The 52,621-nt window shown below is 52.3% G+C and carries 41 protein-coding genes (2 of these 41 cut by a window edge); 20 read left to right on the plus strand and 21 right to left on the minus strand.

Going from position 1 to position 52,621, the window contains the following annotated elements; all coding sequences use genetic code 11:
• Nucleotides 1-3,327: the 5' portion of a PVC-type heme-binding CxxCH protein gene (locus tag F1728_RS21345; RefSeq protein ID WP_155365770.1), read on the minus strand. 21 nt of this gene lie to the left of the window's left edge; the window shows 3,327 of its 3,348 coding nt (coding positions 1-3,327); the start codon lies at nt 3,325-3,327; the stop codon falls past the left edge of the window.
• 336 nt (nt 3,328-3,663) lie between these two features.
• On the opposite strand from F1728_RS21345, the gene F1728_RS21350 reads away from it, so the two are divergent.
• From F1728_RS21350 to F1728_RS21360, 3 genes are all read left to right on the plus strand, one after another.
• Nucleotides 3,664-4,944, plus strand: a complete 1,281-nt coding sequence (locus F1728_RS21350; RefSeq protein WP_155365771.1) for a glucose-1-phosphate adenylyltransferase — start codon at nt 3,664-3,666, stop codon at nt 4,942-4,944.
• Between the two features lie 153 nt (nt 4,945-5,097).
• Complete coding sequence (locus F1728_RS21355; RefSeq protein WP_155365772.1) at nt 5,098-6,228, plus strand: PDZ domain-containing protein; 1,131 nt, start codon at nt 5,098-5,100, stop codon at nt 6,226-6,228.
• A 145-nt stretch (nt 6,229-6,373) separates the two neighbouring features.
• Nucleotides 6,374-7,678: a hypothetical protein gene (locus F1728_RS21360; RefSeq protein ID WP_155365773.1), complete on the plus strand. Its 1,305-nt coding sequence runs from the start codon at nt 6,374-6,376 to the stop codon at nt 7,676-7,678.
• Nucleotides 7,679-7,715: 37 nt separating this feature from the next.
• Here F1728_RS21360 and F1728_RS21365 read toward each other — a convergent pair whose 3' ends face one another.
• A complete protein-coding gene (locus F1728_RS21365; protein WP_155365774.1) occupies nt 7,716-8,252 on the minus strand; it encodes a hypothetical protein in 537 nt (178 codons plus the stop codon).
• A gap of 193 nt (nt 8,253-8,445) precedes the next feature.
• On the opposite strand from F1728_RS21365, the gene F1728_RS21370 reads away from it, so the two are divergent.
• Together F1728_RS21370 and F1728_RS21375 are read left to right on the plus strand one after the other, a co-directional pair.
• Nucleotides 8,446-9,123, plus strand: a complete 678-nt coding sequence (locus F1728_RS21370; RefSeq protein ID WP_155365775.1) for a hypothetical protein — start codon at nt 8,446-8,448, stop codon at nt 9,121-9,123.
• A 28-nt stretch (nt 9,124-9,151) separates the two neighbouring features.
• Entirely contained in the window at nt 9,152-9,796 is a 645-nt protein-coding gene (locus F1728_RS21375; protein ID WP_155365776.1) for a pentapeptide repeat-containing protein, read from the plus strand.
• Nucleotides 9,797-9,818: 22 nt separating this feature from the next.
• On the opposite strand, the gene F1728_RS21380 is transcribed toward F1728_RS21375, so the two are convergent.
• Nucleotides 9,819-10,622: a GNAT family N-acetyltransferase gene (locus F1728_RS21380; protein ID WP_194242465.1), complete on the minus strand. Its 804-nt coding sequence runs from the start codon at nt 10,620-10,622 to the stop codon at nt 9,819-9,821.
• Between the two features lie 134 nt (nt 10,623-10,756).
• Nucleotides 10,757-11,686 carry a PDZ domain-containing protein gene (locus F1728_RS21385; RefSeq protein ID WP_155365778.1) on the minus strand — a complete coding sequence of 310 codons (930 nt, stop codon included), beginning with the start codon at nt 11,684-11,686 and terminating at the stop codon, nt 10,757-10,759.
• Between the two features lie 496 nt (nt 11,687-12,182).
• Here F1728_RS21385 and F1728_RS21390 point away from each other — a divergent pair, with 496 nt between their 5' ends.
• Both F1728_RS21390 and F1728_RS21395 read left to right on the plus strand, forming a co-directional pair.
• Nucleotides 12,183-13,190, plus strand: coding sequence for a 6-bladed beta-propeller (locus F1728_RS21390; RefSeq protein ID WP_228030275.1), 1,008 nt, complete (start codon nt 12,183-12,185; stop codon nt 13,188-13,190).
• Between the two features lie 38 nt (nt 13,191-13,228).
• Entirely contained in the window at nt 13,229-13,885 is a 657-nt protein-coding gene (locus F1728_RS21395) for a hypothetical protein (RefSeq protein WP_155365779.1), read from the plus strand.
• Nucleotides 13,886-13,915: 30 nt separating this feature from the next.
• On the opposite strand, the gene F1728_RS21400 is transcribed toward F1728_RS21395, so the two are convergent.
• Nucleotides 13,916-14,695 carry a BPL-N domain-containing protein gene (locus tag F1728_RS21400; RefSeq protein ID WP_155365780.1) on the minus strand — a complete coding sequence of 260 codons (780 nt, stop codon included), beginning with the start codon at nt 14,693-14,695 and terminating at the stop codon, nt 13,916-13,918.
• A 29-nt stretch (nt 14,696-14,724) separates the two neighbouring features.
• Nucleotides 14,725-16,026, minus strand: coding sequence for a C45 family peptidase (locus F1728_RS21405; RefSeq protein ID WP_155365781.1), 1,302 nt, complete (start codon nt 16,024-16,026; stop codon nt 14,725-14,727).
• Nucleotides 16,027-16,330: 304 nt separating this feature from the next.
• Here F1728_RS21405 and F1728_RS21410 point away from each other — a divergent pair, with 304 nt between their 5' ends.
• The 4 genes from F1728_RS21410 to F1728_RS21425 all read left to right on the plus strand — a co-directional run bounded on the left by F1728_RS21410 (nt 16,331) and on the right by F1728_RS21425 (nt 19,777).
• Nucleotides 16,331-17,173, plus strand: a complete 843-nt coding sequence (locus F1728_RS21410; RefSeq protein WP_155365782.1) for a hypothetical protein — start codon at nt 16,331-16,333, stop codon at nt 17,171-17,173.
• Nucleotides 17,173-18,000 carry a hypothetical protein gene (locus F1728_RS21415; RefSeq protein ID WP_155365783.1) on the plus strand — a complete coding sequence of 276 codons (828 nt, stop codon included), beginning with the start codon at nt 17,173-17,175 and terminating at the stop codon, nt 17,998-18,000. The genes F1728_RS21410 and F1728_RS21415 overlap by 1 nt, the downstream gene beginning before the upstream one ends.
• Nucleotides 18,001-18,039: 39 nt before the next feature.
• Nucleotides 18,040-18,846, plus strand: a complete 807-nt coding sequence (locus tag F1728_RS21420; RefSeq protein ID WP_155365784.1) for a tetratricopeptide repeat protein — start codon at nt 18,040-18,042, stop codon at nt 18,844-18,846.
• Between the two features lie 187 nt (nt 18,847-19,033).
• Nucleotides 19,034-19,777 carry an SDR family oxidoreductase gene (locus F1728_RS21425; protein WP_155365785.1) on the plus strand — a complete coding sequence of 248 codons (744 nt, stop codon included), beginning with the start codon at nt 19,034-19,036 and terminating at the stop codon, nt 19,775-19,777.
• A gap of 16 nt (nt 19,778-19,793) precedes the next feature.
• On the opposite strand, the gene F1728_RS21430 is transcribed toward F1728_RS21425, so the two are convergent.
• The 8 genes from F1728_RS21430 to asnB form a co-directional block, all read right to left on the minus strand.
• Nucleotides 19,794-21,269, minus strand: coding sequence for a sulfatase family protein (locus tag F1728_RS21430; RefSeq protein WP_228030276.1), 1,476 nt, complete (start codon nt 21,267-21,269; stop codon nt 19,794-19,796).
• Nucleotides 21,270-21,326: 57 nt separating this feature from the next.
• Complete coding sequence (locus F1728_RS21435; protein ID WP_145043063.1) at nt 21,327-21,950, minus strand: adenylate kinase family protein; 624 nt, start codon at nt 21,948-21,950, stop codon at nt 21,327-21,329.
• Nucleotides 21,951-22,158: 208 nt separating this feature from the next.
• Complete coding sequence (gene rpsD, locus F1728_RS21440; RefSeq protein ID WP_145043061.1) at nt 22,159-22,764, minus strand: 30S ribosomal protein S4; 606 nt, start codon at nt 22,762-22,764, stop codon at nt 22,159-22,161.
• Nucleotides 22,765-23,062: 298 nt separating this feature from the next.
• Nucleotides 23,063-24,112: a polysaccharide deacetylase family protein gene (locus F1728_RS21445; RefSeq protein WP_194242466.1), complete on the minus strand. Its 1,050-nt coding sequence runs from the start codon at nt 24,110-24,112 to the stop codon at nt 23,063-23,065.
• Nucleotides 24,113-24,155: 43 nt separating this feature from the next.
• On the minus strand, nt 24,156-25,151 hold the full coding sequence (gene nadE / locus F1728_RS21450; RefSeq protein WP_145043057.1) for an NAD(+) synthase: 996 nt from the start codon (nt 25,149-25,151) through the stop codon (nt 24,156-24,158).
• A gap of 90 nt (nt 25,152-25,241) precedes the next feature.
• On the minus strand, nt 25,242-26,798 hold the full coding sequence (locus tag F1728_RS21455; protein WP_155365787.1) for a class I adenylate-forming enzyme family protein: 1,557 nt from the start codon (nt 26,796-26,798) through the stop codon (nt 25,242-25,244).
• An 18-nt stretch (nt 26,799-26,816) separates the two neighbouring features.
• The gene (locus F1728_RS21460; protein WP_155365788.1) at nt 26,817-27,074 is read right to left on the minus strand and encodes an acyl carrier protein; all 258 of its coding nucleotides are present in this window, start codon (nt 27,072-27,074) and stop codon (nt 26,817-26,819) included.
• Nucleotides 27,075-27,123: 49 nt separating this feature from the next.
• Nucleotides 27,124-29,097, minus strand: coding sequence for an asparagine synthase (glutamine-hydrolyzing) (gene asnB / locus F1728_RS21465; protein WP_155365789.1), 1,974 nt, complete (start codon nt 29,095-29,097; stop codon nt 27,124-27,126).
• A 481-nt stretch (nt 29,098-29,578) separates the two neighbouring features.
• Here asnB and F1728_RS21470 point away from each other — a divergent pair, with 481 nt between their 5' ends.
• Both F1728_RS21470 and F1728_RS31800 read left to right on the plus strand, forming a co-directional pair.
• Entirely contained in the window at nt 29,579-30,913 is a 1,335-nt protein-coding gene (locus tag F1728_RS21470; protein ID WP_228030277.1) for a P-loop NTPase family protein, read from the plus strand.
• The gene (locus F1728_RS31800; protein ID WP_228030278.1) at nt 30,906-31,130 is read left to right on the plus strand and encodes a hypothetical protein; all 225 of its coding nucleotides are present in this window, start codon (nt 30,906-30,908) and stop codon (nt 31,128-31,130) included. The genes F1728_RS21470 and F1728_RS31800 overlap by 8 nt, the downstream gene beginning before the upstream one ends.
• 41 nt (nt 31,131-31,171) lie before the next feature.
• On the opposite strand, the gene F1728_RS21475 is transcribed toward F1728_RS31800, so the two are convergent.
• Nucleotides 31,172-31,489 carry a hypothetical protein gene (locus F1728_RS21475; protein WP_145043047.1) on the minus strand — a complete coding sequence of 106 codons (318 nt, stop codon included), beginning with the start codon at nt 31,487-31,489 and terminating at the stop codon, nt 31,172-31,174.
• A gap of 399 nt (nt 31,490-31,888) precedes the next feature.
• Between F1728_RS21475 and F1728_RS21480 the strand changes: the two genes are divergently transcribed.
• Entirely contained in the window at nt 31,889-32,896 is a 1,008-nt protein-coding gene (locus F1728_RS21480) for a lysylphosphatidylglycerol synthase transmembrane domain-containing protein (protein ID WP_155365790.1), read from the plus strand.
• 31 nt (nt 32,897-32,927) lie between these two features.
• Here F1728_RS21480 and F1728_RS21485 read toward each other — a convergent pair whose 3' ends face one another.
• Both F1728_RS21485 and F1728_RS21490 read right to left on the minus strand, forming a co-directional pair.
• Complete coding sequence (locus F1728_RS21485; RefSeq protein WP_155365791.1) at nt 32,928-33,815, minus strand: right-handed parallel beta-helix repeat-containing protein; 888 nt, start codon at nt 33,813-33,815, stop codon at nt 32,928-32,930.
• 129 nt (nt 33,816-33,944) lie between these two features.
• Complete coding sequence (locus F1728_RS21490) at nt 33,945-35,090, minus strand: citrate synthase (RefSeq protein ID WP_145189993.1); 1,146 nt, start codon at nt 35,088-35,090, stop codon at nt 33,945-33,947.
• A 1,054-nt stretch (nt 35,091-36,144) separates the two neighbouring features.
• On the opposite strand from F1728_RS21490, the gene F1728_RS21495 reads away from it, so the two are divergent.
• From F1728_RS21495 to F1728_RS21515, 5 genes are all read left to right on the plus strand, one after another.
• Nucleotides 36,145-37,908: a sigma-70 family RNA polymerase sigma factor gene (locus tag F1728_RS21495; protein ID WP_155365792.1), complete on the plus strand. Its 1,764-nt coding sequence runs from the start codon at nt 36,145-36,147 to the stop codon at nt 37,906-37,908.
• A gap of 202 nt (nt 37,909-38,110) precedes the next feature.
• Nucleotides 38,111-38,926: an enoyl-ACP reductase FabI gene (locus tag F1728_RS21500; RefSeq protein ID WP_145189988.1), complete on the plus strand. Its 816-nt coding sequence runs from the start codon at nt 38,111-38,113 to the stop codon at nt 38,924-38,926.
• Between the two features lie 427 nt (nt 38,927-39,353).
• Complete coding sequence (locus tag F1728_RS21505; protein WP_155365793.1) at nt 39,354-39,974, plus strand: hypothetical protein; 621 nt, start codon at nt 39,354-39,356, stop codon at nt 39,972-39,974.
• Between the two features lie 4 nt (nt 39,975-39,978).
• On the plus strand, nt 39,979-42,078 hold the full coding sequence (locus F1728_RS21510; RefSeq protein ID WP_155365794.1) for a flotillin family protein: 2,100 nt from the start codon (nt 39,979-39,981) through the stop codon (nt 42,076-42,078).
• 152 nt (nt 42,079-42,230) lie between these two features.
• Nucleotides 42,231-47,555: a DNA repair ATPase gene (locus F1728_RS21515; RefSeq protein ID WP_155365795.1), complete on the plus strand. Its 5,325-nt coding sequence runs from the start codon at nt 42,231-42,233 to the stop codon at nt 47,553-47,555.
• Between the two features lie 12 nt (nt 47,556-47,567).
• Here the strand turns inward: F1728_RS21515 and F1728_RS21520 are convergent, their stop codons facing one another.
• The 3 genes from F1728_RS21520 to F1728_RS21530 all read right to left on the minus strand — a co-directional run bounded on the left by F1728_RS21520 (nt 47,568) and on the right by F1728_RS21530 (nt 51,529).
• Nucleotides 47,568-48,944, minus strand: a complete 1,377-nt coding sequence (locus F1728_RS21520) for a DUF1501 domain-containing protein (protein ID WP_155365796.1) — start codon at nt 48,942-48,944, stop codon at nt 47,568-47,570.
• A 178-nt stretch (nt 48,945-49,122) separates the two neighbouring features.
• The gene (locus F1728_RS21525) at nt 49,123-50,778 is read right to left on the minus strand and encodes a hypothetical protein (protein ID WP_155365797.1); all 1,656 of its coding nucleotides are present in this window, start codon (nt 50,776-50,778) and stop codon (nt 49,123-49,125) included.
• Between the two features lie 25 nt (nt 50,779-50,803).
• The gene (locus F1728_RS21530) at nt 50,804-51,529 is read right to left on the minus strand and encodes a hypothetical protein (RefSeq protein ID WP_155365798.1); all 726 of its coding nucleotides are present in this window, start codon (nt 51,527-51,529) and stop codon (nt 50,804-50,806) included.
• A 270-nt stretch (nt 51,530-51,799) separates the two neighbouring features.
• Here F1728_RS21530 and F1728_RS21535 point away from each other — a divergent pair, with 270 nt between their 5' ends.
• The gene (locus tag F1728_RS21535) at nt 51,800-52,213 is read left to right on the plus strand and encodes a hypothetical protein (protein WP_155365799.1); all 414 of its coding nucleotides are present in this window, start codon (nt 51,800-51,802) and stop codon (nt 52,211-52,213) included.
• 50 nt (nt 52,214-52,263) lie between these two features.
• Here the strand turns inward: F1728_RS21535 and F1728_RS21540 are convergent, their stop codons facing one another.
• Nucleotides 52,264-52,621, minus strand: the end of a protein-coding gene (locus F1728_RS21540; protein WP_145189964.1) for a DSD1 family PLP-dependent enzyme. 743 nt of this gene lie beyond the right edge of the window; only the last 358 of its 1,101 coding nucleotides appear in the window; the start codon falls outside the window, past its right edge — the gene reads right to left on this strand; the stop codon is at nt 52,264-52,266.

Below are 52,621 nucleotides of genomic sequence, written 5' to 3' on the forward strand. Positions count from 1 at the left end.
TGGACCTTTTGGTTTCTGTTTCTGTTGAAAGAGAAATTCAACGAGGTCCCGCAGATCATCTTTACTGAGCTGCTTGACAATTTCTTCGGGCATTGCCGATTTCCCGGTAGCCCGTTCGTCGATTTCGTCTTTGGGAACGCGAATCACGGTCCCTTTGGCATCCATAACCTCCAGGGTGTCATCGGTTTCATTGCGGATGATACCAACGACCACCTTACCGTCCAGCAAAGCCAGCACGGCGGTTTCGAATCCTTTCGCGATCGCTTTGTTAGGAGCGACGATTGCTTCGAGCAGATAACGACGGTCTTTATCACGGCCGATTCCCGAAAGATCGGGGCCGACTTCGCCGCCGTTATTGCGGATTTGATGACAGCGCCGACAGGAGGTGTCGCTACGACCAAAAAAGATTTCACGTCCCCGGGCGGCATTTCCGCCGGACAGCGATTCGAGGTAGTTCGCTAATGCATCCCCCTTGGGACGCTGTGCTTCAAACTGATCACGGAGTTGATCGAGTTCGGGAGATTTCTTCTGAGCGGCTGCTTTGAGCAGATCCAGTTGAATTTCCGCGGGAACCTCCTGCTTGACCAGTCGCTGCATCCATTTGGTCAGGATGGTAGTCGCTTCCTGGATCTGCATCTCAGCCAGGGTCTCGATGGCTCCCTGTTTTTCTGACGTTTGTCCCGATTCAATGGCCTGTTCCAGTGGCTGCAGAGCGGCCTCGGGTTCGTGGCGGGCCAGTACATTACGACCTGCGACTCTCAATGCGGCATGCTTGTCCCGAATCGCGGTTTTAGCGATCTCTGAAATGCCCGGGTAGCCGAGTTTATCCAGCGCCTTAAGCGATGCAACGCGCACATCAACGGGACGTTTTGCATCTTCCACCATTTTGGCCAGCATGGGGGCGGCTTCCTTGATGCCATATTTCGCTGCCAGTCCGGTGCCTGCTTCCTTGATCTTCTCCGAACTGCTGAACAGATCGGGGACGATGGGGCCGACGATTACCGCCAGTTCGACCGGTTGCCGGTTTTCGATGGGCTGCCAGCGTCCAAGAACCCGATCCAGGGGCTCCGGTTCGTTCCACTGGCTCAATTCCTGGATCGCTTCCAGGCGGAGCGTTTCAGGGACATTTTTATCGGCGGCGATCTTTGCCACCAGGGCGGCGTTTTCAGCACCTCCCAACCGGAAGTTCGCATTCATCACCCGGCGGAGCAGGGGATCAGCTATATCGGGACTCAAGGAAACAGCTGCGAGGTCTGGTACCGCTGCCGGAATGGGAGCATCATTTATCGCCCGGGCCGCTTCGAGTACGACCTGGGGATCGGAATCCTGCAGGAACAGACCAACTTCTTTACGCTGTAGACGACGCAGAGCAACAACCGCGGCCAGGCGAACTGCCGCCGATTCGTTGTTGGCCGCGGCAATTAACTGGTCAGCAGCTTCGATGCGGGACAGTGCCAGAATCGCCGAGTGACGCAGCATCGGGTCGGCATTGTTATTCAGTTTGAGAAGCTCAAATAACGCGGGAACCGCCGCCTGTGACTTAAAGTGCCCCAGGGCAACTGCGGCGAAGTATTGTACGCGGGCATTTGAATCTTTGAGCAGTTCAATCAGGGTAGGTGTTGCAGAGGAAAATCCGGCCTCCCCGATCACTTTGGCAGTCTGAGCTCTGACTTCGCTGGCCTGATCTTTGAGCAGACTTTGAATGCCGGCGACTGCAGAACTTGTCTGACGCCCCAGCTGTCCGATGCCCCAGATGGCATGCAGGCGGGCAAACAGATCTTTCCCATTCAGGGCGACCTTTTGTAGAGAGTCCAAGGCACTCCGATTGACCAGAGCAAACTGGGCTTCCATGCGAATTCGCTGATCCGGATGCGCGAGCAGACCGACCAGTACCTCAGTGGAACGTTCTGAAAAGCCTTCTTTCATCAGTTCTGCAGAGTGAACTTCTTTCGCTTCCCCTGCATGTCTGGTGTCGGTGAACTGGTAGATGCGGCCTTTGCCCAGTCCGTTCCAGCCGTTGACCCAGTCAGAGACATACATGCTGCCGTCGTAGCCAAAGTCGACGTCGGTCGCCAGGATCTGCCAGATGAATTCGTGAGAGTCGGTCAGTTCAAAGGAAGCTCCCTTCGGTTTAACGGCAAACGAACGGATACCGCTGCGTGAGGGAGTACCCCGGAAGTCGGCCAGGAAGAAGTGACCTTTATAACGATCTGAGAGCCCCACGCCCGGGTAGTGGACCAGTCCGGAAGGACCGTCAGACAAATTTACGATCGGGGGAACCATGTAAGCCGGCTGACCTTCGTGAGCGGGGTGCCAGATCTTTTCCCGGTTGAAAGGTCCACGGTCGGACAGATACTGGTAGTACATCCGCCAGCCGGTATCTCCCCCTTCGACAACATAGACCCAGCGGGCCTTGTCGCCGCTATCTGAGTTGTTGTCGCCTGTGAACAGGTTGCCGTAATCATCAAACGCCAGTTCCTGCGGGTTACGCAGGCCGTAAGCGAATTCCTCGAGTTCGGTGCCGTCCAGGTTACAGCGGAAGACGGCTCCCGTGTCAGGGCGAAACAGGTGTTTGCCTTCTTTGGTTTTGATATTGTAACCCCGGTCGCCGATGCTGAAGTAGAGCCGACCGTCGGGACCGAGCTTGAGTCCGTGCAGGTCGTGTCCGCGGAAGGCGACCCTGACCCCGTAACCGCTGCTCAGTTTTTCCCGCAGGGTGGCTTTCCCTTCTCCTGCCGTGTCTTTGAGACGCCAGACATGGGGAATGCACGTGTAATAGACGTATCCACCGCGGGCCAGCACGCCGGCCCCGGTACCGTCCTCAATATTATTGAAGCCATCCGCGAAGACGCTGGCATGGTCGGCTTTGCCGTCGTGATCCCGATCCTCGACCAGGCGGATCCGATCGTGTTCGAGCGTGTAGTCTTTGACGTTTTCCTTGAGATGCTTCTTGAAGTAAGCGACGCGGTCGGCCACGGTTTCTGCGGAGAGGTCATCGTGCAACCAGTCCATATGACTCCGGTTGTCTTCTACCCCTTTAGACTGCCGGTAGGTTTCTGCTACGTAAAAACGTCCCTGTTCATCAATGCAGAAGGCGACCGGATTGGCCATCAGCGGTTCCGCAGCAAACAGGCTGACGTGCATCCCTTCGGGAACGCGAAAGCCCGAAATCGCCTGCTCCCCTTCCTGCGATGCTTCGGCGATCGCAGGAGTATAAGGCGTCTCGCTGAAAGCATTGTGAGGGTTCAGAAAGGGAATCAGACTGACCGAACAGGCCAGCAGGAGACGCAAACGAAACGGGAGTTGCAGACAGTGGGCAGGAAACAAAGTAACACTCCTTGGGGTGAGCGGCGGGATGCTGTGGATGAAATTTGTATGAATTCAGGTCGGAAAATCACTACTATCTTAACCGCCTGTAGAGGCGGTTTACAGACTGAGTTTCTCCTATATTCGCTGATCAATACAAATTTGAACCCGAACCGGAATTTTTCCAGAGCTGTGAGAGTACAGTTCATTCTCAACTGGTTTGCAGGGTAGAATCTCAGTAACATGAACTAAATACAATACAGTATCACTAAGAGGCAAGCTGTTCATTAAGTTTGCTTACAAAAGAGAACGTCATTCGTCTAGAGTGTGCTCAACGCACTAGAATCAGGTTAATCCATGAAAAATGTTGTCAGCCTCATCCTGGGAGGGGGTAAAGGAACCCGTCTGTTTCCACTTACACAACTCCGTTCCAAACCCGCTGTTCCCCTGGCCGGCAAGTATCGTTTGATCGATATTCCGATCTCAAACTGTATCAACAGTGAACTGAATCGCATCTATCTGCTCACGCAGTTCAATTCGGTCAGTCTGCACCGTCACATCCGACAGACATACAAATTCGATTCCTTCGGCGGTGGCTTTGTCGAAATTCTGGCAGCCCAGCAGACGATGGAAGGGACCGACTGGTACCAGGGGACCGCAGATGCAGTCCGTAAGAACATCCGCTGTATTGAACAGTCCGACATCGATTACGTACTGATTCTCTCCGGCGATCAGTTGTATCGCATGGACTATTCGGAAATGTTGACCAATCATATCGAGTCCAAGGCCGACGTATCGATCGCGACGGTGCCGCTCTCCAGCGAACAGGCCTCGGCGTTCGGGATCATGCGGGTTGATGACACGGGTCGCGTGAAAGGCTTCCTGGAAAAACCGCAGACCGAAGAAGACCTGTCGATGGTGCGGACGCCTCCCGAGTGGATCGACCAGCAGGGCATTGAAAGCCGTGGCCGGGACTGTCTGGCCAGCATGGGCATTTATCTGTTCAATCGCGATCTGCTCGTTGACCTGTTGAAGGCGACCGATTACGAAGATTTCGGTAAGGAAATCTTTCCGATGTCAATCCGGACTCACAAGGTGCATGCGCACCTGTTTGACGGTTACTGGGAAGATATCGGGACGATCCGTTCCTTCTACGAAGCGAACCTGGCTCTGGCACATCCCCAGCCGCCATTTGACTTCGTGGTGGAGAAGGCGCCGATCTACTCACGTCCCCGCTTTCTGCCTCCGACACGCTGCGAAGGAACGCAGATCACCCGCAGCCTGATCGCCGATGGGTGTGAGATTGATGAAGGCTCTGTGATCGAGAACAGTGTGATTGGCCTGCGGTGTCGAATTGGTAAGAATGTAACCATTCGCAACTCGGTCATTATGGGGGCCGACTTCTACCAGGACCAATGCAAAGAACTGGACCAGGACGACCGTCCGCCGATCGGCATTGGCGATGGGGCCTATATTGATGGCGCGATTGTCGACAAGAACTGCCGCGTCGGTAAAGGAGCCCGCATCGAACTCAACGGTCGTACCGAAACCGACTTTGATCAGAGCGACGTGATGATTCGCGACGGCATCATTGTGGTGCCTAAGGGAACAGTTCTGGCCGAGGGGTGGAAACTATAACTTCCGCTACTTTTTATATTTAACTTAACAGGCAGCCTTTCGGGGCTGCCTTTTTTTACATCTCGCTTGAAAAATGTATGGGTGTATACATAATGGGTTTGTGGATATGTTGCGAGTCGGATTATTGGAACTGCGAGTCAGGGGAATTCTCTCATGCGTTTTTTGATGATGAATGTAATTATTCTGTGCTTTTCATCAGTTTCCGTTCTCATGGCGGAAGAACTGCCTTCAATAGACTATCCGGCTCTGGGCTTCAGGACTGTGAAGGTTCTGGATTACAAGAAAGCACTGCGGGAACAGGGAGAGGAGATTCCCCGATTTCCACCTCGTTCAGGGAACGCGCTCATTGTAAAAATGGATCAATATCAAACCCGAATTAATAGTGCACTGACTGTTGTAGAAGATACGCGCGCTTCGCGATCAGAACTTAAGGACCGGGATTTAATTGTAGTGATCAATGGGAAATTACTACGTTCACCTGATGATGGGGACAAGCTTCTAGAGAAGATTACACATAAGGATAAACTGGAATTAAATGTGATTCGTCGTAACAGGAGCAAGTGGGAACGGATCAACATTACTTTAGAACCTATGGGCGATCTGGAATTTTCCAAGTCGAAGGTGAAGAATGTGAAAGCTTACGATGATGATTTTGCCTTAGCTCGATTTGGAGTTCACCGCGACGCGCGACCCCGGTTCAGTGATGGTCATTTTCAGCTGTATATCAAACAGAAAAGCCAGGAATTATCGAAACTGTATTTGCAGTTGTCACTGTTCCTGCCAGATGCACCACCACAGAAGGATACGACAAAAATCCAAGGTTTTATCATCAAAACCGATGGTGCAGAGTATCGAGTTGCGATAGAAGATGAAGAGAAAAATAATCCGCAGGCGGCAGAAGCGAGAAGAAATAAGTCAATCGCAAATTTTTCTGAATTCTACAATCGTTCGACGAATCGGACGCGCAAGATGCTGGATGAACTGGGCGAAAAAATCAGCAATTTTGAAAAAGCTCCTGAAGAAACTCTGATCGAGTTTGAACGTCGTGGCATTGCCCGATCACAGGTCGGTTTTGCCAGAATGCTTGAAGGTTGGGAATTATATGACAGTCGTCTGAAGAGAGATCAGAGAAAAATGATTGCGGATATCATCTCATCGAAAAAAGTGAGTTTTTATCATGAATCTGTTCCCGACAAACCATTTGAAGTCACTCCGGCGCAGAAGGCGCAAATGAAAGCTGTGCTGACAGTCTTTAAGGATGAGGAAGGCAATGTGGGGGAGTAGTCACACGTTTGATTATTTAGAGGAGTATTCAATTATAGTTGTGTATGCGATCGAGGCCAGATTGATGAGAGTGTTGTGCGTTTTAGCTGTCTTGTGTTCATCCGCGTTTCAGGTTCAAGCACAACCGCCTGTTAAACAGTACGAGATGGGGTTTGAGACAGTTGAAGTCTTTGAATATATCAAGTCGCTTCGTGAAGCGAATCAACCGGTTCCGATTTTTCCGTCACGCACCAGTAATGCTTTGATTGTGAAGACCGTTGCGGACAAATCACGAGCCTCGATGGCAGGGCTTCAGAAAAATGATCTGATTCACATTGTCAACGGAAGTCACCTGCGTGCACCCGGCGCGGGAGATAAGAAACTCAGTCGGATCACCAGTCAGGATGAGTTGAAACTGGGAGTGATCCGACGGGAGGAAAATCGATGGAATCGAATCTCCATTGTGCTACCTGCGATCTCAGATGAGATGGCACTCAGACTGAAATTAAGGAAAACTCCAGGTCTCGATTCCGAGCTGCTGCCTGTGGTCAAAGTCAGCCATCGGGAATCTCCGGCTACGATATTTGCTCCGGATAATTTCCAGCTCTACTTTACGGAAACGAATTCACGTCCCGCTCAACTCCATCTGAGAATGGCTCAATTACTTCCAGGTAAAACTGTCGGCGGAACATTCATCATCGCGACCGAACAAGGTCAAACTGCTTTCGTGCCCGAGGGGGGCTTTGACAGAGATCACAAACCGAGTATTTTTCGACGATCGAATAGTCCAGAGTGGGAGCCGATTCAGGTAGAACTGCAACTGTTGCTGACTGAAGAAGGTCAGCGGAAAATCAAAGAGGAATTCCGGGTTGCAGAAGAAGCGTATGAGCGCGAATTCAAAGATTTTAAATTCGATGAAAAGCGGACCGACAAAGCATACCAGGAACGGAATAAAGAGCGATTAAAACAGATTGCCGCGATGGAACGGATCAATGCCGAGCTGATGCGAGTCGAACAAAACCATCAGCGTCTCCTGCGTCGTCAGGAACAGTTGGCGAATCCAGCGAGTATCTCAGGCCGAAACTCGAGGCAACTGACCGAACAATCGCGAAAGGCGATTCGAGCTCTTTACACGGGGCTCACGCCAGAGCAGCAGGAGATCGTCAGAAAATCGGTTGTATCTCACAGAACTCCTGCATTTCTCAATGAAGCTGGTCTACTGCAACTGGAAGAAACGGGATTCGCTGAGTGGGAAATCAAATTGAAAAGAGCCAGTCAAGGCTGGAAATGGTATGACGCACCTGTGAATCCGCAGCAGTTGAAACTACTGCGGGATATCATTTCATCGGATAATGTGACAGTCCATCACGCGAGAGTTCCCGGGCAGAAATTTACAGTCTCTGCCGCTCAGAGGGAGCAGATGAAAATTGTATTAGACGTCTTTTTTGAGCAGGGAGGCAAGGTGCAGTAATCGTCGATCAATTCATTCTTGATAAGTCGCTCTGAGTTCAAGAATGGTTGAACGCTTTCCATAGATCCGTGTGTCTGACATCGATGGCATACCAGCAGGCTCCCGAATCTGCTGCGGGGAAATCCTGCCAGGCGACAATGAAGTGAAAACTGCATCGGTTTCCTTTTTTCAGGTCAGGCAGTGTCAGCGAGATGCCTTTTTCGTCATGTCCCAGCGGGCAGAATTCATATTTCTGCTCTTCCGGCAGGCGCGCATTAAGACACTCTTCATCTTCAGTGCCGATCATAAGCTGCGTCTGAGCATTCTCCCAGGACATAGCAAACAGATGCTGGCCCCCTTCATAAGAGCAGGAGTCGTACTTATGGCCCCGCAGTCGGCACTCGAATATCAGATCTTCTGCTGGTTCGCGACAGTTAGTTTGAAGCAGAATTCCCAGGCAGTTGTCTAGCGACATCCCAGCCGGCAACCGGGGTGAGAGCGGCACCTCATCAAGCTGTACCTGTACCCCCGGTGTGACACCAAAGACGAAGAAATTGATTTCCCCCAGTGGGGTGTTGATGATGAGATTGTGCATGTCAGGAAGTGAAGGAATGTGGCGTTAGTCTTTTTTTGAGGAATTCCAGCGATTGATGAAATGTAACCGATTCATTGGAGAGATGATTATCAACTGGAGACAGTGATTTTTATGATTATGATAAGCTGTAAGACCTGGTTTGAATGACGGCGGTTATCAGATAGTAGTAAATTCTGTCTGGGAAACAAATCGAATGCATTTTTATGAACAGCACTACGAGCGATATTGTTTGCGAGAATATATTGGAATGTGGCATCCGAATATTCCCAAAGCTGTTATTTACTGGATTTTGATTAAGCTCAATTTAAAGCGACTGAATAGAAAACCGTTTCCCGTGTTTCGCTCCGTTCGAGCTAATCAAATTGAGTTGGATCAGGTACCTGAAAAATATCGTGCTGCAATTTCTGAAGAACTGAACCTGTTATTCAGGTATGACTTTGTGGATCCCCTTCTGTCTGGTGTCATCTCTGGTTCCAGTTTAAAAGAACTAAGACAAACGGGAGTCTGTTTGCTTTCACGTCATAAGAATGGAAATTCAGCAGTATCTGTCATTATTGATTATCATGACGGTCGTGTAACACGGCGGCCTAATTTTATTTTTACATTTATTTCAGACCCTCCTGGTGATATCACAACCAGTAACGGTCGATTTATGTGTTATTCAGATCCGGGAGGTGAGAATGCATACTATCCCAAAGTTCCTTTTGAAAAACTGGTGCATATTCACAATCAGAGAATTCTGAGTTCGAACAGAGACTTTTTACCAATCAATGACAATGAAGATCTCGTGCGAATGACAGACGGTAGATTGGTGAAAAGTATCGATGAGTTAATCCGTCGTGGGATTCTGAAGTATAAATATACTGAATAGTTCCTGCTCCTGTATTTAGAGAACCATCATGAACGTTGACTCTCATCTGGTTCGTCTGGTGCATGACATTTTGTTTCGTGAGTGGGACCCGCTGGGTGTGAATGCAGATGAAGCCGCCTTCAGTGAGTATTCTCGGTATGATGTTGTGCTTCTCCAATTACTCAAGAGAGAGGCGGATGAACGGCGTGTTGCAGAGCATCTGCTGCGAATTCAGGAAAACTCGCTGGGGATCAGTCCGACTGATCTTGAGAGGGATAAGGTGATCGCCTCGCGACTGCTGGCTGCGTATGAGATTGCCCAGCGTCGCATTCGACCGGCCCGCTCCGCGGAAGAGTTACTGGAACGTTATCAGACGGGAGAACGTGTTTTCAATGGCAGCCGGATTGAGACGGACGAAAGTGGAATTCTGGCGGGTTGTACTCTGAATGGTCTGGTGCTCCGCAATGCTTATGTGAAGCTCTCATTTCAGCGAGTGTCACTGCGAGGTGCCGATTTCTGGGACTCGGAGTTAAAGGGCTCTGACTTCTCTTATGCCGATTTAAGGGGGGCCAGGTTTGTCGGAAGCGTGCTGAGCGACACTTCTTTTCAAGGGGCCCGGCTCGAAGGAGCCCAGTTTAACAATGCCTGTTATCAGCTGCGCATGTTGAAAACAGGTGAGTTCCCAGACAGTTGATGAACCGCGCTGATCGGAAACTTCAAGCAAATTCAGCGTGAATGTATTCTCCGATTGGCTGGAATCCCAGTCTGGTGTAGGCCCGGATGGCGGGGGTGTTGTCGTTGTTGACGAACAGGGTGATTTGTCTGTCCCGGGCGAACCAGTGTCTGCAGGTGGCGCTGACGGTCTGTTTGGCGTAGCCTTTTTCCTGGTGGGCGGGATGTGTCATTACGCCGCCTACCTGGGCGTAGTGTCGGGATAGCCCGTGGACATTGGCTTTGGCGATGATCTCGCCATCCTGTTTCAGTAGCCATTCGTATTCGGGGACTATACGCGCCCGCTCGTTTTCAGGCACCTCTCTGTCGGCGGGCTGCTCATCCATGATGTTTCCCAGGCGAATGATGCCGTCTATGTCGCCTGACGTCCCCTGGACTTCTGCTCCTGTAGAACAGTCATGGAAATTCTCCTGCTCCAGCAGGTACAGGGTCTGCTCCCGAACTTTGATGGGGGTGATGCCATGCTGCTGGAGACGGTCGAGGGTCGGGAGTGCATGCCGCTGGAAGGCGACGACATATTTCACGGGCCGGTTCTGTTTCACGAACTCATCGACAAAAGCATCGATGACAGTGGTACTCTCAGCATGCAGTGTGATGTCGTTCCAGAGGCCGAAGTAGACACCCAGACCCGTCAGCACATCATTTTCGAAATAGCCCAGATAAGTGTTGAACTCGAAAGGATTGTCAGAGAATTCAAAGCTGCCGATCACGAACATGTTTTCGAGTTCGTGCTGGTAAGCATAGTCCAGAATGAGCTGTTGATCTGAGGCGGTTAGTTCACGAAGCATGGAGTGTCGGTTCCGGAAGTTGAGCTGTTGAAAGTAGTTCGCGACTAATCGTACAAGACAAAAAAACGCCCGACAAGGTTCACACCTCATCGGACGTTTTACGGGTTGCCTGCAGTGTCATGTATTGCTTACTCCTAGAAGCTGGCTGCGGGCAGCTGAGTCATCTGAACGGTTGCCTGAAGTGGCTCGCCTTCGATGGATTCCAGCAGTTCCATTTCCAGTACACCACCTGACTGAGCGATGACCTGGCCGAACACTTCGTTGTCGGTGATAACAACGCCGTTGCACTTCGTGATCACCATTCCCGGTTGCATGCCGACAGCAGCGGCAGGTGAATTTTCTGCGACTGTTTCTACGCCAATCCCTTTGCCGGGCAGCATCATTCCTTTCAGACCGAGGAACCAGCGAACGTCTTCCACAACCACTCCGTTGGGAGCGACATAGTCACAAGTTGGATACACGTAGTTGCAGTACTGGTAGTTACCGGGCACGCAGTTTCGCAGTGGTGTGCAGTAGTTGTACCACCACCAGGAGAAGCGAGGACGATGGTTGTGCCAGTGATGGTTTCCGTGGTGACCATGATTGTGTCCGTTATGATGTCCATTGTGGTGACCATTATGATGTCCATTGTGGTTTCCATTATGGTGTCCGTTGCCCTGACCTGGTTTGTGAGGCATGGGCTTGGAAGGCCGTGGTTTTGGAGGACCATTGCCAACGGGAGGCCGAGGACGAGGTCGTGGTTTGGGAGCTCCCATGCCAGGTTTCGGAGGAGTGATTCCGCCATTGCCTGGTTTGCCGTTACCGATACCCGGATCGAGAGGTTTCGGGAACGGTTTGGGTTTGGTGCTTCCGATGCCTGTGAACGGTTTCCTGGTTGGGCGAGTAAAAGTGTTGCCTGGCTTCTTGTTGTTGAACTGGGAGTGAACCTGTTTCATCGAAGTGCGTGGCTGCAGGGGAGAACCCTTATGCTGCATCTTGGAAAACGAGTTCTGATTCATCCGCGTGTTTGTGACACGGTGGTTGAAGTTCTGAGGAGCCTTCATCGTTGATGTTCGGGATCGCATCCCGTTATTTCGTGATTGGAAATTCCCTCGTGACCGAGAGGAAAAGTTCGAGCGAGATGAGCTCGAGCGGGAGAAACCAGAGCGACCATTCGAGTGTCCTCTTCCCCCGGCATAAGTTTCTAATGTCATTGTTCCGGCGACCATTGCCACAATAACCAAACTGAGTGTGAAGCGTTTCATTGTCCTGTTCCCCTTATTTCGTATCAGATTCCACGATTGTGTTTGTTTTGTTTAACAGGTCCCATGCCTGTCTGACTTACTCAGCGTGAAGTGGGAAAAACTGTTACAGGAAAAATGAGAAAAGTTCTAACTTGTTAAATAACAGGTGTATGGCGCGTTGCTCGGCACGTGGGAATGTTACATATGCAGGTTTTTTGATGAGCAGGTTGCAATCAATTGATGGTCCGCGGATACTGGAATGGTTCGCCTCTGAACAGGGGGGACGTCTTATTTCGGCTGACTTATTAATCTGAATATTTAATGGACAGGAATCCGGATGATGAAGAAGTGCTTGCGTTCAATTGCGGTAGCTGTGGTCTGTTGTCTGGCAGTGCCGGTGATGGCGGGAGAGAAGGTCGAACCGGTGCGGATGGGCAGCGGTATCATGACTTTTGATACCGTGCCCGGCTGGGGGTTCGACGAACAGGGGCGTTCCGTTCTGGGCCCCACCCATGGCGGCGTGGTTGTCGACAAAGAGGGAAATATCTACACAAGTGCCAAGCTGGGTGTGTTCGTCTTCTCACCCGACGGGAAAGTAGTGCGCCGTTTTCTGGGAGACGAGTACTCAAACATTCACGATATTGAAATCCGGGATGAACCCGAAGGGGAATTCATTTACGGTGCCCGCAACGTGGCCGGGGAAGGGATCAAGTTTCACGCCGAGACGGGAGACATCGTTCTCAAACTGCCGTTCCCGAAAGAGTCCGGACTGAACCTCAAGAAGTTTGCCCCGACTGCAATTACCGTCGCCCCCAATGGAGACATTATTCTCTCAGACGGTTACGCCAGTAATTACATCTTCAAGTTTGATAAAGATGGTAAATACAAATCCCACTTCGGTAAGAAGGGGAACGGCTTGAAGGAATTTAACACCGCACACGGGATGACGCTGGATACGCGATACAATCCGCCCCGCCTGTTGATCTGCGACCGTAACCATCAGCCCAAGGGCCGCCTGGTGCATTACGATCTGGACGGGAACTACATCGAAGAAGTAATCACCGGACTGGGCATGCCGACTTCAGTCGCGATCCAGGGAGATTACGTTTCGGTTCCCGACCTGCACGGACGGCTGGTCATTCTGGACAAGACCAACACCATCGTCGCCGTACTGGGTAACAACGAAGATCCGAAAACGCATCGCAACTTCAACGTCCCCCAGGATCAGTGGCGCGAGGGCATCTTCAGCGGCACTCACGGTTCCTACTGGGACAAAGAGGGCAACCTCTACGTGCAGGACTGGAATGTTTCCGGCCGACTGATGAAGCTGGTGCGGGTGAAGTAACGGGGAAGAGCTGATCCTGCCTCAACAGGAGTCTGTCGATGAATGGGATTCCGGAGGAGTTTCGTATTGCTGGTGATACTAAAGATGTTTCCAGTGATGTGGACGCCTCCGCGGATCCAGACATCCCTCTGCGAAAGCGGTATGTCATCCTGTTGTTACTGCTGGCGGTCCTGTTTGTGGGCATGCCTGTGGTATTGCTGGCGGCTCTGTTCCTGTTGCCTCCCGCGAAATATTCACAAGAGCCACGCTACTATGAAGTGACCGACCCGGGAAGTGACTTTAAGCACTATACCGGTTTCGACTGGCCGGAGTCGGCCCGGGTTGTCTCTGCGGGTGAAGTGAGGCTCGAATTCCTCGGGGATGGTGGATACTACCTGGTCTTTGATACCGATGCGGAGACCATTTCACACTGGTCAAAGCAACCTACCCCGTGGGGAGAAACTGAGTGGCAACCGGGACCGGTGCCAGCTGAGATTCCCCGGTTTTTCAACTTCGGCATCTCGGGGATGAGTGCTCCCACTCTGGGAACTGACGCCGCGGGCCCGATCGAAGCGTTGCAGATAGAACGCCTGCTGGATTCTCCAGAGATTCGCTACGCCGCACGACAGCGGGCAAAGAACTCCTGGAACAATGGAGAGATCCTGCTGCTGGACCCTGTGCAGAATCGAGTCTGGTATTCCCGCTGGGATTTATGAAGTCCCTCTTTGGTTGAGCGGGAGAGCCGTTCAGTCCACCTGGGCGGCCCAGTAGACTCCGGAGGCGACCAGTGATTTCGGACCGTCCTGAGCTTCCGGGTGAGGACTGTAACAGATCACGCGACCGGCACCAAATTTGGAACGGATGATGGCATGAGTGCCTACCATCGCTCCGGCGGGGGCGCCGTTGCGGGCCACTTCGGTTTCGAAACGCGCCAGAACTTCGTAGCCCGGGAGGTGCTGCTGGTTGTCGGGGACCAGCAGTGGCCCGTTCTGGTAGCGTACTTTGTAACTTTTCGGACCGCGGGCGAGGACCTGTTGTCCGGCGGGTGTAAGACCGATTTCAACGGTTTCAGCGCCTCGGGCCCAGTGCTGGCGATCCCAGACGCGGGCATTGATTACTCCCAGCGACCATTGGTAATGCGATGAGGCGAGGTAGGCCCCGGCGCAGATCCCCACATAACCACCGCCGTTCTGGACAAACTGGCGGACCGCTTTGCGGCCTTCCGGGGCCAGTGCTTTCGACTGCTTGCTGCCACTGCCGCCGGGCATGATGAGGACGTCAAAGTCTTTGAGTACGCCGTTACGAATTTCAGCAGGACGGACGACCTGATACTTGAAACCATTGGCTGGCGTGAGGAACTGTTTCAGATTACGCGGGCCGTTTGATTCCTTGTCCAGATAGTCAAACACCGCGACTCGAACCAGTTTCGTTTCAGCTGTCTGTTCTTCTGCCTGAACTGTGATCGGCAGACAGGCCAGACACAGGATGAAGAAATTCGCACAACGGAATTTAATAGTAGAACGCATGGAAGCTATCCTTGGTTTCGTCAGATGTTTCAGGGGATCACGATTGTTTTCTTGACCGGAGCGAACCGGGGAGGCGGAGGAGCAGGCAGGTCGATCGCGGCCTGCTTCATTTCCTGCAGTTCCTGTTGCATCGCCTGCATGGCGAGTGCCGCCATCTTCTGATGGAAGCGGGTGACTGCCCCTTGTGAATAACCGTGCTGTCTGCGACTGGTCTGAAAAGCTTGCGTGAGCTTGAGGATTTTGTCTTCTGTTTTCCAGAGGTCTTCCCAGATACCGGGGAGGCCCTGGGTGTCGATGCCGTCACCCTCGGCTGATTTACTCCAGGCACGCAGGGAAATTGCGATCTCTCCCAGCTCGGCTCCCCTGCGATCTTCCAGCGGGTCCGCGACCTGTTCCATGTCGACCCAACAGGGAACGGCCAGTGAAAAACTGGGATTGCCCAGAATGGTCCACATGGTTGTCAGGCCGGGGTTTTCTCCAGGTTTGACGCCATGAAAGACGGCTGCAGAAACGGTGGTGGATCGGCTGATGGTGTTTGCGGTCTGGATGATTTCGGGCAGCTTGCCTTTGGTACCGTTGACGGTGCCGGGGTGAGGAGTGCCTTGCTGGTTAGACAGGTCGCGTGTCAGGTTGCGAAGCAGGTATTCCACAGTGATGCCAGCTCCCCGCTGTTGTTCGAGTCGGGAACAGGCCTGGGAATAGCGTTCGGCGGAATAAATCTTTCCCAGATGACGCTGCTCGGGAAGGGCCGGCAGTCCCTGGGCCGTGGTGGCGAAGTTAGAACGTACGATGTAGCCATTGGGGGCTGTCTGGGGATCGTTGGCGTCAAACATTGCGTAGCTGTCGGGTCCGGTTTCGAAGAGGGCGGCACCTCCCCAGGCATCAATGACACCAAAGTTGGAAACAGTGCGACGGCCCGTTATGTTGGTTTCGTCGAGCAGTTTGCGGAAGTCCTCGACTGTTTCACAGGTTTCCAGGGCGTGTTTGATGAAGCGCCCATTGCCCATGCCGGACTTTTTGCCGGGAGTGCCGAGATCTTTGCTCAATGAGTTTTCCAGACAGAAGCCGGCTTCGTTGACGCCCATGAATGCCGATTTTCGGTTGCCTGCATTGACCACGGCAATGGCGCGGAGCGGCCCCTCTTTGAACAGGACCACTTCATTATGGATATTTGACGTGTCCCGATTTTTCCAGAGCAGTGGTCGGCCGTCAGCGGTCGCTTTTCCACTGATAACAGCGGTCGTGCAGGCATGGGTGGAAGCAGACCCTGTTCCTGAAATCAGAACCAGCAGCAGCAGCGTCCGCAGCAGTGAAGTCACGTTTCGAGCCATGTCGTGTCAGACCTTCCATGAAGAACCAGAAGTCTCTTAAAGATAATTCCGTCCAGAACCTAAATTCTGAGGACATTTTGGGTTTCGGTTTTGAGAACCTCAAGTCAGGAGAGGGGCCTGCACGAAACCTGCATCAAATCTTCATATTGTGCAATGTCATTCCCAGCAGGAAAACAAAAAATTAAGATTCGGAGAGGAAAAGGAAAGATATTCTGTCAGGTAAGATGCAGATGTCTTATGCTGGAGGCAGGAAAACAGCTGTGTTCGCTGTCGTTACGATGTTGCATCCGGAAAGGGGACTCTGATGCAGGAAATGCGATATACCGAGAAAGAGATTATGCCACTTATCGCAGAGCATCTGGTGGATATGTACGGACTGGATGATGATGAGGCACCTGACCCGGTTCAAGATCTTGATCTCAGAATTGATCTGTATTTTAAAGCAGTCAAAGTCTGGGACGACATTGATTTCACCGATTTCAGATTTCGTTTTGAACGAGTCTTTCAGATTAAATGTGCCCCTGAGGTGTGGGAACAATTATTTGGTGTCGGCTCACATTATCGAACTGAGGCCGAATGGGTTGAGCAGGTAGGACAGTATCTGACATTCAGGAAACTGGTCGATTTTATCGCAGAACGTACAACCTATATCTCATTTCAACCTGTGCAGGTGATCGATCGTGAGTGTGGTCCCGCTGGTGCTTTTTACGGGATTACTGAGTTGTCGAATCTGCTTGTTTCAGCTGCCTGTCAGATTACACCTTCGACCAGAATCATTGATGCCTTTCGAGGAGATGCTCTGGATCAATTCTGGAGTGAACTCTACTGGCGTAACAGGCAGAAGATTCCCGAGATTTCCAGAAAATGGGATTCCCTGTTCATGTCGGGGTGTCTGCTGGCTGTGCTGGAATTTCTAATTGGTATCCCGCTTTCAATTGTCACAGCCAACATTCTTTATCTATTAGCGCCGTGTGTTTCTCTCTATGCGTGCTGGAAGTTGTATCGCCTGTACCATCACTATTCCGATCCCTTGCCGCCGGAATTACAGACGTTTCGCGATCTGGCACTCTTCATTGCCGGTCTCAATAGCGACGCGGTGCTTGCAGTTCAGACAGATCCGCAGTGTGAAGTTGAAGGGTCGGCCTGATGAATCAGCACCGTTATTCCGAAGCGCAGATACTGTGTGGCATGCAGGAATTGTGGGAACGGCACCAGACGCAGTGTTTTTTTCTGTCCCGTTATATGCCTTTCCAGCCGGATGATCGGATTGATGTGCATCTGCAATCCGGAATACCAAGGTGGTCCGGGGAAGAGATCGATTTCAGTGACTTAGTCGACTTGTACAAAGGTCTGCAATCCTGCTTTCGATTTGAATGTACGCACCAGGAATGGTCCAATTATTTCAGGCTGGATGTCTGCCGAGATGATTTTGAGGCATGGGAGCGGTTGCATGCCGCCGACTTTACTTATCGTCGGGTCGCACAGTTCATCGCGGCGCGTGCGACTGCGATTTCTTTTGAGCCGGTCAATGTCATCGGGCAGGAGTGCGGACCCGCGGGGGCGTTTTACGGGATCCAGAAACTGGTAGGCGAGGTTATAAAGTGTCCTCGGGAGTTCGGACCAGGTACCCGGATTCGGGATGTGCTGACGGGGAACGCGTTCGCATTATTCTGGTTGAAAGTGCGCTGGATCACCGCACAACGTGCGCCGGATCTCGCGCAATTCGATCGCAGGCTGGGGAGACAAGTGCTTTGCTTTATGCTGGCCTATGTGTCGTTTATGGGAGCCATTCTGTCCTCGTTACAGGTTGATCCGTCCTGCTACTTCTTTAGTGCTTTCACTTTGATTCCCCTGACAGGCCTGGTTGGTTGGCTGATGGAGCGACGATCGAATCCTCTTCCGCCGGAATTACAGACATTTCGTGATCTGGCGGTGTGGATGTACGTCGATCGCAGTCATAATGCAATACAATGAGTAATGGTTTTTTACTTAGAATGAATTGAGGCTGGGCCAGTGGCAAGTGAAGTCGAAACAGAGGACGTGACCAAAGTTGAAGCGGCTCTGGAAGCGTTGACGGCGGGTAAGCTGCAACAGGGGGAGCGGCTGCTTCAGGAGGTGATTGCCAACACGCCGGAGACCTATGAAAATGAAGAGGCAAAAGAGGGAGGAGTGGCGATCAAGTTCTGGAGCATGAATGAGTTCATGCATTATGTGAGCTGGATGCAGGACCAGGGAACGGAGCGGGCGGTGAAGTGGATCGGGAATGCCTATCCGCGGGCTTATTACTACCTGGGGTTCCTGTGTGTGAAACAGCAGCAGTATGCCCAGGCGGTAGAGTATCTCGACAAGGGCCGCAGCCTGGAGCCGGAGAATCCAAAGTTTCTGTTCGAGAAGGCGCAGGCGCTGATTCACCTGGGGAATAAAGAAGGGGCCCTCGCATTGTATGATCAGGTGGTGGAGACCGGACCGCATGTCAGTCAGGCCGAACTGGCAATGGCACGTCGCGGTCGGGGATTCGTTTTGATCGAAATGGGGAAACTGGATGATGCGGAAGCCGCCTTTCATGCTTCGCTGGAACTGGACCCCGAAAGCGAAATCGCACTCAGCGAGTTGAAGTATATCGCGCATCTGCGTCAGGGCGGACCGATGGTAGAAGACTTTGAATCGGTCGAAACGACGGGCCCCGATCTGTCGAGCTGTGCCATCTGTGGAAAAGATTATGAACAGGGAGTGATGATTACCGTAGAAGGCCGGCCGCTGACGATTTGCAAACGCTGTGAACGCCGGTTGACAAAAAAGTGGTGGCAGTTCTGGAAGTGAGGGGGAACGGACTTCTACTGTCGATGCTGTCCTATATGAGATATTTCACGTCCGATACAGCAATCTTCCGATCCTGGAACTCAAGTCTTGCCTCAGCGAAGCCGCGGCGTAGAATGCGTGTGACGCTCCTGGACGACTGCTGGTGATGCCAGTGGGAGAAATTTCTGTTTTATAAAAGGTATCTGAGATGGGCTATGAGATCAGTGGTCAGGTGGGACTGGTAACCGGTGCGAATCGGGGGATTGGGAAATCGATTCTGGAAGCATTGCTGAAAGCTGGTGCGGCGAAAGTCTATGCTGCGGTGCGTAATCCGTCTTCGGTTTCCGGGTTGACCGATGAATATGGGGATAAGGTGGTTCCCCTGGAGCTGGATCTGACGAAACCGGAAACGATTAAGACTGCAGCCCAGACTGCCAGTGATGTCTCGCTGGTCGTGAATAATGCGGGTGTATTAACATCGACCACGGTGCTCTCTCCCGAGGCAATTGAATCTCTCCAATTTGAGATGGAGACGAACGTGAGCGGTCTGATCCGCGTTGCGCAGGCTTTCGCGCCGGTCCTGAAAGCCAACGCGGGCGGGGCACTGGTCCAGTTAAATTCAGGGGCTTCCCTGCTTAATTTTCCCCAGTTCGCTACATACAGTGCCTCCAAAGCAGCCTCGTATTCAGTAACACAGGCGTTGAGGCAGGTGCTGAAAGAGCAGGGGACTCTCGTGGTTAGCGTGCATCCGGGGCCGATTGCCACGGACATGGGACATGAAGCGGGGTTTGAGGATATTGCAGAGCCCCCTGAAGTCGTCGCCGATGCGCTTGTGGAAGCACTGAGCTCAGGCCAGTTTCATGTCTTCCCGGACGCCATCGCGAAGGGAATCGGGGATGTCTATCAGGACTTTGCTCAAAATGTGATTGAAGCGGAGATGTCCGAAGGGTAAGCTTTGCTCTCGGAAATCAGTCGACCCGGCCGGGCTGGCGGTTGTTTTTGCCTTTGCGTTTTGTGCCGGAGTCGCCGAGATCTTCGCGGGCCTGTTCTCCCAGGGCGGTGAGGCGTTTGACGACTTCAGGATGCTGATCAGCGACGTTTTTGCTTTCGCTGATGTCGTCTGCCAGGTTATAGAGGGCCAGGCCGGTTTTCTTCTGGATGTAGGGGCCGGGCGTACCGCCGGAGCCAGGTTTGTCTTTCAGACTGCGGTAAGGATGCGGGAAGTGCAGCTTCCATTTACCGCTGCGAACTGCATTCAGGTGATCGCCCCAGTAGAAGTAGAGCACGTCGTGGGGGGATTTGGCTCCTGATTCTCCGCTCATCAGGGGCCAGATGTTTTTGCCGTCGATGATGCGGTCTTGAGGCACCTTGCCGCCGGAGAGGTAGGCGATGGTGGGCAGAAGATCGATGGTCATCGCCATCTCGTGACAGACGGTGCCTGCCGGAATCTGTCCGGGCCAGGCCATGATGCAGGGTTCGCGTTGGCCCCCATCCCAGGCGGTGCCTTTACCTTCCCGCAGGGGGAGCGCAGAACCGGCATGGTCGCCATAGGAGAGCCAGGGGCCGTTATCGGAGGTGAAGATCACCAGGGTGTTTTCAGCGATGCCGTTTTCTTTGAGTGCCTGGCGGATCTGACCGACGGACCAGTCGATTTCCATGATCACGTCGCCATACAGGCCCTGCTCTGATTTGCCTTTGAACTTGTCGCTGACATACAGGGGCACGTGAGGCATGGACTGCGGGACATAGAGGAAGAAAGGCTGATCATGGTGTTTGTTGATAAACGAGACGGCACGTTCCGTGTACCAGGTCGTGAGCTGAGCCTGTTCTTTGCCGGTGACTTTGGGATTGATGACGGTTTCATTTTCGATCAGGGGCAGATCAGGGAACCGTTTTCCAGCTGTCGGGTGGAACGGCCACATATCATTTGAGTAGGGGAGCCCGAAATACTCGTCGAAGCCGTGGCGGGTCGGCAGAAATTCGGGCAGATGTCCCAGGTGCCATTTACCGTAGATCGCGGTGGCGTAGCCCTGTGGCTTGACGACTTCCGCGATTGTGGTTTCTTCTGCGTTGATGCCGATTTTGGACTGCGGTCCCAGTGCGCCGCGAATGCCGACGCGATTGGGATAACAGCCGGTGAGCAGGGCGACCCGTGAGGCTGAACAGACGGCCTGGGCAGCGTAGAAGTCGGTAAAGCGAACTCCCTCCTGGGCCATCTGGTCGAGATTGGGAGTTTTAATGTTCGGAGAGCCGAAGACGCCGACATCCTGGTAGCCCTGATCGTCAGTGAAGATGATCACGAAGTTCGGATGCTGGCGGGCCGGCCGCGCCTGTGCTTTTGCGGGCGCCAGGCTCAGTAATGTGATCAGGCAGAGCAGCAGGACCCAGTCGGTATTTGAGAGTTTCGTTCGCAGTAAAGAAAATCCCCAGTTCAAACCGGCCATGAGCGCGCCTTTCTGTCTAATCTGATCTATTTACTGGCGGGTACGATTCTTTCTGACTCAGGAGGTGTGTTCACCCCGGAAGTGAGCATCCTGCACGGGGACGAGCTGTTCGAGGCAGGCGAGTAAGACGCCGGCAGGAGAACCAATCGCATCAATGTGTGCGACGATATCTTCTGGGTAACAGCTGAGAACCTGTGCTGATTCTTCACGATAGACTTCGAAGCGACGACGGATGACACTTTCGTTGGCATCGTCGGCCCGGTTCTCGCGGATCGCGCGGTGCCGGATGCGGTGGATCATCTCTTCTTCGTCACTACAGGTTAAGTGGAGCACCTTGAGCACATGGATGTGTTGTTCCAGGATTTTCGCCTGTTCCACATTTCGGGGAATTCCGTCGAGAATGAGGATGTCTTTACGAGGCTTGTACATGGAGAGGGTTGCCCGGGCATCGAGTCCCTGTTTCCAGATGCGGATACTGAGCTCATCAGGAACCAGTTCGCCGCGTGAACTGTATTTATAAATTTCCTGACCTTCGGGAGACTCGATATCGATTGAGCGAAAGACGTCTCCACTGGAGAGATGGAAAAAGCCCGGGATCTGACCTAAAATTCTCCCCTGAGTTCCTTTACCAACTCCAGGAGCACCAAACAACAGGACGGCTTTTCGACGGTCCGTTGCCATAGTTATGCCTCTCTCTCTCAAGGCCGTAGAAGGTCGCTGCGATCACGGCGGGTAGTGCATCAAGTTTTAAAAACAATTCTGTTAATTACAATAGCGTGTTCCAACAGAATTCTCACCCCTGACGGGGATTTTATAACGAAGGTAAATAAAAACACTCCGAAAAACCAGAACGATTTTTCGGAGTGTTGATTTGTACGAGAATTGATCTTTAGCGAGAGATCAACGCCACGACCTGACCAACGTCAACCGGCAGGCTGACATCTTCTGAACCAGGAGCTGTGACAACGGTTGCTGCCAGCTCTTTTTTGTCCAGAGACAACCAGGCACATCCGGGGCGACCGGATTCAACCAGTTCGCCGTAGAGTTTCTTCAGGTTGGGACGGTTGCGGACGGTAATGACATCACCTGGTTTGACCCAGATAGAAGGCTTGTTAACCGTCTGGCCGTTCAACTGGAAGTGTGAGTGAACGATACCCTGACGCGCCTGCGGACGAGTCTGAGCAAATCCAGCCCGACAGACAACATTGTCGAGACGACGCTCGCAGAGGATCAGCAGAGCTTCCCCGGTGTTGCCTTTGGTCCGTTTGGCTTTGTCGAAGTACCGACGCAGCTGACGTTCACGCAGACCGTAGTAGAATTTGATCTTCTGCTTTTCGATTAATGCGAGACCGTAGTTTGAGGGCTTCCGCCGACGCTGTGACATTCCCGGCGGCATGCTCCGCTGGTCCAGTGCACGTGTTGCACCTGCGTCTTCGAAAACCAAAGCTCCTAAACGGCGGTTAACCCGTCCTTTTGGTCCTGTGTAACGACCCATTCAGTCTTTCTCCCACATTAATCATCAGCTGCCGCTTGGTTCCAGTAACACACGGCAAAGAAATATTATTAGGGTTTGATCGAAATAAACTATTCCTGTATAACAGCTTAGCGGCTGAGTATCAGGTAAATCAAACCAGATAGAGCAGTTGAAATTGTGATAAACAGCACGTAGTCGCGCGTACCACAACCTGCAAAGCGGTCCGTTGTTATCGCAAATTCTCAGGGAATCGTCAACCAACTGAGGAGACGGATCACAAATTCTGAGAAAATATCAGAAACAGTCCCCCTGAGTCGAATTATTCGGCTGAGGTTGCAGGATCGGTGTCTGTGTTAGTGTACACCTTCTTCTGGCTGAAGACCTGGGGGAAAGAGACTGACGACCGGAACAGGGACGCGGGATTTTCGGATTCAATCGCGATGCGCGGCAGGTCCCAGGGATCGTGTTCACCCAGGGGCGAGTAGCCGCCGTAATAGCTGAATCCCCAGCGATAACCGGATTCCTCCAGGCAGTTACGCGTGAGATGGTCAAACGAATTTTGGGCACCCACGGGATAACTGAAAGCCGTGATCGACTGATTGAGTTCGGTTTCGATCCGCTGCTTGCAGTGTTGAACTTCGAATTTCTGCGTTTCTTCCGGATGATTGGCCAGGATGGGATGATTGACGGTATGCCCGCCGATATCCATGCCCGCTTCACTCATTTCGCGGATCATGTCCCAGTCCATCCAGACCCGATCTGCGGTTTCTGCGGGGCAGCGACCGGTGCCGGTCGCGTCTGCGAGGGCAGTCATGAAGTCTTCTGTCTGTTCCCCGGACAGTCCCTTGTAGATCTGTAAGAGTAATTTAATCGTCTGGCTTTGCTGAGCAGGTTCCAGAGAGAATTCCTGCTCACTCCAGGGGGCCAGTTTCAAATTACTCTGTGATGAGCTGCGCACCATCCAGGAGATTTCGTCCCACCAGGCAATCTTGCGCTCGTCCAGAAAGCCGGTGGTCAGGAAAAACGTGGCTGGTGAATTGTAGGCGCGGAGCAGGGGAAAGGCCCATTCGTAATTATCGAGGTATCCATCATCGAACGTGATGAGGACGTAACGTCCCCGCGGGCTTTTCCAGATATGGTCCAGATCTTGAATGCGTATCAGATCGAAATTCAGAGTCAGGAATCGCAGCTGTTGTTCAAAATCTTCTGCAGATGCACTCCAGAGATCGTGGTCGAACAGTGAGTTCTGCTTGTCTCCGATTCGATGGTAATTCAGAACAACCAGACCATTCCAGACGGGTGTATTCCGCGCGAGCAGATTCATTCCCGTCCAGTCGAGCGCTCTGGCCAGCAGTTCTTTTTTACTCATACCCCATATCCTTTCCATAACAGTTGCCTCTCCAGCAACGGTCTCAGTTAGCGACACGTTCGATCAATTGCGGTGACATGTGCAGGTAACGACCTGCTTTGCGTTTTGATTCGATGTCGCTGTAAACCAGTGCGACCTGTTCGGCGGGCAGTCCGATGCCTTCTGCGACTTCGGCTGCGGAATAACCGTGGTTTAAGCCATACAGGCAGCAGTCCAGTTTGTCGTAAGAGACGGCAAAGAAGAATTCTTCCTGGGACTGTTCCAGAGAATAGGTGTCGGTAGTCGGAGGACGCATCTGGATCAGTTCCGGAACATTCAGGTAAGCTGCCAGCTGATAGACCTGAGTCTTGTAAAGGTGTGCGATCGGTTTCAGGTCGGCAGCACCATCACCGTTTTTGACGAAGAAGCCCTGGTCGTATTCGAGGCGATTCGGTGTGCCCGGCACTGCGTAGTTCAGACGGTCTGCATGATAGTATTCCATCATTTTGCGACAGCGCTGTTTAAAGTTCGTTGCTGCAACAATGGTCTGATAGGCCGAGAGGGGAAGTCGTTTCTTAATCAGTTCCCCGTCCGGAGTCTGCACGACTACGGAAAAGACTCGATAGCCCCCTTCCTGGAGCAGGTTGGGCAGCACGATTTTGGATTTCCAGTGAGGTTCGTATTCCGGGATGACTTTTTTGATGGCAGCATCACGGCGTTCGTAACAGCCCGCTCCCTGCAGCATGGGGGAGATGTTTTCGACGAGTGACTCGACATGGTAATGATCGGCGAGTAACTGGCCGTAGATCAGGCTTTCGTCTTTTGTGTCGTGTTCGGGCATCATGATCCCCAGCACCCGGTCAGAACCGAAGGCGTGGACACAAAGTGCGGTCACGACGCTGCTGTCGATTCCTCCGGAGAGACCCAGAACGGCTCCCTTTTTACGCATATCCTTGCGGACGGTTTCCTGCATCCAGCGGACGATGCGTTCGGTTTCTGCAGCACAATCGAGATCTAACAAAGCAGGACTGAAAGTACGGGTGGAAGTTGTGGTCGACATTTATGGTTCTCCTGTAGCTGCTGTGACTGGCTCAGCAGGCGTTGGTAATAAGTATGTATTGTGTATGAAATCGCTTTGTGGATCGCCGTTTCAGGGCAGAGCCAGCTGTTTTTTATCGACTTTGCCGTTGGGGGATTTCGGAAGCTCATCACGGAATTCCACTTTCTGTGGAACCATGAAATCTTCCAGGTGCTTGCGACAGTAGGAAAGGACCTCTTTTTCGGTCAGTTCCTCTCCGGGCATCAGAGTCACGATGGCACGGATCGACTGTCCCAGGACCGGATCGGGATCACCCACGATGGCGGCTTCCGAAATTGCCGGATGGGCAAACATGACATTTTCCACTTCCTTGGGACTGACTTTTTCACCGCGACTTTTAATAATGTCATCTCGTCGGCCTACGAAGTACAGGTAGCCTTCGCGGTCCATGCGGAACAGGTCGCCGGTATACAGGAACATTTCTCCCGGCAGTTCTCCCACTTTCAGACGCTCGGCAGTACGTTCGGGGGCTTCCCAGTAACCTTTCATGACATTGGCACCACGCACGACCAGTTCGCCGACATGTTCGGGGGGCAGGCGATGGCCTTCGTCGTCGACGATGAAGACTTCCGTGTCCGGCATGGCGATACCCACCGAACCGGTTCTGGTATCGATCTGATCGAGGGGCAGATACGAAACCCGCTTGCACTCGGTCAGACCATACATCGAGAAGATCTGCAGGTGAGGCAGACGTTTGCGGAATGTCAGGATATGCTCTGTGGGCAGCGCGGCACCGGTGTTGGTGATATAACGCAGCTGCGAGAAGTCATACTTGGAGAGATCCATTTTCAGCAGAATGGCAGACATCGTCGGGACCAGCGGAAATCCGGTCACTTTTTCATCAATGATCTTCTGCAGCACTGCATGTGGATAGGTAAACGATTTTTCAAGAACCAGTGTCGCACCGACCCGGAATGCCATCAGCAGCTGATAGAGACCATAATCGAATGACAGGGGGAGTACGTTGAGGATGATGTCTTCGGGGACATTCATCAGGTAGGTGGTAATTGAACGGGCGGCTGAAGTCATGTTTAAATGCGTCAGCATGACCCCCTTGGGATTTCCGGTTGAGCCTGAGGTGTAGACCAGGGCCGCCAGATCGATGCTGATCGTCTGGATGTGTGGCGGGGTATTCTGGTCCGCGAAATCAGACTGCAGTTGATCCCACTCTGCGAAGCGGGGCATCTGCAGATCAGTCTGCTCCGGATGTCCGGTGACAGGACCCACGGTCACCACGGTTTTCAGGTGGGGCAGCAGATCGGAATTTTCGAGGATCGAGGTCCGTTTCTTCCCGGGGATGATCAGAACGCTGGCCCGGCAGTTGTTGAGCACGTAGGTCAGCTTATCGATTTTCGTAGTGGGATTGACCATTACGAACACACCACCCGCTTTGATGGTCGCAAAGATCGCGACGACGGCTTCGAGGGAGTTATCCAGATGGATGGCCACCCGGTCTCCTCTTTGCAGCCCCCGCTCCAGCAGCGCATGTGCCAGCCGGTTGCTCTGCTGTTCCAGTTCCCGGTAGGTGTACCGCGACTGATTGATGATCAAGGCGACTTTGTCAGGATGATGACTGGCGCTCTGTTCCAGAAATGATTGTAGTAACAACAGCCCGCTCCTTTGAAATTAAGCCAGTTCTTTGAGTTTGGAGTCGATGAAATCGATCAGACGATTGATGGAGTCCAGGTTTTCCGGGACAAGTTCATCGTCATCGACTTCAACGTGATACTGGTCTTCGATAAAGGCAACCAGTTCGAGCACGCCGGTGGAATCGATGATGCCTGTTTCCAGGAATGAGTCGTCGTTCTGCAAAGATTCCGGATCTTCCCCGAACAGGAAGTTTTCTGCGACAAAGTTACGGATCTCTGATTGAATGGGATTCATGTTATTACCTCTTAGCTGTACTGAGTGGAGATGTTATTAAGGGATTGTGTTAACTCGTAATGGTGGCGGGAGCTGTTGTTTCTTTTCCGGCTGTGACTGTCTGGCCGTTGATCATCTGTTCGACCAGAATCTGGGTCGAAAGGATTCCGACCAGAGCCATGTTGTCTCGTGTGCCGATGGCGCGTCCCTGTTCCATCTTTTTGACCAGGCGCTGGACTGCGGTGGGCTGGAACAGTCCATGAGCCTCCAGGCATTCCGGGGACAGCAGTTCGTTGACATAAGCAAACCGTGCCCGCTGGCTGTTTGAGTCGATGAAACTGTGTGCGTCCGGGGAACGATAAGGTTGTTTGGGACGTTGGCGAATGCTGTCGGGAATCAGGTCTCTCAAGGCGTATTTCAGCAGGAATTTTTCGTTGAGACCATTCATCTTGAATCGTACGGGAACGCGGGAAGCGAACTCGACCACCCGGTAATCCAGGAACGGGAACCGGCCTTCGACTGAATTGCCCATCGCCATCCGGTCTCCCTGGGAAGACAGAATGTAGCCGGGCATCAGATTGATGGCTTCCAGGTACTGTGCCTGACAGAAGGAAGGCCACTCCGAAAACTGAGCGGGCAGCTGCTGCTGGAACTCAGCCTGTGGGTCCTGTGCTTGCAGTTCCTGTTTGAGGTCATCGCTGAAGAATGTTTTGAGTTTGGCTGTAAGGTCCCAGCGTGGCAGATGCGAGAAGAAGGGGCTGTCGAGTTCATCTTCACGAATCTTGAAGAACGCTTTCAGGTAGTCGGGGGACTGGGCCTGCAGATTTTTCATGTAAGGGTAGAGACGCTTGAGCAGCAGCGGACGGATTTTGGAATCCGGTTGCCGACTCCAGAAGCGACGGATTTTTGTTTCTTTAAACAGGTCGTAGCCGCCGAAGACTTCGTCGGCACCCTCTCCCGTCATGACAACCTTGAACTGACTTTCCCGGACCAGTTTCGACAGGAGAAACATAGGGGCAGGTGCCGTGCGTAAAACCGGTTTTTCTGTGTGCTGAATTACCGTCGGGAAGATACGGCCGATATCGTCATAAGAGCAGCAGACAGTCTGATGGTCGGTGCCCAATTCGGTGATCATTTCCTGCTGGAACTGACTTTCGTCAAAATCTTTGTCATTGAAGTTGACCGAGAAGGTGTTCAGCGGGGCGTTTGTGTAATTGCGAATGATGGCGGCTGTGATTGATGAGTCGAGTCCGCCGCTCAGGTAGGCGCCGACGGACACATCAGCCCGCAACCGGAGCTGGGTCGCGTTGATCAGCAGTGACCGCAGTTCGTCTGCCCAGTCGTCCAGCGAGCGGTTGTCTTCGTTGGGTGAATAGTCGAGATTCCAGTATTGCCAGATTTTGACATTACCGTCTTTCACGATCATGGAATGACCGGGGGGCAGTTCAGAGACACCGGCAAAAAATGTACGGGGAGGCAGAGGAGACCAGAAGGTAAACAGCTGGTTCAATGCTGTGTGATCGACGCGTCGTTCGACATCCGGCAGGGCAAACAGGGCTTTGATTTCTGAGGCAAAGCAGAAGCGACTGGGAGTCTGCGTATAGACCAGCGGTCGGATTCCCATCCGGTCGCGGGACAGAAAGACTTCCTGTTTGCGTCGATCATGGATTGCGAAGGCCCACTGTCCGTTAAAGTGATGTACGCATTCCGGACCATATTCGGCATACATCAGCAGGATGACTTCTGTATCAGAGTGGGTCTGGAACTGGTAGCCTTTCTGCTGGAGCTCGGCACGCAGTTCGATGTGGTTGAAAATCTCTCCGTTGAATGTGACGCTGAGCATGCCATCTGGAGTCTGCATGGGCTGCAGGCCACCGGCCAGGTCGACAATGCTGAGTCGACTGTGGGCGAGTCCGACTGAATCCAAGACCTGTGTGCCTGAGGCATCAGGACCGCGGTGATTCAGGGTCGCAATCATCTTTTTAAGTTCTGCCTGTTCGACGGGGCGTCGATCAGTGCGGATGAAGCCCGCAATTCCACACATAGAAGCATCCAGTTCAAGTAAGAAGAGATGGAAGTTGCCTGTCTGCAAGACAATACTCTCACAGAGGGAATCTAGGTCGGGGCGGTACCAAGTCAAATTTTCCCTATGTGTTCGCCTGGCTGTTTAGAAAAATAAACAGGGTATTGACTATTTTGATGATTAACTGGTGCAACTCCTGCGATCGGTCCAGCTGTTGCAGGGAACTTCTGGCCACTGATGAGATGGGAGTGACCAAACCGTGGTGGTTTGAGTCAATTTGCCTGAAGCGGGCGATGATTAATGAGAGTTGAAAAACAAATTTGACTCTCAGATTACCCGAGCTATGTTTGCGTTGCAGCGTGTGAAAGCAGGTTGCACTTCCTCTCACTCTCATCAAAGCGGGCCTGGCCGGAAAAGATACGACCGGATGATGCGGCTTTTCCATTCAACGCATTAGATGGAATGTGAACCGAATATGTCAGCTCATGAAACTACTTCCGACGTGTCCAATCTTCAATCCAATCATGATGATCAAGAAGCCACAGGGAAAACCGCATCGAATACGGTGAATACCGAAGAGCTTCTGGCCTCTCTGAGCATGCTGGAACTGGCAGCCTCCGAGAATTCTGACGATTCGGACTCATACGCTGAAGACGATCTCGATGGCCTGTCGACCTCTGCACTTCCCGAATTAAGCGAACCCATGCGCGTGATTGGCAAGGATCAACATCTGAGCCAGTTGTTTAATCGCGTACAGTCCCTGCTGAAAGGGAGTGCCGAAGAATCGCAGGGGAAATTCGTTCCACAGTGTCCGGAAACGCTGGATGATACCGGTTTAACCCAGGATGAAATCGAGAGATTGATCCTCAAGTATCTGCTGGCAAAAGGAACTCAAACGGGACGACAGATCTGTAAGCAGATCAAGTTGCCCTTTGGAATTGTGGACGCCATTCTGAAACGTGCCAAGCAAGATCAACTGGTTGCCTATGGCAGTACAGCCGAAATGGGCGACTATGAATTCATGATTACCGAACTTGGTCGGGAGCGCGCGCGACGGTATACGCAGGAGTGTACCTATTTCGGAGCGGCCCCCGTCTGTTTTAAAGACTATCTCAAGGCGATGGAACTGCAGAGCATTGCCAAGCAGGAAGCCACCCAGGCGGATCTGAAAGAAGCCTTTTCCGATCTGATTATCAATCCCAAGATGCTCGATCGCCTGGGACCTGCCGTCAACTCAGGCCGGGGGATGTTCCTCTTCGGTGAAGCCGGTAACGGGAAGACGAGTATTGCAGAGCGGATTACCAAAGCCTTTGGTTCGACGATCTGGATTCCCCGCTGCCTGGGTATCGATGGAGACATTATTCGGATCTTCGACCCGGGACTGCACGAAGAAGTCGTTCAGGAAGAGACAGCCGAGGGGTTGTTTGACCTGTCCGGCATTGATCAGCGGTGGGTGCAGATCGTGCGTCCTACGGTGATAGCCGGGGGGGAACTCACCATGAAGGAACTGGAAATTACGCAGAACCAGCAGACCAAGATCTGTGAAGCCCCTCTACAGTTGAAGAGTAACTGCGGGACGTTTGTGATCGACGACTTTGGACGTCAGCGGATGCCCGTGGATGAGTTACTCAACCGCTGGATTGTTCCGCTGGAAAAAACGGTACGACTTCCTGAACCTGCCCAGCGGGAAAAAGATTCAGGTGCCCTTCGACCAGTTGATTATCTTTTCGACGAACCTGGAGCCGAAGGATCTGGTCGACGCTGCGTTTCTGCGTCGTATTCCTTACAAAATCGAGGCCCTCGATCCCTCCGAGGAGGAATTCCGGGCCTTGTTTGAGTTGATGGCGCCGATCATGGGCTTTCAGTTTGACGAGGATGCTTACCAGCACCTGGTCGATACGCACTACAAAGCCGTTGATCGACCGTTCCGCGCCTGTCAGCCGCGTGACCTCCTGTTACAGGTCAAGAACTTCTGCACTTACAAGGAACTGCCGCGCAAACTCAGCGCGGAGGCATTCGACTTTGCTGTCGAAAACTACTTCTCTGTGATGTAAGTCCACGAACTACCGTTATCCTGGAAAGGATCGCAGTTGTTTCAGGCGGGCCATTCTGTATCACAGCATTCACAACGGAAGCCTACAACCGTGGACGTTCCCGGAATCATCCGGTTCCTGCGGTTGAGCAAGCCGTCTCGCAGTTCCAGTTTCTCAACTGAGGAACTGTTGCATGCCGGGCACTGCTGATTTTGAAACAGGATCCGTGCGCGGTTCAGAACCCAGTCAGTCTGTCTTTCGAACCGGGGCTGACGGTTAAGTGCCCGACGGAATGGCAGAATCGTTGGTTGAGATTCTGTCTGAGTGACGGGGGTTTCGGTGGTAGTTTCTTCGGGGTAATAGATTTTTAAAACGCTCATCCATGAGCTCCTTACGTTCAATCCCTTGATAAAATATTCCTGTAAATCCGAACTGGAATCTTTATGGGGTAGAGTTCCTGCACGCAGTTTGATATTGGGAAAGTATGCCAATACGTGCGAAGAGGAAAGAAGGATAAAATTCTCTTATTAAGTTGGCAAGAGGTTTTAACCTAAAGGTAGGAACATTGTAAAAAATTCCTGTGTCAGCAGTGCGATCTCTGTGAAAATAGATAAACATGGAGTTCTAAATGTGTTGTGGATACCGCGGCCGAATGGATTCCTCTTTGAAAAATAAAGTTGATGCGATAAAAGATTTTCCGTTCTGTTGAAGTATTCTGCTTTGTTCGCTGACTGTGTTTTGGAGAGATTCCCATTAATAAATCAAAACTGATCAAGCTGATGCTGGGTGTCATCGTCACGATTGCCTGCCTGGTGGCGGCACTCTGGGGAGTCAATCTGCAGCAGATTCAGGAGAGTTTTCGCCAGGCAAATTACTGGACGTTGCCTGTAATGCTGGGTTTGCTGTTTCTCTTCTTCTGGTTGAAAGCCTACCGCTGGCGGATGCTGCTGGAACCGGTCAGGAAGCTGAAGATCTCCGAAGTGGCCCCGGCGATGATGATTGGCTTCATGGGGAATAATATTCTGCCTGCGCACCTGGGTGAGTTTTTACGCGTCTATGTCCTTGGACGGCAGTTTCAGATTCCCAAAACAACTGTTCTCTCAACCGTGGTTCTGGAGCGGCTGTTTGATATCGTTGCGATTCTCTGTTACCTCTGGTTTGGCATCTATTTCGCGCCTGGCCTCTCGAAAGATTATCAGACAGCCAGCCTGTTTCTGGCAGGTGTCATGCCTGTGATCATCCTGGTACTGGCCGCGTATCTGATCTGGACGGAAGCAGTGATCAGCCTGTTTCAGAAACTGTTCAGCCTGATTCCCTTTCTGCCTGAAAAACTGACGCACCTGGTATTGGAAATGATGCGTGCGGGAGCGGAGGGGATGGCTTCGATGAAAAGCGGGCGACTGGCATTTGGGATCATCTGGACCTCATTTGCACAGTGGTTTATCAATGGTCTGAGTATTCTGGTGGCGCTCTGGAGTTTCCAGATCGAGATCACTCCCCTGGCGGCTTTTGTGGTGCTCGGCGTGACTGCATTCGGGGTGACTGTCCCCGCGACACCAGGTTTTTTCGGGGTGGTTCAGTTTTGCTTCAAAATCAGTCTGCAGCCGTTTGGTGTTCCTGAAGCAAAAGCATTCGCTGCTTCCATTTACTATCACCTGTCGCAGTACATTCCCGTGACGCTGGTGGGCCTGTATTATTCGAATCGGGCGGGGCTCAAACTGAGCGATGCCGAGCGGGAAGCGGAGAAGGAACTCGAAGATCTGGAAGGGCAGGACGGCGAACACTAGCCGATTGCAGCATCGGGTGTTGCAGCGAAGCTTACGGTTTCACCTCTACCTCTTTGCCCAGTTGTGTCTGCTTCACATTGGCTACACCCTGTTCGGTGATGAGCAGGTCTTCTACGCGGTTGTCGTTCAGTTTGCAATCGATGACTTCGACCTGGCTGGTCCCGTTGACGGACAGTCCACAGCGACCGTTGCCGGTGCAGGTGACTTTATCCAGTACGATCTCTTTGCAGCGATCATGGACATTGATGCCATCCACGCGGAAATTTTCAAACGTCACGTCTGAAATCTGTACTCCCGAAACATCGATCAGCGAGAGTCCGACTGATTTCCCGGCCAGTGAGAAGGACTCCATCCAGGGCTGCTGGTTTTTCTGTTCGCGATAGAAGATGGATCCATGGTGCACCGCCCATTTTCCTGCAGGAATTTCGGAGAGCTGCAGGGCTTCGCCCGAGGCGGGTTTAAATTCAGGTACGGGTTTCCCGTCCAGGTACAGGTTAAAATAACCTTTGCGAAAGGGAGTGACTTTCCAGAGTCCGTCGTCCAGCTTGCGCCAGCCATTTTGAGGGACCGGAATCGCACCGCTGATGGTGGCACCATTCCCGAGGATCGTGAATTTTTCCTTACCCAGCCCGCTGTGCCGTTTGCCGGAGAGCGTCAGTGTTTCCTGGTAAGGTTGATCATTATTGATCAGAATGATCTTGTCTCCGGGTTGTGCATACTCCAGGGCCCGCTGAATCGTTTTGACAGGGCCATTCTTGCCATTGTTCGTTTTGGGGGCGATACCGTTGAAGGAATTATTGCCCGCGCGATTGTCGACGTAGATCACGCCGCATTCTGCTGTGATTTGCGAGCCAGACAGGATCAACAGCAGGCACAGGCACCGGATCTGAAATCGGATACTTCGGCTGGCATTTGGCATTGCGGGCTCCCTGACTGATTTCTGTCGCCAGATTGAACTGATTAAGCGTTTGGTTGTGTAGTTACAAAATGCAGAAAAAACCCCGGCAACCTGGCCGGGGTTTTTGGAGTGCGAGTTGAAAACGTCGTATTAACGCTGGCTGACCGGAACGTAAGAACGTTCTTCGTAGCCGATGTAGTTCGCCTTGGGGCGGATGATTTTGTTGCCATCCAGCTGTTCCAGAATGTGAGCACACCATCCCGCGATCCGGCTGGATGCGAAGATACAGGTGAAGAGATCGCCGGGGATACCCATATAGTGCTGCAGGCTGGCCGAGTAGAAGTCGACGTTGCAGTTCCGCTTGATTTCCGCGTAGACCTGCTTTTCCATTTCGATCGACATTTCGTACCACTTGGGTTCGCCGGTCTCTTCTCCCAGTCGACGGGACAATTCTTTGAGGTGCTTGGCACGCGGGTCTTCCACCTGGTAAACCGCGTGGCCAAAGCCCATGAATTTGCCTTTGTTTTCCCGAACATTTTTGATGTAGGGAGTGATGTTCTCGATGGAACCGATTTCGAACAGGGTCTTGAGAACTTCGGTGTTGGCACCACCGTGCAGTTTCCCTTTCAGGGCACCGATGGCTCCGGTGATTGCAGAGTAAATATCGGGCAGTGTGGCGATGATCACCCGGCTGGTGAACGTACTGGCGTTCAAGCCGTGTTCTGCGTGCAGGGTGAGAATCAGGTCCATGGCACGAGTAGCGTCTTCGCTCGGCTTTTCACCGTTGAGCATGTACATGAAGTTGCCTGCGTGGCACAGACTGGAATCGGGTTCCACAGGCTCCAGACCTTTGCGAATCCGATGGATGGCGGCAACCATTGTGGGGATTTGAGAGATCAGTTTGATCGAGATCTCCAGCCGCTTTTCGTAAGACTCTTCTTCAGCGTCCGGATCGTAAACACCAGCCAGAGAGGTCAGTGACCGCAGCAGCGCCATTGGAGGTGCTGACTCCGGCAAGTTCTTCAGGGTGTCGATCAGTTCTGCGGGGATGCTGCGGTGTTTCTTCAACTCGTTCTGGTAGTCTGCCAGTTGAGATTCATTAGGAAGTTCGCCATTCAGCAGCAGGAATGAAACTTCCTCGAAGGTTGCGTTTTCCGCCAGGTCATCGATGTTGTAACCACGATACAGCAGCTTCCCTTCAGTACCGTTGACTAAACAGATGGAACTGTCGGCTGCAATGATTCCTTTGAGACCCTTGACAGCTTCGCTTGATGTTTTCTCTGTGTCTGCACTCATTTGAACTGATTTCACTTTCTCATCTACAGCCAATAAATTTACAGTAAAGGGTAGCTATCACGTAAACGAAGGCTCTGGTCCGGCGGATACCCGCCTCAATTGTTTTTAAACAATGTATTGAAAACGCCTCGACAACCAGTATATCAAGCCCGGGTATAAGTTCAATCAAGACCAATTGTTTCCCAGAGGACATCTCCAGAACTGTCGAGCCGGTTTCAGAACAACTGTCAAAGCTGGAAGATCCCCTAAATGTTCAGCAGAGGATCTAAATCGGGGGATTGACTATTTGGGGTGTGGTGTGAAAATAACAGTATGCGAGGGAACGTCTTGGGGAAGCTGTCTCGGTGTGGAGCCCTTAAATTGCTGCACAATTGAGATTTAAATCCCATGAACATGCCTGTGGACGGAGGTGGGTCTGGCTCTGCGAGTGCAGGCAGGATTTAATCGTAAGTTATTGACAGGTAAAGCTTGAGAGGTTTTTTACAAATTTTTAATTCGTGATGGGGATTTCCGTAGACGTTACAGAAAGTTGTGGTAGTATGGGGCTATATGAGCTGGAGGCTTATTGGCTTTTTCAGGTTCTCGGGAGTTGTAAGGATGCCTTGGGAGAGAACCCTCTTGAAGAATGATGTTGGCGAACCGGATGCTCCGACTAAGAGCACGAGTGCGTATTTGAGCAATGCCAGCGGCAGTTTGTTCTACGCGACGCCCAATCTACCTCAAAAGACCAGGTTCTGCTTTGAGCCTTTCTCCGCGCAGTCGATGTTACTGAAGGACTATTTCGCCGGGTTCAGAGAACGTCTTCAGGTTTTGATGAGTTTTATGATTATTTCGCTGTCTGACTCTATAGGAACCAGGCAGGTATGAGTAGAGTGGCATTAGAACATGTCCGCTCGATTAATACAGATATAACAACAGGAAAAAGGATGTCAGATGGTCAGCTTTGACGCTTCAGATCAGACTTACCTTTTATTCTCATAAACAAAAACGCCGTGGTTACGCACGGACGTGTGACCGACAGAATTTTGCAAATAAATATTAAAGGGAGTGACCCGTGCACCGTTTCGATGCCAATCTGAATTCATTATTTCAGGAAGCGGAAGAACAAGGTTTTCTAACATTTCAGCAGGTTCACACGTTCCTGCCTGATGAAGGTGGCGATCCGTCTCTGATCGAGTACATCGTTGTCGGTCTGGAAGAGCGTGCCCTGGATCTGATTGATGATCCGAATGCAGATATCGATGAGGAAGAAGTATCTGCGATGGATACATCTGCAGATACGGACCCGGAAGCTTCGTCAAATTCAGACGATGATGACGATTCCAATTCGTCAATGGTGGAGGCTGAAACTTCACTCTCTTCACGCGATCCCATTCGCATGTACCTCAGCCAGATGGGTAACATTCCCCTGTTGAGTCGTTCGCGTGAAATCTTTCTGGCAAAGAAAATCGAGATTACGCGCAAGCGGTTCCGCCGCACTGTGCTCGAATCTGACTTTGCACTGAAGATTGCCATCGATACTCTGGAGAAAGTTTACGCAGGTGAACTGCCCTTCGAACGCACACTGCGAACTTCTGATACTGAGGATGCCACCAAAGATCAGATCATGGGCCGGATGCCATTTAATATCGCCACTTTGCAGGCGTTAATGGAGAAAAATCGGGACGATTTTGAAAAACTCGAATCGGGTGAAGCCGGCAAGGTCGAACAACGCGAGATTCGCAAACGCATGAGAATTCGTCGTCAGAAAATGGCGACGCTTTGTGAAGAGCTCTGTCTGCGAACTCAGCGTCTGCAGCCCGTCCTGAAACGCATTCACCAGATTGCCGGTCGGATGCGTGAAGTACAGGAACAGCTGGAAGACTTTCGGCAGTTGCGTCACAAGACAACGGACACACGCCTGCTGGAACGCGAACTGGCAGAACTGACAACCATGGTTGTTGAATCGGCCGATGACTTTCAGAGTCGTTCACGTGAAATCAAACGTCGCTTTGATGACTGGACGGAAGCCAAACAGCAGCTTTCCGGCGGTAACCTGCGGCTGGTTGTTTCGATCGCCAAGAAATATCGTAACCGTGGCCTGAGCTTCCTCGACCTGATCCAGGAAGGAAATGCCGGCCTGATGCGGGGCGTTGAGAAATACGAATACCGCCGTGGTTACAAGTTCTCAACTTACGCTACCTGGTGGATTCGTCAGGCAATTACCCGTGCGGTTGCCGACCATGCCCGGACGATTCGTATTCCCGTCCACATGTTCCAGAGCATCTCGACCCTCAAAGCCCGCAGCGAACAGATTCGCCAGGAAACCGGTCGCGAACCGACCATGGAAGAACTGGCTGATTCCGTCGGACTGGGTGTGGAAGAGACTGAGCGGATCATGAAGACCTGGAAGCATCCGATCAGCCTGGATACACCCGTCGGAGAAAGCGAAGACAGCAGCTTCGGCGATTTCCTGGAAGACGGACACGAATCTTCGCCCGCCGACGCCGCGATGCGGGAAATGCTCAAAGACAAAATCGAGCACGTGCTCAAAAGTCTGACCTATCGCGAACGGGAAATCATTCGTCTGCGATATGGTCTGGGTGACGGCTACAGCTACACCCTCGAAGAAACCGGTCGTATCTTCAAGGTGACCCGCGAACGTATCCGTCAGATCGAATCCAAGGCCCTGCGGAAACTGCAGCACCAGACGCGAAGTGCGCACCTGCGTGGGTTCGTGGATGCCATCTTCCCCAATAAGGAAGATGAGGAAAATCAGACAGAAGAGGGTGTTCAGTCAGAACAGGAATCCTCCAGCATGGTCGGAGCACTGGAATAAACCAGCTCTGATCTGAAATTGATACTCCTTAGATTCAAGGCGGTTTGTTGTTTTCACGAACAACAGGCCGCCTTTGGCTTTTCTATTGGCGGCAATTCGAATAGTTTATACGCTGTATTAAGACGCGATTTACAGTAGCAGATTGAATATCCCCGTCACTTCAATCTATCTGGATTTTTAAAAATTTACGGAGTATCACAGCATGGGGCTTTTTGAAGGTAAAAAAGGTCTTGTATTTGGCATTGCAAATGACCATTCCATCGCCTGGGCGATTACAGAGAAGCTGTATGATGAGGGAGCCGAGATGGCTTTCACACACCTTCCCGATAAAGACCCCGAGCGTCCCCGCATGGAGCGTCGGCTGAGGAAGCTGGTAGAGCCGCGTGGGGCAGAGATCATGATTCCCTGCGATGTGACCAAAGAAGAAGACCTGGACAAGGTGTTCGAAAAGGTTAAGGCTGAGTACGGACAAATTGATTTTCTGCTGCACTCAATCGCCTATGCTCCCATGGACGACCTCAAGGGACCGGTTTACAACGTCAGCCGGGATGGATTCAAGCTCTCGATGGAAATCAGCGTTTACAGCCTGATCACCATCGCCCGTCGTGCTCGCGAAATTCTCAAGCCAGGCGGCAGCATGCTCACGTTGAGCTACCTCGGCGGTGAGAAAGTGATTCCCGGTTACAACGTCATGGGGATCTGCAAGTCCGCACTGGAAAACACGGTGATGTATCTGGCCAACGAACTCGGACCTGAAGGCATTCGCGTGAACAGCCTGAGTGCTGGCCCACTGAAAACACTCAGCTCCTCAGCCGTGGGTGAGTTCGATGTGATGATGAAGCTCTACTCCACCATGTCACCCCTGCGTAAGAACATTACCCCGGATGACGTCGGTAAAGCAGGCATGTACCTGTTGAGCGACCTCTCGAGTGGTGTTTCCGGTGAGAACCACCATGTCGATTCGGGTTACCACATCATGGGTGCTCCGCCAATCGAATTACAGCAGATGGAAGGCTAAGCCTGCTCCCTGCTGGAAATCAGCATAATCCTGTTGAACCACCTGTTGCACAGAATCGTTGCAACAGGTGGTTTTTTCATGCGCGGTGCACTTCGGAGGCGAGGAGTCATTACTTGAGTCGTTTTTATTTCTTCACAGAAGATTTCCCCGTTTTTGATTCTGATTTCCCTACAGGGTGTGTGTGCTGAACAACTCCCTTTTTAGGCGCGATTCCTCTATCGGGAAAAAATCTGCCGGATTGCCCGGTTTTCGTGATCCCTGGACTGATTTTTACGTTCTTTAGTCTGCCAAATCTGATTTATGGTTCATACTGAAAGAACCATACTCGTTGGATTCTCTTTCCAGCGAGGTACGGGAGGATTTCGCACTTCCCTGCTGTCCGGGAGGTGTGAGCTGATTTTATTTCCTTTAAAGCTGAAAGCCCGCCGTGACTGAATTACTGCACGCAGCTCTGAACTGGCCCACCCTGCCGGCAACGGTACTGGTCGCCATCTGCGTGCTGTATTGGCTGTTTGTGATTATCGGGGTGTTGGACTTTGATCTGCTGGATTTTGATCTGGACTTTGAAGTCGGCGGTCATGGCCCGTCCATACTGGATTTTGGCTTCATCGGTTTGAAGTTCCTGAATCTCGGTGAAGTGCCCGTCATGGTCTGGATGAGTATTTTCTCGCTCAGCATGTGGATGCTCTCCATCAACTTCGATGCCGGGGTCGAGATTCAATCCGCGATGGACTATCTCCCGCTGTTCCTGAGAAATCTGGGGATTAGCCTGGTCGTTACCAAGTTGATTACACAGCCTTTCAAGGGATATTTTCAGTTTACTCCTCCTAATCAAATCGAAACATTGTTAGGCAAATCATGTTATGTGACCAGCAGTTCGGTCACTGAGAAGTTCGGTCAGGCCGAACTGGAGACGGAAGGAGCCCCTCTCAAGCTGCATATTCGTTCGGAAGACGAAACAATCCAGAAGGGAGATCTGGTACGTCTGACGGATTATAACCAGGAAACACAGGCCTTTTACGTCGTTAAAATTAACCAGGAGTCCTAAGATCATGTCCATATCGGTACTTCAGTTACCCACAGCCCAACTGCTGGGGGTCGATTTATTCAGTGGGTCCATTTTCACCGCAATTGTGGTGATCGGGATCGGGCTGACTGGTTTTGCGATGGCACTTTCTCGATTCTATCGCAAGGTTGGACCGGAAGAGGCTCTGGTGCGAACCGGGGTCGGTAACCTCAAAGTCGCCAACGGGGAAGGGATCTTTGTAATTCCGATCCTGCACCGTGCCGACCAGATGGACCTCTCGGTCAAGCGGATCGAAATTGCCCGCAAAGGGGAAGCGGGTCTGATCTGCCGGGATAATATCCGGGCCGATATCGAAGTGGCTTTCTTCGTGAGAGTCAACAATACTTCGAATGACATTCGCAACGTGGCTCAATCACTGGGTTGTAAACGTGCTTCCAGCCGGGATGCCCTGATTGAACTGTTTGATGCCAAGTTCTCAGAAGCTTTGAAGACGGTCGGTAAGCATTTTGACTTTGTTGAACTCTACAATGAGCGGGACAAGTTCAAGGAAGAAATCCTCAAAATCATCGGCACCGATCTGAACGGGTACATTCTGGATGACTGTGCGATTGACTTCCTGGAACAGACGCCGCTTGAGAAGCTGAGCCCGACCAACATTCTGGATGCGGAAGGGATCAAGAAGATCACCGACCTCACCGCCCGCGAGCACGTGCTGTCGAACAATATTACGCGGGAAAAAGAAAAGACGATCAAGAAGCAGGACGTGGAAGCCCAGGAAACGATTCTGGAACTGGAACGTCAGCGGGTTGAAGCGGTTGAGAAACAGAAGCGGGAAATCGCATCGTTGACGGCTCGTGAAGAAGCTGAAGCACGTCAGGTAGAACATCAAGAACGTCTGAAAGCGGAATCCGCACGGATTCGCACCGACGAAGAACTGTCGATCGCCGAAGAAAACAAACTCCGCCAGATCATTGTGGCTCAGAAGAATAAAGAACGGACCGATGCGGTTGAGACCGAACGGGTTGAAAAAGATCGCTTGCTGGAAGTCACGGAACGTGAACGGGTTGTCGGCATCGCTGATATCGAGAAAGATAAAGCGATTGAAGTCGAAAAACGGAACATTCAGGAAGTGATCCGCGAGCGGGTGATTGTCGAACGAGCCGTGGTCGAAGAAGAAGAACGCATCAAAGATACGCACGAATTCGCGACTGCAGACCGTTTGAAACAGGTCACCGTGACCAAAGCGGAAATGGAAGCACAGGAAAACCTGGTCAAGGAAGTCAAAGCAGCCGAAGCACAGAAGTCGTCTGCCGAACTGCTGGCCGAAAAAATGGTCATCGAAGCCGAAGCCGAAAAGACGGCAACCGAAAAGAAATCGGATGCGATCAAAGTCATGGCGGAAGCCAAAACGGCCGACGGTGCCGCAGAAGGTCTGGCCGATGCCCAGGTCATGATTGCCAAGGCAACCGCCACCGAGAAGACCGGTCAGGCCGAAGCCAACGTGATGATGGCCAAAGCCGAAGCGACCGAGAAGACCGGAACCGCAGAAGCCAACGTGATGAAGCTGAAGTTCAGTTCGGAAGCCAATGGTATCGAAGAGAAAGCCAATGCGATGAAGCTCTTCGACGAAGTGGGCCGCGATCACGAAGAATTCAAGATCAAACTCAACAAGGAGAAAGATATCGAACTGGCAGCGATTTCGGCTCAGCAGGAGATCGCCGAGGCTCAGGCCGGTATTGTCGGCGAGGCACTCAAATCGGCCCGGATCGACATTGTGGGTGGCGAAACCACCTTCTTCGATAAGATTGTGGACTCGATCAAGAGTGGTAAATCCATCGATCGTTTCGTGCACAACAGTGAAACCCTGACGGATATCAAGAATACGTTCTTCAACGGAAATCCGGACTACTTTGAAGACCAGCTCCAGACCTTTATCTCCCGGTTTGGCATGTCCTTCGAAGATGCCAAGAACCTGTCGATTGCCGCTTTGATCTCACAGCTGCTCGTTCAGGCCGAGAGCGATGAAGACCGTTCGACCCTGAACCGCCTGCTGGCAACCGTCAAAAATCTCGGAATCTCCGACCAGAAAGTGTCCTCCTTTATGAAAGCCAAGGTGCAATCGTAAAATAGAGCTGCAAGTCACGCTCTAGCTGGACGGATAAGAGGTCTGGTCTGCTCTCCTGTGCCCGGTTGAACCGGCCGTGAGAGCAGACAGTTACCTCAGGCGGATGCTTCACTCAATCAACTGAAACAGTGAGCCACGGGATTCACGAACAAATGGCGGATTCAGAAAATCATACACCCGAGACTGCAGCTGACAATGCGGACGCCATTGCGCTGGAGAGCAGTACGTATGAAATCATTCAGAACCGTCTGCAGAGTCGTGGTAAGGAGCTGCAGTCCCGCCTGTCGCAACTGAATGAACGTCGCAAGGAAGTCTTTGGTTCGATTGAGACCCGGTTACTGGGCAGCGATCGGATTACGACCGAGCACAACTGCGTGCCCCGCGATATGCTGGCGGTCGGGAACCGGTTTCTGTTTGGCTACAACGTACGTTTCGGGCTGAAAACAGAAATCCAGCTGAGTGATGTGTTTTCAGTCTACGAATTCAAAGACGGAACTTATCACAACCTCCCCCTGGATCTGATTCAGGACCCGGCGTTCGAAAAAGATTTCAAGGACATCTACCGCTACTATAAGAATGCGACCTTTGCCAAGTTTTTTGTCAAAGGACCTTTTTTATACATGCTGTTCAAAGTGGGGCAGGGAGCCCGCGATTTTAAAACATTTAAATGGGCCTTCCAGGAAGATCAACTGGTCTATGTGGATAACCGCAGCGATCACGAAGTCGAGTATCCACCCCAGCAGGAATTCGAGTGGGTGCGGACACACCGCGACCTGCATTATTCGGGCGTGCATCCGCACATCTCGATTGATGACCGTCTGTTTGTGGAGACGATTGGCGGCGACCTGACCATCAAGATCGAGAATAACACCGATACCGGTGCGGGCATTTACGCGGAGCCCGTGGATGACCCGGATCAGACGCTCGATGATGCCGAGATTTTCTATGCACTGATCGGCTCACTGATTCTGCTCAAGATTCGTCCTTATAAAGAATCGAATTTCCGTTATTTCATCTACAATGAAAAGCTGCAGCAGGCCCGGCGGCTGGATTCGATCAAGGATGCCTGTATTCTGCTGCCCGATGATCATGGTCTGGTGTTTTCCAACGGCTATTATCTCCAGAACGGAGATTCGAAGACGTTTGAAACCGACCTGCAGGACATGCTCTACCAGGAACGGATCGCGGCACCGAACGGGGAAGACTTCCTCTACGTCTTCTATCAGCCCGAACAGGGCGTGCACGTGCTTCTGCAGTACAATGTGATCGAACAGAAACTTGATACCCCGATGATCTGTCATGGGTTTACACTGTTCGAAGGGGGCGAGCTGATCTGTTTCTCGGGGCAGGGAGAGCCACAAAAACATCACACGATTCAGCTTTGGAAAACGCCTTACGTCAGCGAATCTTTTGAAGTTCCCCACAAGACCGATTCCTATCTCAATAAAATCGGCAATAAGGACATTGTCCGCGGGATGGCAGAGTGCCATGAACTCCTGGGACTGATTTACCGCAGAGACGCTTACGAAAATCTGTATGTCGATCTGGTGAAACAGTCAACGGATGTGCTGGATTCCTATTTCTGGATCAATCATCAGGACACGTATGCCCTGGGTGAAGTGGTCCTGGAGATCAAGAAAGCTGCGGAAGCTGCGGTCACCGAGTATGAAAAGGTTCTGCAGCTCAGGCAGAATACCAGGAAGAAGACAGCCGAAGTCGAAACGCAGACCCGCGAAACCCTGGTCGCCATCGATCATCGCCGGTTCGATCAGATCGATGATTTCGTCCAGAGCCTCGCCAGCCTGAGAAGTCTGCGGGGGGATGTCATCTCCCTACGAGATTTGCGGTATGTGGATGTGACACTGGTCGAACAGCTGGAAGCCAAAGTCAGCGAACGGACCGAAAAACTGGCCGGACGCTGTGTCGAATTTCTGCTGCGGAAAGATGCCCTCAAACCGTACGCAGACCGGATCTCTGCTGCGTCTGAGAAGATCAAAACAGTCGAGAAAGTCGCTGACGCGCGGAAGGTGGAAGAAGAGATTGAAGCCAGTTCCGGTGAACTGGAGATGCTGATCGATATTGTCAGTAATCTGAAAGTGGAAGATACCACGCAGCGGACGGCGATCATCGACAATATCTCCGCCAATTTCTCTCGCATCAATCAGAGTCGGGCGGCGTTGAAGAATCGCATCAAGGATCTGATGTCGGTCGAAGGCGTCGCTGAGTTCAATGCCCAGATCAAACTGCTGAACCAGGGAGTCGTTAACTACCTGGATGTCAGTGATTCTCCCGAGAAGTGTGATGACTTCCTGACGAAACTGATGATTCAGGTTGAAGAGCTGGAAGGCCGGTTCGCTGAATTTGATGAGTTCGTCGAGCAGTTGACGGAGAAGCGGGAAGAAATCTACGCGGCGTTTGAATCGCGCAAACTGGCGATTGTGGAAAGCCGAAATAAACGGGCCAATTCGCTGGCCAAATCGGCCGAACGGATTCTGACCGGCATTCGCAGTCGGGCCGAGCAGCTCGAATCGATCAACGAGATCAACGGTTATTTTGCCTCGGATCTGATGATCGACAAAGTGCGCGATATCGTACGGCAACTGGGTGAGCTGGAAGACACCGTCAAGGTGGACGACATCCAGAGCCGATTGAAAAGTATTCGCGAAGACGCCGTCCGCCAGTTGAAAGACAAGCAGGAACTGTTCGTTGATGGCGAAAATATCATCCGGCTGGGCAATCGGAATTTTACCGTCAATCGCCAGGCCCTGGACCTGACCACAGTGATGCGGGACGATGTGCTGCAACTGCATCTGACGGGAACCAATTTCTTTTCTGAAATTGAAGATGAACGGCTGCTGGCGACCCGCGATGTCTGGAACCAGGAACTGGTCTCCGAAAACAGGGACGTCTATCGCGTCGAATACCTGGCCTATACACTGTTGAATTCACTCGATTCCGATCCGGAAACATCGCTGGAATCGGTGCTGAAACTGACCGATGAAGAACTGCTGGCGTTCATTCAGAAATTCATGGGCCCTCGCTACAGCGAAGGCTATGTGAAGGGTGTGCACGATCAGGACGCGCTGCTGCTCGTGAAGTCGTTGCTCAAGATTAAGCCGGCCCTGGGCCTGTTGCGATACCAGCCTGCGGCCCGATCCCTGTCTAATCTCTATTGGAATTACTTCTGTGCCCCGGAGCTGAAAACGCTGTTTGAATCGCAGCTCTCTGGTTTCGGTCGCATTATGCAAGTCTTCCCACAGACCGGAAAACAGCAGTACTATATCAGCGAACTTCAACAACAGCTGACTGAATTCGTACAACGGCTGCATTGTTTCGAACCGGCGCTGGTTCCCGAATCTGCAGAGTACCTGTTCCAGGAACTCGTGCACGGCAATCAATTCGTGGTCAGTCAGCGGGCGGGAGAGCTGTTCCAGGAATTTGAGAAGTATTTAAAACACAATAACGCTCTGGAACGATTCCAGGAGAGTCTCGAAGCGACTCATGCCAATCCGTTGAACTGGTTTCTGCTGGCCCGGGACTGGGTGGGCGCTTACCTGGATCATCTGAATTCCGATGAAGACAGAGATTACCGGGATGAAATTGCCTTGCTGCTGCTGGCGGGCAAACTGGATCGTCAGCGACTGATCGATGCCCGCGTGACCGATCAGATCAGCGGGCTCTCCGGTTCGCATGCCCGGATTCAGCAGGGCGAATATCACCTGCACTATAACCGGTTCATGCAGCGGTTGAATGAATTCCAGCAGGTCAAAGTACCCCGCTTCGAATCCTATGTCACGCTCAAGAAAGAAATCGTCGACGAAGCCCGGCACGCGATGCGACTCGAAGAGTTTCGTCCGCGGGTGTTGACTTCGTTTGTCCGGAACCGTCTCCTGGATGAAGTTTATCTGCCGGTGATTGGCGATAACCTGGCCAAGCAGATGGGGGAAGCGGGCGAGAATAAACGCACCGACCGGATGGGACTGCTGATGCTGGTGTCTCCGCCGGGTTATGGTAAAACCACGTTGATGGAATACATCGCCAATCGCCTGGGGATTATCTTCATGAAGATCAACGGGCCGGCCCTGGGGCACCAGGTGACCTCGCTCGATCCCGCATCCGCACCGAATGCGGGGGCCCGGGAAGAGGTGAAGAAGCTGAACCTGTCGCTGGAAATGGGCGACAACGTGATGATCTACCTGGACGATATTCAGCACTGTAATCCCGAATTCCTGCAGAAGTTCATTTCTCTGTGTGACGCCCAGCGGAAGATCGAAGGGGTCTACGAAGGGGAGACACGGACCTACGATCTGCGGGGGCGCAAAGTGGCGGTCGTCATGGCTGGGAACCCGTATACCGAGAGTGGGGAAAAGTTCCAGATCCCCGACATGCTTTCAAACCGGGCCGACATTTATAACCTGGGTGAAGTGATTGGCGAACACGCGGATGCGTTCGAGATGAGCTACCTGGAAAACTGTATCACCTCGAATCCGGTTTTGAATCCACTCACGTCACGCAGTCAGAAAGACGTTTACACGATTATTCAGATGGCCGAGGATGGAACCGGCGAACGCGGCGACCTGGAAGGCAACTATTCCGTCGAAGAATTGAACGAGATGGTTTCCACGATGAAGAAACTGATTCGGGTTCGCGACGTGATTTTGAGTGTGAACCGTGAATACATCCGTTCTGCGGCCCAGTCGGACGAATACCGGACCGAACCGGCGTTCAAACTGCAGGGGTCCTACCGTAACATGAACCGCATCGCCGAGAAGGTCTTTGCGGTGATGAATGACAGGGAGCTGGAAACGCTGATTGTTTCCAACTACGAAAACGACGCCCAGACCCTGACCTCGGATACCGAAGCCAACCTGCTGAAGTTCAAGGAACTGATGGGCATCCTGAAAGAAGCCGAGCTGCAGCGCTGGAACGACATCAAAAAGTCATTCCGCAAGAATCAGCAGTTAAAGAGTGTGGGCGGTGAAGATCGCATGGCACAGGCTATTCTACAGTTGGCAAATGTGGGCGAAGGACTGCAGGATATTCGCGAAGCCATGAACGCCGGCATCGGCAGACTGACAGAAGAGAAAACAGAGGCTAACCTGGATCAATATGCCCGCGAATTCGCGGAGCGGTTCCAGAATCTTTCTGAGAGCCTGCACGCGATCCAGGCAGCTCTGAGCTCGGGGACGAAAGATGTGACGACACTGTTTGAGAAGTCGTTGCAGACTCGTGAAACACAGCAGGCGGCTGCTGAGAAACCGGCTGTGGAACCCGACGACCGGATTACCGTGGTCAATAAGATTCCCCGCTCATTGTTGAATGTGCTGGAAACGCAGTTCGATCTGATGCAGGGCTGGATGCAGCCTCTGCTCAATTCTTCGCAGGCCAACCAGGCCGAGTTTCAGGAACTCAAGGATCTGGTGAAACGCTGCATGAAAGATTACAACGCGCTGATTAAACGCGTGGACGACGAGTAACCTGTCTGCTGTTCATGCCAGCTCGTGTAACGGCTCTCCGAAGGGGAGCGTCACAATCGGGCGGCCGGAGTGATCCAGGTAGTGTTTCTCGGTGTTGACGCCCAGGTGCTGGTAGATCGTGGCGAGGACGTCCTGGGGTGTTTTCGGGTTGTCCTTGGGGAAAGCCCCTTTCGAATCGGAAGAGCCGACGACGCGTCCCCCTTTGACGGGGCCTCCGGCAATTGCGGCGCTGAACACATTCGGATAATGGTCGCGACCTGAATTCTTATTGACCCGCGGGGTGCGTCCGAATTCACCCCAGGCGACGACGAGGGTTGACTCCAGCAGTCCCCGTTGATCGAGGTCTTCAATCAGGGCCGAATAAGCCTGGTCCCAGCGGGGGAGGAAACCGTTCTTCATCGAGTCAAAACCTTCAACGTGCGTATCCCACCAGCGGCAGTCGACAGTGACCAGACGCACTCCAGCTTCCACCAGGCGGCGTCCCAGCAGGAGCCGTTGTGAGAAGGCACTCGCACTGCAGCGCCGGGGATCCATCGGATCGTATCGGGCTGTGAAGCCATAGCGGTCGCGGGTACTGTCCCGTTCTGCGTCCAGGTCAAAGGCCTTGCGGGCTTTGTCGGAACTCAGGATGCCGAACGCCTGCTGTTGGAATTCATTGATCGCATCCAGTTGACCGGAGCGGTCCAGGTCGGTGCGGAACTGGTCGAACCCTTTCAGTAAATCCTTGCGGCGGGAAAAACGATTCTGACTCATGCCTTCCAACAGCGAGAAGTTTTGCAGGGTGAAAGGACCTGCGTTAGCCGGGTCGGCCAGGGTTTCGAAGGGTTTGTGTGCGACACCCAGGTAAGCGGAATCAGTGCCCGGTACCTGGCGGGGGATCATGACATAGGGAGGGAGCTCCGGTGTCAGGTGTCCCAGTTGCTCTGAGACCACGGCACCACAACTGGGATGGACGTTGGTGGTGGGATCCGTTCCGGGGGGATAACCGGTAAACAGGATCTGGTCACCGGCGGAATGTCCGGCGTTGGTGTGGTGCAGGCTGCGAATAATCGACCATTTGTCCATGATGCTGGCACAGCGGGGCATCAGGTCGACAATCTCAATGCCGGGGACCGATGTTTTGATAGCACCAAAGGCGCCGCGGTAGTCGGCGGGGGCCAGTGGTTTGGGGTCCCAGGTTTCATGCTGCGAGGGACCACCCCGCATCCAGAGGATGATGACCGAGTTTTCTGTCTTCGCTGCAGGTCCAGCGTGTGCTTCGTGCTCTAAGAGTCCTGCGAGTGTCAATCCGGTCAGCCCGAGTCCGCCGGCTTTGAGAAAATCACGTCGCTGCAGATTCAAAGACTTCCGGAACTCTGAGCAGCCTGTCTGGGATTGGCGAAAACTCATGGACTTCTGACTCCGGTGGGGGGGACATTAAATATCAGCGCATGTTTATGTTATCGGGATGTGTGAGAAGTGCCAAGGGAAAAAGTTTTTTCACAGTGTTTCGAGTGAATTGAATTAAAAAACACTGATTTCGCGGCTTCAGCCAGAGCGTTTACAGCGGTGTTCCAGGAGATGACGTTCAGTGACTCGCGTGCAGTAATCGCTGGGCTGTGACGTAGATGAACAGACCCGGGTCGAGCCGCATGAGGTTGGCGATTTCGTCCAGTTCTTCGTACTCGATATCATCTTTCTTGGTGCCGTTCAGGGCTTCCAGTCCCTCGGCGACTTCATCCAGGGGGAGCCAGCAGGTCTGGAAGAAACGCATGATCTCGAACCGCCAGCCGGCACGATAGTAGCGGTCTCTGAGCCAGTTTGAGGAGAGGGCCGCGAGGACAAAGAAAATAAAGTTGGTTAGTACAATGAGACCAATGTAGAGCAGCGAGGACCAGAAAGAGGAAAACATCCGAAAGATCAGATAAATAATAGAGATGATCGAAGCCAGAAACAGCAGGACATATGTGGTTGATGTCATTTCAGTAATGTTCTGATAGCGACGGCCATAATTTTCGTGAAACAGCTGATCGGCCAGTTTCTGAATTTGCGAGTCTCTCTGCTCACTCTCGCTATATTCCACATAGACTTCCACACGCTCATAGACATCATCGGCGATGAGTTCCCAGAGGATTCGCAGATTGAGCAGCTGTTTGTCCAGCTTGGGGAATTCCGTCAGCAGATCATCTTCGTAGGAGATCAGCAGAAGCTGACATTCGAGGAAGGCCAGGTCGGCTTCGCTTTCGGGAAGCACACTGTAATTTCTGATGGCCCTGTCGATGGTCTCACGGATGGCACTCTCCTGGATAAACGTGTCCCGCTGCTCACGGTACTGACGGAGCAGGTCCAGCAGGTAATACTCGCGTTCCAGCCAGTAAGGCAGTTCATCGTAGTGGGAGTCGACTTCAGCAAAGATCTGGTCGATCCATTTCTGACTGGCTTTCCAGATAGCCGGTTTCAGAATGTGCAGATAGAAGACCAGCAGGTTGTCGACACGATGGTCGCGTAAATTGGCTTCGCAGCTGGAGAGTGTCTTGCGAAAAATCTTGAAAGGGGCGTTGCGGATCAGGCGATCCCAGCCTTTTTCGGTCAGATAATAAAAGCGGTCTGAGTTGACGATGCGAGACGTTTTGAGCAACAGGGATGCGAGTTCCTTGAGTGGAATTTCCTGAGAGAAGTACTGTTTCAGTAATTCGAACAGCCCGGGCTCTTCCTGGTGAACCTTGAGGCCTTCCAGGATCCAGCCTGCAAAATGGCCTTTCGTCTCAGGCAACAGGTCCGCAAAGACCGCCAGGGCGTAATAATCGTAGGGAGATTTTGAGGGCTGCTGTTTCAATTCCGAATACAGCACGTCGATCGGTTCGTCTTTGAGTCGCTCCAGCAGACCTGTTTTCTGGCCTTTATCAGTTGCTTCGCTGGACGAATTGTAGAGCGGATCTGCAGCGGGTGAGCCTGTCAATTCATTCTGAAGCTCGGAATCGGACTGTTCCGTATCACTGGACCAGTCAAACTGCAGGTGTTGTGAACTCGGCAGGGGCTCGCCATAGCGGAGGGCGTCGTTCAGGGATTCAAACGCGGCGCGGATTTTCTGGAATTCCTCCGGGAATTTTTCGGGTTTGAATTTCCGAATAAAGGAATTGTATTTCCGTTTCAGATCCAGGACATCGTAATCCCCCTCCAGGCCGAAAAAATCTTCCGGTCGGTCAGGCAATAATTCCCATTGTGGCTCATCGGGGCCACTCATATCCGGCTCCTCTGTAGGGTTAGGCTCAGCCGAGAAAACTCAACAGCATGCTGAGAAAGTCTGAGGCATAAACGATGATGAATCCCAGGATTAACATCACAATCAGGTAGGTGATTCCATAGACCACCCTGTTGACCGCCCAGAAGAAATTATCCAGCGTCGAAATGCGATTCCGTTTGGCCAGCAGCTGATTGATCCAGACTTTCTCCAGTTCATAAAGTTGGGGAAACTCTTTTTTGATGATCTGAGCCAACTGACGGTATTTTTTGGGCTTGGGGAAGCGGGGGCTCATCAGTCCGCGGCGGGATTCTTCCAGGAATTTCATGCGGAGCGTGACCGCTTTGGCGGGTGGGGCAATGACCAGTTTACAGAACTTGTCATAAAACTCCGGGAAACTACGGGGGTGCGCTTTGAGTTGTTGGAACAGGGGCCTGCATTCTGCAACAGATTTGAGTTTGCTGTGAAAGATCGCCAGTTGGGGAAACGGTCTGGTGTCGATGGCCTTGAGTCGTTGCTGAAGTTTTCGGTCATCGAGTGACCAGAATGAGCTTCTCAGCTTGTCAAGTTGTTCGCTGACCCGCTCTTTCTGCGTCAGGTCTGAATCAGGTTCGTCCGCGAATGGTTGCTTTGAAGTTGCTGGTTTGATCAGGCGCAGCCGCCGGTGCAGAATCTGATCGGCTTCTTCCAGGGGATTCAACAGCAGCATCTCGCGTGCGTATTCGAGCTGATGATCAGCGTCAGGCTGATTCAATTTCGAGTTCCTTTACTGGATGTGCAAGGGGAATCACGAGCGGGCAGGGGCCGACTGTGGAGTTTTGTCTGAGCAGTTCTCTTTACTGAAATACTACCGGCATTCCCTGAAAATGCACACCGGAAATGTGTTTTTATTCAGTGTGTTTTTGTATTCTGAAAAAGGTGCTGAACTGTTCTGCGGCACAGGCATGGAGCCAGACGCATTTCTGCAGTGACGCTTGCCGGGGACAGGAAAGAAATGAGTTTTACATAACAGGTAGCAGATTTTATGGAACGCTTTCTCGTCAATATCTTCCTGGCCATCCTGATCTGGGGATTTGTCGGAGGGATGCTGCTGCGGGCCTACGTGGATAAGGCGAACGGTCTGATCGTAGACGACCCGATTGAGAAACCATCGCGAATGAAAGCATTTGCCATCATGGGCTTTCTCTCGCTGTTCAACATGGCGGGGGTCTTCTTTCTGAATATCATCTGGCATGTGCAGAAATGGGACGTACCCCACGTTGTCGAGCAGGCCATACTCTGCCCGGGAATGATTCTGACTGGTACGTTTCTGTTCGCGCTCGTGTTACCCGCGACGCTGAAGAAAGCGGCGGTCACCTCGACATTCTGTAATCTGGCCTTCCTCGGAGGGGCGGTGCTGATCTATGTGGTCAGGCACCTGCAGACCATGATCCACTGAGCCTCGTCGGTGCGAGGCTCAGGTTTAGATCAGGTCGGTCAGTCTTGAGCTTACTGAATTTTGCCACGACCCTGGATCGGCCAGACAACTTCCAGACGATCGTTACGGAAACCGTAGAAGTTTTCGTGCAGGATTGTGGTGAAGTCGGCGTAACCGGGGATCAACTCGATCTTGTCGCCGATCTTGAGGTCCTGTGATTCGGGACCCAGGTTGACGGCACAGTGTTCTGCACTCAGCGCGGTGACTTCGGCATCCGGCCAGGCTTTGACCAGGGGAAGTTGGAAGTCAGGGTGCATTGTCTTACGACCGCAGTCGAGCACCATGCGTCCCTTTTCCGGGCGACTTACGACGGTCGCCAGGACGCTTAAGGAGTAGTCGAGGCCGGTCAGGCTGCATTTGTTGACGTAC

It is taken from the genome of Gimesia benthica, assembly GCF_009720525.1.
In the GTDB taxonomy this organism is placed as follows: Bacteria; Planctomycetota; Planctomycetia; order Planctomycetales; family Planctomycetaceae; genus Gimesia; species Gimesia benthica.

Excerpts from the sequence above, each read along its gene's own strand:
- F1728_RS21350 (WP_155365771.1), top strand. The coding sequence starts at position 3,664 with ATGAAAAATGTTGTCAGCCTCATCCTGGGAGGGGGTAAAGGAACCCGT.
- F1728_RS21355 (WP_155365772.1), top strand. The coding sequence starts at position 5,098 with ATGCGTTTTTTGATGATGAATGTAATTATTCTGTGCTTTTCATCAGTT.
- F1728_RS21360 (WP_155365773.1), top strand. The coding sequence starts at position 6,374 with ATGGGGTTTGAGACAGTTGAAGTCTTTGAATATATCAAGTCGCTTCGT.
- F1728_RS21365 (WP_155365774.1), bottom strand. The coding sequence starts at position 8,252 with ATGCACAATCTCATCATCAACACCCCACTGGGGGAAATCAATTTCTTC.
- F1728_RS21370 (WP_155365775.1), top strand. The coding sequence starts at position 8,446 with ATGCATTTTTATGAACAGCACTACGAGCGATATTGTTTGCGAGAATAT.
- F1728_RS21375 (WP_155365776.1), top strand. The coding sequence starts at position 9,152 with ATGAACGTTGACTCTCATCTGGTTCGTCTGGTGCATGACATTTTGTTT.
- F1728_RS21380 (WP_194242465.1), bottom strand. The coding sequence starts at position 10,622 with ATGCTTCGTGAACTAACCGCCTCAGATCAACAGCTCATTCTGGACTAT.
- F1728_RS21385 (WP_155365778.1), bottom strand. The coding sequence starts at position 11,686 with ATGCGATCCCGAACATCAACGATGAAGGCTCCTCAGAACTTCAACCAC.
- F1728_RS21390 (WP_228030275.1), top strand. The coding sequence starts at position 12,183 with ATGATGAAGAAGTGCTTGCGTTCAATTGCGGTAGCTGTGGTCTGTTGT.
- F1728_RS21395 (WP_155365779.1), top strand. The coding sequence starts at position 13,229 with ATGAATGGGATTCCGGAGGAGTTTCGTATTGCTGGTGATACTAAAGAT.
- F1728_RS21400 (WP_155365780.1), bottom strand. The coding sequence starts at position 14,695 with ATGCGTTCTACTATTAAATTCCGTTGTGCGAATTTCTTCATCCTGTGT.
- F1728_RS21405 (WP_155365781.1), bottom strand. The coding sequence starts at position 16,026 with ATGGCTCGAAACGTGACTTCACTGCTGCGGACGCTGCTGCTGCTGGTT.
- F1728_RS21410 (WP_155365782.1), top strand. The coding sequence starts at position 16,331 with ATGCAGGAAATGCGATATACCGAGAAAGAGATTATGCCACTTATCGCA.
- F1728_RS21415 (WP_155365783.1), top strand. The coding sequence starts at position 17,173 with ATGAATCAGCACCGTTATTCCGAAGCGCAGATACTGTGTGGCATGCAG.
- F1728_RS21425 (WP_155365785.1), top strand. The coding sequence starts at position 19,034 with ATGGGCTATGAGATCAGTGGTCAGGTGGGACTGGTAACCGGTGCGAAT.
- F1728_RS21430 (WP_228030276.1), bottom strand. The coding sequence starts at position 21,269 with ATGGCCGGTTTGAACTGGGGATTTTCTTTACTGCGAACGAAACTCTCA.
- F1728_RS21435 (WP_145043063.1), bottom strand. The coding sequence starts at position 21,950 with ATGGCAACGGACCGTCGAAAAGCCGTCCTGTTGTTTGGTGCTCCTGGA.
- rpsD (WP_145043061.1), bottom strand. The coding sequence starts at position 22,764 with ATGGGTCGTTACACAGGACCAAAAGGACGGGTTAACCGCCGTTTAGGA.
- F1728_RS21445 (WP_194242466.1), bottom strand. The coding sequence starts at position 24,112 with ATGAGTAAAAAAGAACTGCTGGCCAGAGCGCTCGACTGGACGGGAATG.
- nadE (WP_145043057.1), bottom strand. The coding sequence starts at position 25,151 with ATGTCGACCACAACTTCCACCCGTACTTTCAGTCCTGCTTTGTTAGAT.
- F1728_RS21460 (WP_155365788.1), bottom strand. The coding sequence starts at position 27,074 with ATGAATCCCATTCAATCAGAGATCCGTAACTTTGTCGCAGAAAACTTC.
- asnB (WP_155365789.1), bottom strand. The coding sequence starts at position 29,097 with ATGTGTGGAATTGCGGGCTTCATCCGCACTGATCGACGCCCCGTCGAA.
- F1728_RS21475 (WP_145043047.1), bottom strand. The coding sequence starts at position 31,489 with ATGAGCGTTTTAAAAATCTATTACCCCGAAGAAACTACCACCGAAACC.
- F1728_RS21480 (WP_155365790.1), top strand. The coding sequence starts at position 31,889 with ATGCTGGGTGTCATCGTCACGATTGCCTGCCTGGTGGCGGCACTCTGG.
- F1728_RS21485 (WP_155365791.1), bottom strand. The coding sequence starts at position 33,815 with ATGCCAAATGCCAGCCGAAGTATCCGATTTCAGATCCGGTGCCTGTGC.
- F1728_RS21490 (WP_145189993.1), bottom strand. The coding sequence starts at position 35,090 with ATGAGTGCAGACACAGAGAAAACATCAAGCGAAGCTGTCAAGGGTCTC.
- F1728_RS21500 (WP_145189988.1), top strand. The coding sequence starts at position 38,111 with ATGGGGCTTTTTGAAGGTAAAAAAGGTCTTGTATTTGGCATTGCAAAT.
- F1728_RS21510 (WP_155365794.1), top strand. The coding sequence starts at position 39,979 with ATGTCCATATCGGTACTTCAGTTACCCACAGCCCAACTGCTGGGGGTC.
- F1728_RS21515 (WP_155365795.1), top strand. The coding sequence starts at position 42,231 with ATGGCGGATTCAGAAAATCATACACCCGAGACTGCAGCTGACAATGCG.
- F1728_RS21520 (WP_155365796.1), bottom strand. The coding sequence starts at position 48,944 with ATGAGTTTTCGCCAATCCCAGACAGGCTGCTCAGAGTTCCGGAAGTCT.
- F1728_RS21525 (WP_155365797.1), bottom strand. The coding sequence starts at position 50,778 with ATGAGTGGCCCCGATGAGCCACAATGGGAATTATTGCCTGACCGACCG.
- F1728_RS21535 (WP_155365799.1), top strand. The coding sequence starts at position 51,800 with ATGGAACGCTTTCTCGTCAATATCTTCCTGGCCATCCTGATCTGGGGA.